This window comes from Lentzea terrae (assembly GCF_003265345.1).
GTDB lineage: Bacteria > Actinomycetota > Actinomycetes > Mycobacteriales > Pseudonocardiaceae > Lentzea > Lentzea terrae.
On record NZ_QFWW01000037.1, the window covers coordinates 37,534 to 93,936 of the forward strand.

At 69.0% G+C, this 56,403-nt stretch carries 58 protein-coding genes (1 of these 58 only partly in view); 27 read left to right on the plus strand and 31 right to left on the minus strand.

Annotation, left to right across the window (positions count from 1 at the left end; all coding sequences use genetic code 11):
- On the minus strand, positions 1-713 hold a 713-nt coding region (locus tag DI276_RS52830), incomplete at its 3' end, for an aminotransferase class V-fold PLP-dependent enzyme (protein ID WP_232837359.1).
- Between the two features lie 67 nt (positions 714-780).
- On the opposite strand from DI276_RS52830, the gene DI276_RS45340 reads away from it, so the two are divergent.
- The 8 genes from DI276_RS45340 (at position 781) to DI276_RS45375 (ending at position 7,230) form a co-directional block, all read left to right on the plus strand.
- Complete coding sequence (locus DI276_RS45340) at positions 781-1,281, plus strand: bacterial proteasome activator family protein (RefSeq protein ID WP_112275867.1); 501 nt, start codon at positions 781-783, stop codon at positions 1,279-1,281.
- 89 nt (positions 1,282-1,370) lie between these two features.
- Entirely contained in the window at positions 1,371-2,282 is a 912-nt protein-coding gene (gene wzm, locus DI276_RS45345; protein WP_112275869.1) for a galactan export ABC transporter permease subunit Wzm/RfbD, read from the plus strand.
- A gap of 20 nt (positions 2,283-2,302) precedes the next feature.
- Positions 2,303-3,103 (plus strand): galactan export ABC transporter ATP-binding subunit Wzt/RfbE, encoded by an 801-nt coding sequence (wzt, locus tag DI276_RS45350; RefSeq protein ID WP_112275871.1) that lies wholly within the window; start codon positions 2,303-2,305, stop codon positions 3,101-3,103.
- Between the two features lie 3 nt (positions 3,104-3,106).
- Positions 3,107-4,009, plus strand: a complete 903-nt coding sequence (gene glfT1 / locus DI276_RS45355) for a galactofuranosyltransferase GlfT1 (protein WP_232837360.1) — start codon at positions 3,107-3,109, stop codon at positions 4,007-4,009.
- 72 nt (positions 4,010-4,081) lie between these two features.
- Positions 4,082-4,276 carry a hypothetical protein gene (locus DI276_RS45360; protein WP_112275875.1) on the plus strand — a complete coding sequence of 65 codons (195 nt, stop codon included), beginning with the start codon at positions 4,082-4,084 and terminating at the stop codon, positions 4,274-4,276.
- Between the two features lie 67 nt (positions 4,277-4,343).
- A complete protein-coding gene (locus tag DI276_RS45365; protein ID WP_232837361.1) occupies positions 4,344-5,546 on the plus strand; it encodes an ABC transporter substrate-binding protein in 1,203 nt (400 codons plus the stop codon).
- Positions 5,543-6,421, plus strand: coding sequence for a carbohydrate ABC transporter permease (locus tag DI276_RS45370; protein ID WP_112275879.1), 879 nt, complete (start codon positions 5,543-5,545; stop codon positions 6,419-6,421). The genes DI276_RS45365 and DI276_RS45370 overlap by 4 nt, the downstream gene beginning before the upstream one ends.
- Positions 6,418-7,230 (plus strand): carbohydrate ABC transporter permease, encoded by an 813-nt coding sequence (locus DI276_RS45375; protein WP_112275881.1) that lies wholly within the window; start codon positions 6,418-6,420, stop codon positions 7,228-7,230. Before DI276_RS45370 ends, DI276_RS45375 begins: the two co-directional genes overlap by 4 nt.
- Positions 7,231-7,248: 18 nt before the next feature.
- On the opposite strand, the gene DI276_RS45380 is transcribed toward DI276_RS45375, so the two are convergent.
- The 5 genes from DI276_RS45380 to glf form a co-directional block, all read right to left on the minus strand.
- Positions 7,249-7,644 carry a DUF2304 domain-containing protein gene (locus tag DI276_RS45380; protein ID WP_112275883.1) on the minus strand — a complete coding sequence of 132 codons (396 nt, stop codon included), beginning with the start codon at positions 7,642-7,644 and terminating at the stop codon, positions 7,249-7,251.
- A gap of 10 nt (positions 7,645-7,654) precedes the next feature.
- Complete coding sequence (locus DI276_RS45385; RefSeq protein WP_232837362.1) at positions 7,655-8,395, minus strand: glycosyltransferase family 2 protein; 741 nt, start codon at positions 8,393-8,395, stop codon at positions 7,655-7,657.
- A gap of 190 nt (positions 8,396-8,585) precedes the next feature.
- On the minus strand, positions 8,586-10,454 hold the full coding sequence (locus DI276_RS45390) for a glycosyltransferase (protein WP_232837363.1): 1,869 nt from the start codon (positions 10,452-10,454) through the stop codon (positions 8,586-8,588).
- Positions 10,455-10,524: 70 nt separating this feature from the next.
- Positions 10,525-12,396: a glycosyltransferase gene (locus DI276_RS45395; RefSeq protein WP_112275898.1), complete on the minus strand. Its 1,872-nt coding sequence runs from the start codon at positions 12,394-12,396 to the stop codon at positions 10,525-10,527.
- A 6-nt stretch (positions 12,397-12,402) separates the two neighbouring features.
- Positions 12,403-13,590, minus strand: a complete 1,188-nt coding sequence (glf, locus tag DI276_RS45400; RefSeq protein WP_112276297.1) for a UDP-galactopyranose mutase — start codon at positions 13,588-13,590, stop codon at positions 12,403-12,405.
- Positions 13,591-13,797: 207 nt separating this feature from the next.
- On the opposite strand from glf, the gene DI276_RS45405 reads away from it, so the two are divergent.
- On the plus strand, positions 13,798-15,777 hold the full coding sequence (locus DI276_RS45405; protein ID WP_157985356.1) for a DUF6541 family protein: 1,980 nt from the start codon (positions 13,798-13,800) through the stop codon (positions 15,775-15,777).
- Between the two features lie 62 nt (positions 15,778-15,839).
- Here the strand turns inward: DI276_RS45405 and rfbB are convergent, their stop codons facing one another.
- From rfbB to DI276_RS45420, 3 genes are all read right to left on the minus strand, one after another.
- Positions 15,840-16,826, minus strand: coding sequence for a dTDP-glucose 4,6-dehydratase (rfbB, locus tag DI276_RS45410; RefSeq protein ID WP_112275902.1), 987 nt, complete (start codon positions 16,824-16,826; stop codon positions 15,840-15,842).
- A gap of 41 nt (positions 16,827-16,867) precedes the next feature.
- The gene (gene rfbA / locus DI276_RS45415) at positions 16,868-17,752 is read right to left on the minus strand and encodes a glucose-1-phosphate thymidylyltransferase RfbA (RefSeq protein WP_112275912.1); all 885 of its coding nucleotides are present in this window, start codon (positions 17,750-17,752) and stop codon (positions 16,868-16,870) included.
- 79 nt (positions 17,753-17,831) lie between these two features.
- A complete protein-coding gene (locus DI276_RS45420) occupies positions 17,832-18,440 on the minus strand; it encodes a dTDP-4-dehydrorhamnose 3,5-epimerase family protein (RefSeq protein WP_112275914.1) in 609 nt (202 codons plus the stop codon).
- 104 nt (positions 18,441-18,544) lie between these two features.
- Here DI276_RS45420 and DI276_RS45425 point away from each other — a divergent pair, with 104 nt between their 5' ends.
- A complete protein-coding gene (locus tag DI276_RS45425; protein WP_112275916.1) occupies positions 18,545-19,459 on the plus strand; it encodes a glycosyltransferase family 2 protein in 915 nt (304 codons plus the stop codon).
- A 7-nt stretch (positions 19,460-19,466) separates the two neighbouring features.
- Here the strand turns inward: DI276_RS45425 and DI276_RS45430 are convergent, their stop codons facing one another.
- Positions 19,467-20,348 (minus strand): glycosyltransferase, encoded by an 882-nt coding sequence (locus tag DI276_RS45430; RefSeq protein WP_112275918.1) that lies wholly within the window; start codon positions 20,346-20,348, stop codon positions 19,467-19,469.
- Positions 20,345-21,694, minus strand: coding sequence for a lipopolysaccharide biosynthesis protein (locus tag DI276_RS45435; RefSeq protein WP_112275920.1), 1,350 nt, complete (start codon positions 21,692-21,694; stop codon positions 20,345-20,347). The genes DI276_RS45430 and DI276_RS45435 overlap by 4 nt, the downstream gene beginning before the upstream one ends.
- Before the next feature lie 171 nt (positions 21,695-21,865).
- Between DI276_RS45435 and DI276_RS45440 the strand changes: the two genes are divergently transcribed.
- On the plus strand, positions 21,866-22,777 hold the full coding sequence (locus DI276_RS45440; RefSeq protein ID WP_112275922.1) for a glycosyltransferase: 912 nt from the start codon (positions 21,866-21,868) through the stop codon (positions 22,775-22,777).
- Positions 22,774-23,655 carry a glycosyltransferase gene (locus tag DI276_RS45445; protein WP_157985357.1) on the plus strand — a complete coding sequence of 294 codons (882 nt, stop codon included), beginning with the start codon at positions 22,774-22,776 and terminating at the stop codon, positions 23,653-23,655. Before DI276_RS45440 ends, DI276_RS45445 begins: the two co-directional genes overlap by 4 nt.
- On the opposite strand, the gene DI276_RS45450 is transcribed toward DI276_RS45445, so the two are convergent.
- Both DI276_RS45450 and DI276_RS45455 read right to left on the minus strand, forming a co-directional pair.
- Complete coding sequence (locus DI276_RS45450; protein ID WP_112275924.1) at positions 23,656-24,591, minus strand: NAD-dependent epimerase/dehydratase family protein; 936 nt, start codon at positions 24,589-24,591, stop codon at positions 23,656-23,658. It abuts the gene before it with no gap.
- 22 nt (positions 24,592-24,613) lie between these two features.
- On the minus strand, positions 24,614-25,438 hold the full coding sequence (locus tag DI276_RS45455; RefSeq protein ID WP_232837364.1) for an HAD family hydrolase: 825 nt from the start codon (positions 25,436-25,438) through the stop codon (positions 24,614-24,616).
- 50 nt (positions 25,439-25,488) lie between these two features.
- On the opposite strand from DI276_RS45455, the gene DI276_RS45460 reads away from it, so the two are divergent.
- Together DI276_RS45460 and lhgO are read left to right on the plus strand one after the other, a co-directional pair.
- The gene (locus tag DI276_RS45460) at positions 25,489-26,370 is read left to right on the plus strand and encodes an LLM class flavin-dependent oxidoreductase (RefSeq protein ID WP_112275926.1); all 882 of its coding nucleotides are present in this window, start codon (positions 25,489-25,491) and stop codon (positions 26,368-26,370) included.
- Entirely contained in the window at positions 26,277-27,563 is a 1,287-nt protein-coding gene (lhgO, locus tag DI276_RS45465) for an L-2-hydroxyglutarate oxidase (RefSeq protein WP_332874767.1), read from the plus strand. Before DI276_RS45460 ends, lhgO begins: the two co-directional genes overlap by 94 nt.
- Positions 27,564-27,573: 10 nt before the next feature.
- Here the strand turns inward: lhgO and serS are convergent, their stop codons facing one another.
- The gene (gene serS / locus DI276_RS45470; protein ID WP_112275930.1) at positions 27,574-28,821 is read right to left on the minus strand and encodes a serine--tRNA ligase; all 1,248 of its coding nucleotides are present in this window, start codon (positions 28,819-28,821) and stop codon (positions 27,574-27,576) included.
- A 56-nt stretch (positions 28,822-28,877) separates the two neighbouring features.
- Between serS and DI276_RS45475 the strand changes: the two genes are divergently transcribed.
- Together DI276_RS45475 and DI276_RS45480 are read left to right on the plus strand one after the other, a co-directional pair.
- A complete protein-coding gene (locus DI276_RS45475; protein ID WP_112275932.1) occupies positions 28,878-29,351 on the plus strand; it encodes a hypothetical protein in 474 nt (157 codons plus the stop codon).
- Between the two features lie 13 nt (positions 29,352-29,364).
- Positions 29,365-29,640: a hypothetical protein gene (locus tag DI276_RS45480; protein ID WP_112275934.1), complete on the plus strand. Its 276-nt coding sequence runs from the start codon at positions 29,365-29,367 to the stop codon at positions 29,638-29,640.
- Here DI276_RS45480 and DI276_RS45485 read toward each other — a convergent pair.
- The 3 genes from DI276_RS45485 to DI276_RS45495 are packed head-to-tail and all read right to left on the minus strand — an operon-like array spanning position 29,637 to position 31,924.
- Positions 29,637-30,092 carry a DUF350 domain-containing protein gene (locus DI276_RS45485; protein ID WP_112275936.1) on the minus strand — a complete coding sequence of 152 codons (456 nt, stop codon included), beginning with the start codon at positions 30,090-30,092 and terminating at the stop codon, positions 29,637-29,639. The genes DI276_RS45480 and DI276_RS45485 overlap by 4 nt on opposite strands.
- Positions 30,093-30,113: 21 nt before the next feature.
- Entirely contained in the window at positions 30,114-31,277 is a 1,164-nt protein-coding gene (locus tag DI276_RS45490) for a glutathionylspermidine synthase family protein (protein ID WP_112275938.1), read from the minus strand.
- Between the two features lie 5 nt (positions 31,278-31,282).
- Positions 31,283-31,924, minus strand: coding sequence for a hypothetical protein (locus DI276_RS45495; protein ID WP_332874762.1), 642 nt, complete (start codon positions 31,922-31,924; stop codon positions 31,283-31,285).
- A 192-nt stretch (positions 31,925-32,116) separates the two neighbouring features.
- Between DI276_RS45495 and DI276_RS45500 the strand changes: the two genes are divergently transcribed.
- From DI276_RS45500 to DI276_RS45510, 3 genes are all read left to right on the plus strand, one after another.
- Entirely contained in the window at positions 32,117-33,139 is a 1,023-nt protein-coding gene (locus DI276_RS45500; protein ID WP_157985358.1) for a septum formation family protein, read from the plus strand.
- Complete coding sequence (locus DI276_RS45505; protein WP_112275942.1) at positions 33,136-33,486, plus strand: metallopeptidase family protein; 351 nt, start codon at positions 33,136-33,138, stop codon at positions 33,484-33,486. The genes DI276_RS45500 and DI276_RS45505 overlap by 4 nt, the downstream gene beginning before the upstream one ends.
- A gap of 118 nt (positions 33,487-33,604) precedes the next feature.
- Positions 33,605-34,414 (plus strand): pentapeptide repeat-containing protein, encoded by an 810-nt coding sequence (locus DI276_RS45510; RefSeq protein WP_157985359.1) that lies wholly within the window; start codon positions 33,605-33,607, stop codon positions 34,412-34,414.
- Here DI276_RS45510 and DI276_RS45515 read toward each other — a convergent pair.
- Both DI276_RS45515 and pheA read right to left on the minus strand, forming a co-directional pair.
- Positions 34,411-35,004 carry a histidine phosphatase family protein gene (locus DI276_RS45515; protein ID WP_112275946.1) on the minus strand — a complete coding sequence of 198 codons (594 nt, stop codon included), beginning with the start codon at positions 35,002-35,004 and terminating at the stop codon, positions 34,411-34,413. The genes DI276_RS45510 and DI276_RS45515 overlap by 4 nt on opposite strands.
- Positions 35,001-35,891, minus strand: a complete 891-nt coding sequence (gene pheA / locus DI276_RS45520) for a prephenate dehydratase (protein WP_112275948.1) — start codon at positions 35,889-35,891, stop codon at positions 35,001-35,003. The genes DI276_RS45515 and pheA overlap by 4 nt, the downstream gene beginning before the upstream one ends.
- A 135-nt stretch (positions 35,892-36,026) precedes the next feature.
- Here pheA and DI276_RS45525 point away from each other — a divergent pair, with 135 nt between their 5' ends.
- Positions 36,027-36,545 carry a macro domain-containing protein gene (locus DI276_RS45525; RefSeq protein WP_112276305.1) on the plus strand — a complete coding sequence of 173 codons (519 nt, stop codon included), beginning with the start codon at positions 36,027-36,029 and terminating at the stop codon, positions 36,543-36,545.
- A 42-nt stretch (positions 36,546-36,587) separates the two neighbouring features.
- Here the strand turns inward: DI276_RS45525 and DI276_RS45530 are convergent, their stop codons facing one another.
- Positions 36,588-37,082, minus strand: a complete 495-nt coding sequence (locus tag DI276_RS45530) for a GNAT family N-acetyltransferase (RefSeq protein ID WP_112275950.1) — start codon at positions 37,080-37,082, stop codon at positions 36,588-36,590.
- A gap of 61 nt (positions 37,083-37,143) precedes the next feature.
- Between DI276_RS45530 and DI276_RS45535 the strand changes: the two genes are divergently transcribed.
- Entirely contained in the window at positions 37,144-37,761 is a 618-nt protein-coding gene (locus tag DI276_RS45535) for a response regulator (protein WP_269814368.1), read from the plus strand.
- On the opposite strand, the gene DI276_RS45540 is transcribed toward DI276_RS45535, so the two are convergent.
- The 4 genes from DI276_RS45540 to DI276_RS45555 are packed head-to-tail and all read right to left on the minus strand — an operon-like array spanning position 37,739 to position 44,282.
- Positions 37,739-38,845, minus strand: coding sequence for a GAF domain-containing sensor histidine kinase (locus tag DI276_RS45540; protein ID WP_112275953.1), 1,107 nt, complete (start codon positions 38,843-38,845; stop codon positions 37,739-37,741). The genes DI276_RS45535 and DI276_RS45540 overlap by 23 nt on opposite strands.
- Before the next feature lie 5 nt (positions 38,846-38,850).
- Positions 38,851-41,844: a thiol reductant ABC exporter subunit CydD gene (cydD, locus tag DI276_RS45545; protein WP_112275955.1), complete on the minus strand. Its 2,994-nt coding sequence runs from the start codon at positions 41,842-41,844 to the stop codon at positions 38,851-38,853.
- Positions 41,844-42,815: a cytochrome d ubiquinol oxidase subunit II gene (gene cydB / locus DI276_RS45550; protein WP_112275957.1), complete on the minus strand. Its 972-nt coding sequence runs from the start codon at positions 42,813-42,815 to the stop codon at positions 41,844-41,846. Before cydB ends, cydD begins: the two co-directional genes overlap by 1 nt.
- A 12-nt stretch (positions 42,816-42,827) precedes the next feature.
- Positions 42,828-44,282, minus strand: coding sequence for a cytochrome ubiquinol oxidase subunit I (locus DI276_RS45555; protein ID WP_112275959.1), 1,455 nt, complete (start codon positions 44,280-44,282; stop codon positions 42,828-42,830).
- A 304-nt stretch (positions 44,283-44,586) separates the two neighbouring features.
- Between DI276_RS45555 and DI276_RS45560 the strand changes: the two genes are divergently transcribed.
- Positions 44,587-45,189, plus strand: coding sequence for a TMEM165/GDT1 family protein (locus DI276_RS45560; protein ID WP_232837365.1), 603 nt, complete (start codon positions 44,587-44,589; stop codon positions 45,187-45,189).
- 3 nt (positions 45,190-45,192) lie between these two features.
- On the opposite strand, the gene DI276_RS45565 is transcribed toward DI276_RS45560, so the two are convergent.
- A complete protein-coding gene (locus DI276_RS45565; protein WP_232837366.1) occupies positions 45,193-45,642 on the minus strand; it encodes a MarR family winged helix-turn-helix transcriptional regulator in 450 nt (149 codons plus the stop codon).
- Between the two features lie 76 nt (positions 45,643-45,718).
- Between DI276_RS45565 and DI276_RS45570 the strand changes: the two genes are divergently transcribed.
- The gene (locus DI276_RS45570) at positions 45,719-46,069 is read left to right on the plus strand and encodes a cupin domain-containing protein (RefSeq protein ID WP_112276311.1); all 351 of its coding nucleotides are present in this window, start codon (positions 45,719-45,721) and stop codon (positions 46,067-46,069) included.
- A gap of 6 nt (positions 46,070-46,075) precedes the next feature.
- On the opposite strand, the gene DI276_RS50600 is transcribed toward DI276_RS45570, so the two are convergent.
- From DI276_RS50600 to DI276_RS45595, 6 genes are read right to left on the minus strand one after another with little or no spacing between them, the layout of a single operon-like run.
- Positions 46,076-46,237 carry a hypothetical protein gene (locus DI276_RS50600; protein ID WP_157985360.1) on the minus strand — a complete coding sequence of 54 codons (162 nt, stop codon included), beginning with the start codon at positions 46,235-46,237 and terminating at the stop codon, positions 46,076-46,078.
- Complete coding sequence (locus tag DI276_RS45575; protein WP_198681310.1) at positions 46,234-48,399, minus strand: DUF5682 family protein; 2,166 nt, start codon at positions 48,397-48,399, stop codon at positions 46,234-46,236. The genes DI276_RS50600 and DI276_RS45575 overlap by 4 nt, the downstream gene beginning before the upstream one ends.
- Complete coding sequence (locus DI276_RS45580) at positions 48,392-49,477, minus strand: ATP-binding protein (RefSeq protein ID WP_198681311.1); 1,086 nt, start codon at positions 49,475-49,477, stop codon at positions 48,392-48,394. The genes DI276_RS45575 and DI276_RS45580 overlap by 8 nt, the downstream gene beginning before the upstream one ends.
- Positions 49,478-49,514: 37 nt before the next feature.
- Positions 49,515-50,957: a DUF5691 domain-containing protein gene (locus DI276_RS45585; RefSeq protein ID WP_112275962.1), complete on the minus strand. Its 1,443-nt coding sequence runs from the start codon at positions 50,955-50,957 to the stop codon at positions 49,515-49,517.
- The gene (locus DI276_RS45590) at positions 50,954-52,117 is read right to left on the minus strand and encodes an SWIM zinc finger family protein (RefSeq protein ID WP_157985361.1); all 1,164 of its coding nucleotides are present in this window, start codon (positions 52,115-52,117) and stop codon (positions 50,954-50,956) included. Before DI276_RS45590 ends, DI276_RS45585 begins: the two co-directional genes overlap by 4 nt.
- Positions 52,118-52,152: 35 nt before the next feature.
- The gene (locus DI276_RS45595; RefSeq protein ID WP_112275967.1) at positions 52,153-53,325 is read right to left on the minus strand and encodes a homogentisate 1,2-dioxygenase; all 1,173 of its coding nucleotides are present in this window, start codon (positions 53,323-53,325) and stop codon (positions 52,153-52,155) included.
- Between the two features lie 70 nt (positions 53,326-53,395).
- Here DI276_RS45595 and DI276_RS45600 point away from each other — a divergent pair, with 70 nt between their 5' ends.
- The 4 genes from DI276_RS45600 to DI276_RS45615 all read left to right on the plus strand — a co-directional run.
- Positions 53,396-54,259: a hypothetical protein gene (locus DI276_RS45600; RefSeq protein ID WP_112275969.1), complete on the plus strand. Its 864-nt coding sequence runs from the start codon at positions 53,396-53,398 to the stop codon at positions 54,257-54,259.
- Positions 54,256-55,419 carry a fumarylacetoacetate hydrolase family protein gene (locus DI276_RS45605; protein WP_112275971.1) on the plus strand — a complete coding sequence of 388 codons (1,164 nt, stop codon included), beginning with the start codon at positions 54,256-54,258 and terminating at the stop codon, positions 55,417-55,419. The genes DI276_RS45600 and DI276_RS45605 overlap by 4 nt, the downstream gene beginning before the upstream one ends.
- Complete coding sequence (locus tag DI276_RS45610; RefSeq protein WP_112275973.1) at positions 55,419-56,051, plus strand: IclR family transcriptional regulator; 633 nt, start codon at positions 55,419-55,421, stop codon at positions 56,049-56,051. Before DI276_RS45605 ends, DI276_RS45610 begins: the two co-directional genes overlap by 1 nt.
- 65 nt (positions 56,052-56,116) lie before the next feature.
- Positions 56,117-56,403: the 5' end (the start) of a VWA domain-containing protein gene (locus DI276_RS45615; protein ID WP_232837367.1), read on the plus strand. Its footprint extends 799 nt past the window's final position; only the first 287 of its 1,086 coding nucleotides appear in the window; it begins with the start codon at positions 56,117-56,119; its stop codon lies off the right edge, out of view.

A 56,403-nucleotide genomic window follows, 5' to 3' on the forward strand; every position in this document is an offset into this window, starting at 1 on the left:
CGCTCCAGCACCGACGGGTCGCGGAACACCAGCGCGCCGACCGGCGGCCCGCCCCACTGACCAGCGGAAATGGCCACGACGTCGGCGCCCATGTCGACGATGTCCAACGGCACGAACGGCGCGGCGGAAGACGCGTCCACCACCATCAACGCCCCGTGCGCGCGAGCCACCGCTGAGATCTTGGCCAGGTCAGGACGGGTGCCGACGACACCGGACGCCGCGGTGATCGCGATGAGCTTGGTGCGGTCGGTGACCAGCTCGTCGTACTGCCAGCTCGGCAGCTCGCACGTCTCGATGTCTATCTCTGCCCATTTGACCGCGCTGCCGGTGCGCTGCGTCGCGCGCAGCCACGGCGCGATGTTCGCCGGGTGGTCCAGCCGGGACACGAGCACCTCGTCGCCCATGAACCAGTCGTCCGTCATCGCGTCGGCGAGCCGTTGCAGCAGCACCGCGGACGACGGACCCAGCACGACACCGGCCGGGTCGCCGCCGACGAGGTCCGCCACGGACCTGCGGGCGGCGTCCACGATGCCCTGTGCTCGCTGGGAAGCGGGGAAGATGCCCCCTGGTCCGGAGACCGGGGCGCGCAGCGCGGTGGAGACGGCGGTGGCGACCTGCTCCGGCACCTGCATGCCGGCCGGTGCGTCGAGGTGGACCCAGCCGTCGCCGAGCGCGGGGAAGAGCCCTCGTACCCGAGCGACGTCGAACGCCATGCCACACACCGTACGTATGAAGGCAAACACGGTGTCGGCCAGCCCCCACCCGGATAACCCTCCACAGATGAAAGAGGCCAGGATGGAGACCATGAACCAGGAGCAGCCCGTCGTCATCGTCGGCGGCCAGGACGGCGACATCACCGACATGGTCGAGCAGCCGGCGAAGGTCATGCGGATCGGCACGATGATCAAGCAACTGCTTGAGGAGGTCAGGGCGGCACCTCTGGACGAGGCGAGCCGCATCCGACTCAAGGAGATCCACCGGCGGTCCATCGAGGAGCTCGAGGACGGCCTCGCGCCGGACCTGCGCGAGGAGCTGGAGCGCCTGTCGCTGCCGTTCACCGAGGACGGCACCCCGTCGGACGCCGAGCTGCGGATCGCGCAGGCTCAGCTCGTCGGCTGGCTGGAGGGCCTGTTCCACGGCATCCAGACGGCCTTGTTCGCCCAGCAGATGGCGGCGCGGGCGCAGCTCGAGCAGATGCGCGGACGTGCTCTTCCCGCAGGTGGGAGCGGTGAGGCGACCGACGGCGCCCCCGGCGGCAAGGGCACGGGTCAGTACCTCTAGTACGACGTGATCGAGGTCTGAGCCCGGTAATCGCACCGTGACCGACCGGTGAGCAGGCCTCGGGATGGACGCAGGTACGCTCAGTCCTCGTGCAAGCCACCCGTACGTTCGACCATCCTGAGGCACCGCCAGCCGTCAAGTCGCGCAGCTTCAAGCGCGCGTTCGCCGACGTGCGGGAGGCGTGGGACCACCGCGAACTGTGGGGTCACCTCGGCTGGCAGGACATCAAGCAGCGCTACCGCCGGTCGGTGATCGGGCCGTTGTGGATCACCATCTCGATGGCCACCACCGCGCTCGCGCTCGGTCTGCTGTACTCCGTCCTCTTCAAGGCGAACGTCCCCACGTTCCTGCCCTACGTGACGGTCGGCTTCATCGTCTGGAACTTCATCGTCGGTTGCGTCACCGAAGGCACCGACGTGTTCATCGCGAACGAGGGGCTCATCAAGCACCTCCCCGCGCCGATCTCGGTGCACGTGATGCGCATGGTGTGGCGCCAGGTGCTGTTCCTCGCGCACAACCTCGTGGTCTACCTGGTGGTGCTGGGCATCTTCTTCACGGCGCTCGACCACCCGTACACGATCACCCAGGGCGGGCCGGAACACCCCGGTCTGAGCTGGACCATCGTGTTCGCGATCCCCGGCTTCGTGCTGCTCGCGGTGAACGCGGTGTGGGTCGCGCTGCTGTTCGGCGTCATCAGCACCCGCTTCCGCGACATTCCGCCGGTGGTGCACAGCTTCATCAACCTGGTGTTCTTCATGACGCCGATCGTCTGGGACGCGGGTGTGCTGCAGAGCCTCGCCGGTGGCGACTCGAAGTGGCGCGTGCTCATCGCCGAGCTCAACCCCGTGTTCCACTTCGTGGAGATCGTCCGGGCGCCGCTGCTCGGCCACGCGGTGGACTGGCACCACTGGGCGGTCGTCGGCGGGTTCACCGTCTTCGGCTGGCTGCTCGCGCTGGTGATCCTGCGCAACTACCGCGCCCGCGTTTCCTACTGGGTCTGAGAAGGAGGTCGACGAGAACCATGGTCAGCATCGACGTCTGGAACGCATCGGTCGACTTCCCGATCTTCGACGCGAAGTCGAGGTCGCTGAAGAAGCTCGCGCTCGGCAAGGTCGGCGGCAAGATCGGCTCAGAGGGCCGGGTGCCGATCATCGAGGCGCTGCACGACATCTCGCTCTCGCTCAAGGACGGCGACCGCGTCGGCCTGGTGGGCCACAACGGCGCCGGCAAGTCGACGTTGCTGCGCCTGCTGGCGGGCATCTACGAGCCGACCCGCGGCCACTCGCGCATCGTCGGCAAGGTGGCGCCGGTCTTCGACCTCGGCGTCGGCATGGACCCGGAGATCTCCGGGTACGAGAACATCATGATCCGGGGCCTGTTCCTCGGCATGACCCGCAAGCAGATGGAGTCCCGCGTCGACGACATCGCGGAGTTCACCGAGCTCGGTGACTACCTGCAGATGCCGCTGCGCACGTACTCCACCGGCATGCGCGTCCGGCTCGCGCTGGGCGTCGTCACGTCGATCAACCCCGAGATCCTCCTGCTGGACGAGGGCATCGGCGCGGTCGACGCGGCGTTCATGGCGAAGGCGCGCGACCGGCTCAAGGACCTGGTGGCCCGCTCCGGTCTGCTGGTGTTCGCGAACCACTCCGACGAGTTCCTGGCGGAGTTCTGCGACAGCGCGATCTGGATGGACGAAGGCCACGTCAAGATGCACGGGGACTTGCGCGAGGTGCTCACCGCGTACAAGGGCTACGACCCGTTCGAGCGGATGCACCAGCACGAGGAGACCCCCGTCCTCAGCGGAAATGGTGGCGAGTAAATCGTGAACCTCGAGGCACTGCCCAAGGGCTCGGTGGTCGCGGTGGTGGTCACCCGCCACCGGCGCGAGCTCCTGGCCGAGTCGCTGAAGGCGCTGGCCACCCAGACCCGCGTTCCCGACCACCTGGTCGTCGTCGACAACGGTCCCGACCAGCCGGTCGACGACCTCGTCGAGCAGTGCCCGATCCCCACGACCTACCTGCCCTCGCACCGCAACCTCGGTGGCGCCGGCGGTTTCGCGCTCGGCATCCTGCACGCCCTCTCGCTCGGTGCGGACTGGGTGTGGCTCGCCGACGACGACGGCCGCCCCGCCGACGAGAACGTGCTGGCCGTGCTGCTCGAAGAGGCAGACCGGCGCAACCTCGCGGAGATCTCGCCGGTCGTCACGAACATCGACAGCCCGGACAAGCTCGCGTTCCCGTTGCGCCGCGGCCTCACGTGGAAGCGCTCGGCGGCCGACCTCGGCACGGACTTCCTGCCTGGCATCGCCTCGCTGTTCAACGGCGCGCTGTTCCGCGCGTCCACGCTCGACGTCGTCGGCGTGCCGGACTACCGGCTGTTCTTCCGCGGCGACGAGGTGGAGGTCCACCGCCGGCTCGTGCGCTCCGGCCTGCCGTTCGGCACGTCGCTGCGGGTCGCGTACGTGCACCCGGACGGCTCCGACGAGTTCAAGCCGATGCTGGGCGGCAGGTTCCACGCCCAGGACCCGGAGAACCCGATCAAGCGCTACTACACCTACCGCAACCGCGGCTACCTGCTGTCGCAGCCGGGCATGCGGAAGCTGGGCGCGCTCGAGGTGTTCCGGTTCGGCCTGTACTTCCTCGGCGTGAAGCGCGACCCGAAGGCGTTCGTCGAGTGGCTGAAGCTCGTGCGCCAGGGTCAGCGGGAGCGCTTCTTCCGCAAGTGATCTGCTGAGGGCGGAACCGCTGCCAGCGAAACCCGCCCTCCAGCAGCTCCCACTCGCGGTTTGCTGAACCGCATGAGCAAACTCGTGCTGTTCCTCGCCGCAAACCCCAACCCGATCACCCTCACGGTCACGAACGAGACGCGGGACGACCTCGCGCCGCGGCTGACCCAGATCGTCCGCAACGGCCACACGCAGCCGATCGCGGGCCCGGACGGTCGTGAGTACGTCGTGAACTTCTCCAACGTCGTCGTCGCGCACTTCGAGTAGTCGCTCGCGCACCGGACGTGATCGGAGTAAGACGTGATGAGTGATTTCGCGACGCAGACTTCTCTCATTGGCGGGCGCGTCCGCATTGCTCGCGGCGTGCGGTTCGAACACCGGCAGGGGCGGCAACGGCCAGGGCCTGAAGCAGTGGTACCACGCCTACGGCGAGCCCGGCGTGCAGCAGGCCGTGGAGAGGTATGCCAAGGCGTACCCCAAGATCCCGATCGACGTGCAGTGGAACCCCGGCGACTACGACTCCAAGCTCGCGACGAGCCTGCTGTCCGACGGCGGACCGGACGTCTTCGAGTCCACCCTGCAGATCAGCTCGGTCAGGGCGAATCAGGTCGTGCCGCTCGACGACGTGTTCGGCGACGCGAAGAGCGACTTCGCCGAGTCGATTCTCGCGACGCACACCGTCGACGGGAAGGTCTACGGGGTTCCGCAGGCCGTTGACATGCAGATGTTGTTCTACCGCAAGAGCTTGCTCGCTCAGGCCGGAGTGCAGCCGCCGTCCACAGTGGATGAGCTGATCGACGCGGCGCGGCGACTGACCCGCGACGGGGTCAAGGGGTTGTTCGCCGGCAACGACGGTGGCGGCGGGGTGCTGGGCGGGCCCGCGCTGTGGTCGGCCGGGCTCGACTACGTGCGGGACCACCAGGTCGGGTTCGACGATCCCCTTGCGGCACAGGCGATCAGCAAGCTGCGCGAGTTGTACGGCAGCGGTGGTCTGCTGCTCGGCGCGGTGAAGGACTGGGCGGAGCCGGACGCGTTCACCCAGGGCCTGGTGGCCATGCAGTGGACCGGGTTGTGGGCGGTTCCGGCCGTGCAGAAGGCGTTGGGTGACGACTTCGGAGTGCTGCCGTTCCCGAAGCTCGGCAGTAGTGGCAGTCCGAGTGTGCCGGTCGGCGCGTTCGGGGCGATGGTCAACGCCAAGTCGAAGCGGGTCGACGAGGCGAAGGAGTTCGTGCGCTGGCTGTGGGTCGAGCGGACCGACTACCAGGAGGACTTCAACCTGAGCTACGGCTTCCACATCCCGCCGCGCAAGAGCATCTCCGCGAAGGCGTCGAAGCTGACGACCGGTGCGGCCGCCGACGCCGTGAAGTTCGTGCGGGACAACGCGAAGGCGTCCAACCCACCGGACTGGACGTCGGTGATGCGGACGGCGTTCAACGACGCCGTGTCGCGGGTCGTCCGGGACGGCGCTCCTGCCGACCAGGAGCTGCGCGGCGCCGCCGGGAAGGTGCGGGACGAGCTGAAGCGCCTGTACGGATGAAGCACGGGCGCGCGTTCTGGCTGTTCGTCGGGCCGTTCGCGATCGGGTTGCTCGTGTTCGTCTACGTGCCGATCGGGTGGAGCCTGCTGCTGTCGTTCTTCGAGGCGCGCAACACGGTGACGCCCACCGAGTTCGTGGGACTGCGCAACTACGCGGACATGCTGACGGACCAGCCCTTCCTGTCGAGCCTGGGGACGTTCAGCGTGTTCGCGGCGTTCATCGTGCCGCTGACGTTCGTGCTCGCGCTGGCACTGGCGTTGCTGGTCAACCAGATCAGCTTCCTGCAGGGGTTCTTCCGCTCGGTGTTCTTCCTGCCGACGGCGTGCTCGTACGTCGTGGCGTCACTGGTGTGGAAGCTGTCGATCTTCAACGGCGTGCGGTTCGGGCTTGCCAACACGGTGCTCGGGTGGTTCGGCGCGGAGCCGGTCGCGTGGACGGTCTCGACGTCGCCGCCCTGGTACTGGCTGGTGCTCGTGACGTTGCGGCTGTGGCTGCAGCTCGGGTTCTACCTGATCCTCTTCATCGCCGGGCTGCAGCGGATTCCGCAGCACCTCTACGAAGCCGCGTGGATCGACGGCGCCAAGCCCGGTTGGCAGACGTTGCGGTACATCACGTTGCCACAGCTGCGAACCACGTCGGTGGCTGTCGTGCTGTTGCTGCTCATCGCGGCGTATCAGGCGTTCGACGAGTTCTACAACGTGCTCGGCACCGACCGCGGCTACCCGCCGTTCGCGCGACCGCCGTTGATCTACCTCTACTACACGGCGCTGGGCTCCGGCGGGCAGGACTTCGGGCACGGCAGCGCGGGCGCGGTGATCCTCACGCTGCTCATCGCGGGCGTGACCTTGTTGCAGGGACGGGTGATCACGCGATGAAGGCACTGCGGTACCTGGCGCTGTCGCTGGCGGCGGTGCTGTTCCTGATCCCGTTCTACCTGGTGCTGCGCAACGGTTTGGCGACTGAGCAGGAGATCACCGCGCAGTCGTGGACGTTCTGGCCGAGCGAGATCCACTGGGAGAACTTCGTCGCGTTGTTCAGCAACCCGGCCGTGCCGATGGTGCGCAGCATGGTCAACTCGTTCGTCGTCGCGGTGCTGCAGACGGTTGGCCAGCTGCTGTTGTGCGGGTTGGCGGGATACGGCCTCGCGCGGATTCCCTACCGGTACGCGAATGTCGTGCTGTACCTGGTCATCGCCACGTTGATGATCCCGGCGGCGGTGACGTTCGTGCCGACGTTCGTGGTCGTCTCGACGCTGGGCTGGGTGTCCGACCTGCGCGGGCTGGTGATCCCCGGGCTGTTCAGCGGGTTCACCACGTTCCTGTTCCGGCAGTACTTCCTGAACTTCCCGCGCGAGCTGGAGGAGGCGGCGCGGATCGACGGGCTCGGGCACTGGGGCACGTACTGGCGCGTCGTGGTGCCGAACTCGAAGGGGTTCTTCGCCGCCCTGGGTGTGATCGCGTTCGTGACGTCGTGGAACCAGTTCCTGTGGCCGTTGGTGATCGCACAGGATCAGGACTCGTGGACCGTGCAGGTCGCGCTGTCCACGTTCCTCACGGCTCAGTCGATCGACGTGGTGCAGCTGTTCCTGGCCGCTGCCGTCTCGATCATGCCGCTGGTCGTCGTGTTCGTGGCGCTGCAACGGTTCCTGGTGCGCGGCGTGACGGAGACCGGCATCAAGGACTGAGGAGAAGGACCGACCGAGTCAGGACCGGCCGAGCAGCTGCTCTTCCGCACTGGTGACGCGCTCGTCGAGCCTTGCGCGCATGTCTTCCATCTCGCAGCGCAACAACGCGATTTCCTCCACCGTGGTGCGCACCTCTTCCTCGAGGTGACCCACCTCGCTGGAGAGCTGCAGCACGACGAAGAGCAGCACGAACGCAGCGCTGGCGAGCACGAAGTTCGCGGCGAGCTGGAAGCCGACCAGATCGGAGAGCAACGTCGCCAGGCCGGGGATCACGCCCAGCGCGACCACACCCAGGCTGACGAGCAGCCACATCGCCGCGTACTTCTCACGAAGCTTTCGACGCCGGAGCATTTCGATCACGACGATGAACACGAACGCCGCGATCAGCACCGCGAACAACTGGAACTCGTTCACTGCGAACCCCTCAGGCGGCTTCGATGACGTTGGTCTTGGGCTTGCGCCGCACGATGGCGAGCACCAGTGCCAGCGTGGCCCGCATCAGGTAGACCGCGGACTTCACCGGGGACGTGGAGGGCGTGCCGCCTGCCCGCATCCGCATCGCCACAGGTACCTGCGTGATCTTCAGGTCGGCCCGCACGGCCATGACCAGCGACTCCAGCGTGTCACCGAGGTACTCCGCCGGGTAGTGCTGGGCGAAGAGCCGCACCGCGCGAGGACCCGCTGCCTTGAAGCCGGACGTCACGTCGGTGAGCTTCTGCCCCGACAGTGCCGACAGCACGATGGCGAACACCGTCATCGCCCACTTGCGCGGGCCACGGGCCTTGTAGTCGCCCTTGCCGGCGAAGCGCGCACCGATCACGAGGTCGGCTTCGTCCAGCTTGCGGAGCAGATCCGGCACCTCGGCCGGGTTGTGCTGTCCGTCCGCGTCGACCTGCACGACGACCTCGTAGTCGTTGCGCACCGCGTAGCGGAAGCCCGTGCGCATCGCACCGCCCACACCGAGGTTCACGGCGAGCCGCGCCACCTGGGCGCCGCTCTCCCGCGCGCGCATGGCGGTGCGGTCGGACGAGCCGTCGTCGACGACGAGCACGCCGACGCCGGGCAGGGTTGCCTTCACTTCGGCGATGATCTTTTCGATGTTCTGCTCTTCATTGAGAGCCGGCAGAACGATCAGCACTCGCCGGTAGTCGACCGAGTCAGACACGGGCATCAGCTTAACCAGTCCCGAACGTGCTACTTGAGTCAGCCTGACGAACCGGTCACCAGCGCAGGGAAACGTCCACTGCGGACACGATGACCAGGCCAAACACGCTCCGTGACATGCCGTAACCGGGTACTAGAACGGCACCACGACCGGGGCTGTGCCCGGTCGCGGTGCCGTCGAGAAGCAGGTGTCAGCGCTGGGCTTCGAACACCTTGCGCCACGCCTCGGTCGAGGTCAGCTCCGGCAGCGCGGCCCGGTAGACCCGCTTGAGCTGGTCCCACTCCTGACCGAGCCGGCGGTAGTTGCGAGCCGCACGCTTGGCCAGCGCGCGGAACTCCTTCGGGTCGCGCTTGTAGAACGCCACCGCCGTGCCGTCCGCGGTGGAGACGGTCGCGCTGTCCAGGTTGCCGAGCAGGAACCACCTGGCGCTCAACGCCGGCACGTTCATCTGCGGGCGGCCCGCCGCGTCCGGGGCGGGCTTGCGGGCGTTGTGCAGCAACGACTTGGCCGCACGCTTCGCCGTGGTGATCTTCGACGTCGACGGCTGCAGCATCGCCTCCGCGCGGACCTGGTCGAACGTCGGTGGCGGGAACTCGCGAGCCGACGGCAGGGTCTGCGCGTCGGAGTACTCGGCCCGCAGCCTGCGCACCTCGGGGAGTGCGGTGCGCAGTGAGTCGAAGAGGAGCGACGGTCCGGCGAGGAAGTCCTCGATCGCCTTCTGCTGCAACATGACCGTCGAGTACTCCATCGACAGCAGGTGCCGCAGCGACAGCTTCAGGCCGTGCTTGACGATGTTCTTCTTCACGTCGTACGGGCTGTGCAGCGCGGCGAGGATCAGTCGGTTGCGCGTGTGGAAGTACGCCTGCCAGTCCGTCGAGTCGTTCTTGTCCGTCCACGGCATGTGCCACACCGCGGAGCCCGGCAGCGACACCGTCGGGAAGCCGTGTTCCAGCGCCCGGAGCGAGTACTCGGCGTCGTCCCACTTGATGAAGAGCGGCAACGGGTAACCGCTGCGGCGTACGACCTCACGCGGGAACAGGCACATCCACCAGCCGTTGTAGGTGGCGTTGACCCGCGGGTGCAGTTCCTTCGTCTCCCGCAGCGAGTCGGTCGCGAAGTTGTGGTCGGTCACCGCTCCCGGCGCGGCACGCCAGAAGCACGTGTTGAGGTCGACGATCTCCGCGAAGCTGTGCAGGCGTGCCCGGGAGTGCAGGTTCAGCATGTGGCTGCCGACGATCACCGGTTCGGCCGCGGCGCGCGCGAACGCGTTGGAGCGCAGCACCGCGTCCGGTTCGAGCCGGATGTCGTCGTCCATCAACATGATCTGGTCGACGTCGGTGTGCTCGATCGCCTCGAACAGGCCGCGGGTGAACCCGCCGGAGCCACCGAGGTTCTCCTGCTCGATGACCTCCAGCTTGTCGCCGAGCAGTGCCGCCGCCTCCGCGAAACCCTTGGTGTCGCGGACTTTCACGGCACCCTGGTCGGCGACGAAGACCTTGCCGAGCACGTCGAGCACGGCCTTGTCCTCGCCGAGCGCGCGCAACGCGATCACCGCGTCGACCGGGCGCATGGTCGTCATGCCGATGGCGACCTTCTGCGCGGGCAACGGCTCGCGCACGGTCCACGCCGCCTCGCGGATCTCGAGCGGCGCGTCGTCGGTGAAGACGTCGAACCAGATCCAGCCGCCGTCCTCGAACGGCTTGAGCGACACGGTGAACTCGACCTCGGCCCAGTCGGCCGCGTCGCGGACGTACTGGCCCTCGATGTGGATGATGTCGCCGGACGGGCGCGAGCGGTACACGTCGATGCGGCCGGAGCCGCGCACCGCCATCCGCAGGACGACCTCGGCGACCGTCGTCCAGCGCTTCCAGTAGGAGGCGGGGAAGGCGTTGAAGTAGGTGGCGAAGGAGACCTTCGCGGACGGGGGGACTGTTGTCCTGCGGCGGGAAGCGACGTGGCAGTGCACCGTGTCGGGCTCGTCCAGGTACAACGGCCGGACGTCCAGCGGATCTTCGTCCCTGGGCAGGATCACCCGTTGCAGCACGCAGTTCTGGTCCACAGACCTTCCCCTGTCAAGTGGTGCGGGCGGCCCGGAAGATCCGGACCGCCCGTGCAGCGCGTTGTGTGATTCAGAGGTCGTACAGCCGCGACCAGGTCTCGCGGCTGGTGAGTTGCCCCATCGCGTCCCGGTAGGAGCGCTGGACCTCCGGGGCTCTGCGGTACAGCTCGCGGAAGACCTTCGCGCCCTGCTTGGACAGGCGCACCGCGAGCTCCTTGTCCCGCCTGCGCACCCGCACGCCTTCCTGCGACGCGTCTGTCACGACCGCCGTGTTGAACAGCGAGACGTGCCACCACGCCGAGTCGCCGGCGGGAACAGCACCGGCCTCGTGCGTCGACTTGCCGAGCAGCTGGTCCACCAGGCGCTTGACGAACACCGGCGCCATCTGCTTCGGCGTCGGCGCGGCAGCGATCATCGGCAGGCTGCCAGGCCGGAAACCGGGGATCTCCGACGCCGGGTGCTTCACGGTCTCCGGGTACTCGGCACGCAGCTTGCGGATGTCCGCCGCCGCCTGCACACCGCCGTCAGCCAGGAAGTCCGGGCCCTTGAGGAAGTCCTCGATCGCCTTGAGCTGGGTGGCAGCGAGGCCGTACTGCATGCCCAGGATGTACGTGGCGAACTGCTTGGCCATGCCGCGCACGACCATCTTCGGGTTGAACGCGCCGTGCAGCGCGGAGGTGATCAGGGCGTTGCGCAGGTTGAAGTACCTGTGCCAGTCGTCCCAGTCCTTCCAGTGGAAGTCCGCGTGCCACACACCGGCGCCGGGCAGCGACACGGTGGCGAAGCCGTGCGCACGTGCGCGGTAGCCGTACTCGATGTCGTCCCACTGGAAGAACAGCGGCAGCGGGTAGCCGACCGCCTTCACGATCTCCGACGGGATGAGGCACGACCACCAGCCGTTGTAGCCGGCGTCGACGCGCTTGTCCTGGACGTTGCGCTTGCCCGTCTCCTCGTCGTACCCGGTGAGGTCGGCGTTGAACAGCGCGCCGTCCACGACCTGGCCCGGGTTGAGGGTGTCGAGGTTCGCGTACTCGGCACCGACGTGCAGGAAGTTCGGGTGCAGCAGGTAGAGCATCTGACCACCGACGATCGTCGGATTGGTCGTGCGGTTCGCGAACGCGGTGAGCCTGATGACGATCTCCGGCTCGCACAGCACGTCGTCGTCCATGAACAGGACGTTGGCGTGCTCCGCGTGGTCGACCTCGGTGACCTCGTAGAGGCCGCGCGTGAAGCCGCCGGCACCACCGAGGTTCGGCTGGCGGATGTAGCGCAGCTTGTCCCCGAGCGCGGCCGAGACCTCGGCGAACCGCTCACGCGACTCGACCGCGTCCGTGCCCTGGTCGACGACGTAGATCGTGTCGACGAGTTGCAGCGGCTCCGGGTCGGAGGCGAGGGCGGCCATCGTGTTGAGGCAGTCGTCGACGCGGTTGAACGTGCAGATGACGACGGCGGTCGGCCGCACCGTCTTCGGCGGGGCGACCGTCCAGCGCACCTTCTCCACGGCGAGCGAGTCGTCCGCGGTGGTCACGTCGAACCACAGGCCACCGCCGTCGGTGAACTTGTCGATCTTCGCGGAGAGGCGCACCAGCTGCGCCTTCGCACCGGCGACCTTCTCCGCGGCGACCGTGCGGGTCTCACCCTCGGAGTCCGAGGCGACCAGCGCGATCTGGCCGGAGCCGGTGACCTCGACCTCGAGCTCCACCTCCGGGCTCACACACCACCGCTGCCAGTACGACGCGGGGAAGCGGCCGAAGTACGTGTTCATCGTGACCGTGGCGTTCGGGTGCACCACCATGCGGTGGCGCTCCCGGTCCGCGATACCCCGCTTGACCTCGGCGTACAGGTCTTCCGAGATGATCTGCGACGGTCCCGCGAACAGGCCCCGCTGTGTCAGCAGTTTCTCCGGCGCCTCGTGCTCCACGAGGTTGGACTTGCCCGGCATTGCGATTCAGTCCTCCAGCGACCCGTCCAGCGCCTGACCGGACGCCAGGTGCGGAGCGATCTTGTTGTCGAACACGCTCAGCGCCGAGCCGATCGCCATGTGCATGTCCAGGTACTTGTACGTGCCGAGGCGCCCGCCGAAGATCACGTTGCGCTCCGCGGCCTCCTGCTTGGCCAGCTCGCGGTAACGCTCCAGCTTGGCGCGGTCCTCAGCCGTGTTGATGGGGTAGTACGGCTCGTCGTCCTTCTCCGCCGCGCGGGAGAACTCCCGAACAATAACCGTCTTGTCGCTCGGGTACTCGCGCTCGGGGTGGAAGTGCCGGAACTCGTGGATGCGGGTGTACGGGACGTCCGCGTCGTTGTAGTTCATGACCGAAGTGCCCTGGAAGTCGCCGATCGGCAGGACTTCCCGCTCGAAGTCGAGCGTGCGCCAGCCGAGCCAGCCCTCGGAGTAGTCGAAGTAGCGGTCGACCGGTCCGGTGTAGACGATCGGCGTGCCGGCGGGGATCTCGTCACGCACGTCGAAGAAGTCCGTGGACAGCTTGACGTCGATGTTCGGGTGGTCCGCCATCTTCTCGAGCCACGCGGTGTAGCCGTCGACCGGCAGGCCCTCGTAGGTGTCGTTGAAGTAGCGGTTGTCGAAGTTGTAGCGCACCGGCAGGCGGCTGATGACCGCCGCGGGCAGCTCCTTCGGGTCCGTCTGCCACTGCTTCGCGGTGTAGGCCTTGATGAACGCCTCGTAGAGGGGACGGCCGACCAGCGAGATCGCCTTCTCCTCGAGGTTCTGCGCGTCCTTGGTGTCGATCTCGGACGCCTGCTCGGCGACCCACGCCTTCGCGTCCTCCGGCGACATGTAGCGCCCGACGAACTGCGAGATGAGGCCGAGACCCATCGGGAACTGGTACGCCTGACCGTCGTGCATCGCGAAGACGCGGTGCTGGTAGTTCGTGAAGGAGGTGAACTGGTTCACGTAGTCCCACACGCGCTTGTTGGACGTGTGGAAGAGGTGCGCGCCGTAGCGGTGCACCTCGATGCCTGTCTCGGGCTCAGCCTCCGAGTAGGCGTTGCCTCCGATGTGGTCGCGCCGCTCCAGCACCAGCACCCGCTTGTTCAGCTGGGACGCGGTGCGCTCGGCGACCGTGAGGCCGAAGAACCCGGAACCGACGACAATCAGGTCATAACCTGCGAAGCTCACGCCCACGAGGGTAACGCCGCCGCTTACCTGCGCTGCCAGCCACCCCCGGCCCGCGGGGCCACCTCGGGTGAAACGCAACCCCTCGATCGGCTGACCGTAGACTTCCGTCGGTTTCGCACCTTTGCTCGGGCAACGCGGCCGTACGCGCCTGTTCAGGACCGCCGGGCCCCCTTCACACAGGCGATATCACTGTGAGGTAGCAGGACGATGAGTTGGTTCGAGGCAATACCTGCCGCGCTCGTGGCCGCGGCCTGGTTGATCGGCCCCGGTGTGGCACTGGCGTACGCACTGGGTCTGCGCGGCCTCGGCGCGTGGGGGCTGGGGCCCACGCTGAGCGTTCTGCTGATCTCCTTCTCCGCCGTCCTCGCGCAGAAGGCCGGCGTGAAGTGGGCGGTGCTGCCGGTTCTCGTCATCACCGCGGTCACGTGTCTGCTCGCGGTGGCGCTGTCGTTCCTGTTCCGCCGGATCGCACCGCCGCGCAGCAACGACCCGATCCGCACCCAGTGGGTCGCCGCCGCGGCCGTGGTGCCCGCCGTGCTGATCGGCGCGTACGTGGCGATCCGCGGCATGGGGGCGCCCGACCAGCTCAACCAGACCTTCGACGCGATCTACCACTACAGCGCGGTCAACTACATCCTCGAGTCCGGCTCCGCCTCGTCGCTGACCCTGGCGCCGCTCGGCAACCCGGCCCTCCCCACCGGCTTCTACCCCGGTGCGTGGCACGGCGTGACGTCCCTGGTCGTGCTGAGCACCGGCACGTCCATCGCGGTGGCCGCGAACGTGGTGGCCTGGGCCATCGCCGCGGTGGTCTGGCCGCTGAGCATGCTGCTGCTGGTCCGCCAGCTCGTCGGCAGGAACACGGCGGCCATCGCCATCACGCCGGTGCTGGCCGTCACGTTCACCGCGTTCCCGTGGGCCCTGCTCGGTTTCGGCGTGCTGTGGCCGAACCTGCTCGGACTCGCGCTGGTCCCCGCCGGCCTCGGCGCCGTGCTGGCCGCGACGTCGCTGGCCAAGGAGGACATCCTCGGCCGCCGCAGGTCGCTGACGATGGCGGCGCTCGTGCTCGTCGGCACCGGTTTCGCCCACCCGAACGCGCTGTTCAGCCTCGCGGTGCTGGCGCTCTTCCCGTTCCTGATCGCGCTCTTCCGCTGGGGTCGCAAGCTGCACGGCGACGGCAGGACGTGGCAGGGCGTCGGGCTCGTCGGCGGCACGCTCGCGGTGTTGTTCGGTCTCTGGGTCGTCGTGTCCCGCCTGCCCGCGTTCAAGCCGGTGCGGGAGATGTACTGGCCGCCGTTCGAGACCCCGTCCAGGGCGGTCGGCGAGGCGCTGCTGAACTCCCCGAACGGCAAGCCGGCCCTCTGGGCGTTGTCGATCCTCACCATCGTCGGGCTGGTGCTCGCCTGGCGGCTGAAGGAACACCGCTGGCTGGTCGGGGCGTTCGCCGCCGTGACGTTCCTGTACACGCTCGCCGCGGCGATCAACCGGCCGGACACCAGGAAGTTCACCGGCGTTTGGTACAACGACTCGTTCCGCATCGCGGCCATCGCGCCGATCGTCGCGGTACCGCTCGCGGTCATCGGGGTGCTGTTCATCACGGCGAAGATCGCGGAACGCGCGCCCCTGCTGGCCAAGGCGCCGGCACTGCTCCGCACGCCGACCGCGCTGGCGATCATCGTGCTGGTAGCGCTGCTGCCGCTGAGCCGCGGTTACTACGCGGGCACGAACATCACCACGGTGCGCGGTTCCTACCTCGACACCAACCCGGAGACCGGGGTGCTGGTCGACCAGTCCGAGCTGGCGTTCCTCGGCAAGCTCGACCAGGTGCTGCCCAAGGACGCGGTCGTGGTGAACGACCCGTGGGACGGCTCGGCCGTCATGCTCGCCGACATCCGCCGCAAGGCCGTGTTCCCGCACGCCGACCTCCCGTGGGGCGACGACCAGCGGTACCTCGCGGAGCACCTCGCCGACGCGGCGACGGACCCGAAGGTGTGCGCGGCGGCCGACCGGCTGGGTGCGGACTACATGTTGCTCGCGAACAAGACGTTCTGGCCGTGGGACAACCGCCGCAAGCGGTACCCCGGCATCACGGACCCGACCACGCCCGGTGCGTTCGAGCTGGTCGCGTCCAGCGGCACGATCAAGCTCTACAAGCTCGACAGGTGCGGCTCGGCCTCACCGAGCCGGTAGCGGCTCGCACGACAAAAGCCCGGTCTCGCGAAACGCGGGACCGGGCTTTTTCACGCAGTCGATCAGGCCAGTGCGGCGCGCTCCTTGAGCGGCTCCCACCAGCTGCGGTTGTCGCGGTACCACGCGACGGTGCGGGCCAGGCCCTCCTCGAACGGCACGCGCGGGGCGTAGCCGAGCTCGGTGGAGATCTTGGTGATGTCGACCGAGTAGCGGCGGTCGTGACCCTTGCGGTCGGTGACCTGCTCGACCGAGGACCAGTCGGCGCCCATCGCGGCCAGCAGCTTCTCGGTCAGCTCGCGGTTGGTCAGCTCGGTGCCGCCACCGATGTTGTAGACCTCACCCGCGCGGCCGCCCTCGACGACGAGCTGGATGCCGTGGCAGTGGTCGTCGACGTGCAGCCAGTCGCGCACGTTCAGGCCGTCGCCGTAGAGCGGCACCTTCTTGCCGTCCATCAGGTTCGACACGAACAGCGGGATGACCTTCTCGGGGAACTGGTACTCGCCGTAGTTGTTCGAGCAGCGCGTGATGCACACCGGCATGCCGTACGTGCGGTGGTAGGACCGCGCGATCAGGTCGGAGCTCGCCTTGGCCGACGAGTACGGCGAGTTCGGCTCCAGCGGCTGCTCCTCGGTCCAGGAGCCCGACTCGATCGAGCCGTACACCTCGTCCGTGGAGATGTGGATGAACTTGCCGACCTCGGCCTCCAGCGCGCCCTGCAGCAGCGTCTGGGTGCCGAGCACGTTGGTCACCACGAACTCGGCGGCACCGGAGATGGACCGGTCCACGTGCGACTCGGCGGCGAAGTGCACCACCACGTCGGTGCCGGCCATCAGCTTGCCGACCAGCTCCGCGTCGCAGATGTCGCCGCGGACGAACTGCAGCCGGGGGCTGTCGGCCACCGGTGCGAGGTTGGCCTCGTTGCCCGCGTAGGTCAGCTTGTCCAGCACGACGACCTCGGCGTCGGCGAACGCCGGGTAGGCGCCTCCGACGAGCTGCCGCACGTAGTGGGATCCGATGAACCCCGCGCCACCAGTTACCAGAACCCGCATCGTATTCCTCGTCGCACCTGTCGGTTGAGCAGTCGATTTGTTCACTTGGCGGCGGCGCCCGACGAGCGGGCGACCTCCATCACGTACTGGCCGTAGCCGGACTTGGCCAGCTTCTCGCCGAGGGCGTAGCACGCGTCGGCGTCGATGAAGCCCATCCGCAGCGCGATCTCCTCGAGACAGGCGATCCGGATCCCCTGCCGGTGCTCGAGCACCTGGACGTACTGGCCGGCCTCGAGCATCGAGTCGTGCGTGCCGGTGTCGAGCCAGGCGAACCCGCGCCCGAGGTCGACCAGCTTCGCGTTGCCCTGCTTGAGGTAGACCATGTTGACGTCGGTGATCTCCAGCTCGCCGCGAGCGGACGGCTCGAGTCCGCGGGCGATCTCCACGACCTGGTTGTCGTAGAAGTAGAGACCGGTGATGGCCTTGTTGGACTTCGGCAGCGCGGGCTTCTCCTCGATCGAGATGAGGTTGCCCTGCGCGTCCACCTCGCCCACGCCGTAGCGCTCCGGGTCCTTGACCGGGTAGCCGAACAGCACGCAGCCGTCGATCCCGCTCGCGTGCTGCTGCAGCACCTTGGCGAAGCCCTGGCCGTGGAAGATGTTGTCGCCGAGCACGAGCGCCACGTCCTGGTCGCCGATGAAGTCGGCACCGATGACGAACGCCTCGGCGAGGCCGTTGGGCTGCGGCTGCTCCGCGTACTCCAGCCGGAGGCCGAACTGCGAACCGTCGCCGAACAGGCGCTGGAAGTTCGGCAGGTCGGTCGGCGTCGAGATGATCAAGATTTCCTTGATGCCCGCGAGCATCAACACCGACAGCGGGTAGTAGACCATCGGCTTGTCGTAGACCGGCAGCAGCTGCTTGGACACGGCCTGCGTGATCGGGTGCAGCCGGGTACCGCTGCCGCCGGCGAGAATGATCCCTCTCATCGTCGCGCGTTCTTCCCATCCGGTTGGCAATAGGGGCACTCGTCGAGCGCGTACAAAGAAGCCTTCCGGCGGCGCGTCGTCACACGCTGTTGGCGCGGAGCTTCTCGTAGTAGGCGAGACAGTCCTCGTACCGGGGGAGAATACCGGCCGTCTCGGCCTCGGCGAGGGTCGGGGCGGCGAGGTCCTTCTCGGAAAGCACCTGCTCAAGATCAGTGGGCCAGGGCAGTGCGAGCGCCTCGTCCAGCGGGTTGATGCCGTGTTCCGCGCTCGGGTTGTACGCCTCACCGCACAGGTAGCTCATGACGGTGTCGTCCTCGAGAGCGACGAACGAGTGCCCCAGACCCTCGGACACGAACAGCGCGCGGCACTCCGTCGAGTCCAGCCGGACCGCGTCCCACTGGCCGAAGGTCGGTGAGCCCACCCGGATGTCGACCACGACGTCCAGCAGCGAGCCGCGCGGGCAGTAGATGTACTTCGCCTGGCTCGGCGGCACGTCGGCGAAGTGCACGCCGCGGATGGTGCCCTTGCTGGAGATGGAGTGGTTGGTCTGGGCAACCCGCATCGAGCGGCCAGTCGCCTCGATCAGCGCCTGCTCCTGGTAGGGGCTGGCGAACATGCCGCGGTTGTCGCCGAAGGTCCGCGGCACGAACTCGTACGCGCCGGCGATGGTCAGCTCACGAATTTGCACGATCGCAGAGGATAGCGGCGTGAGCTGGGCCCCATCCTCACGGACTCGGCCGGGGCGAGGTAAGGCATCATGGCCGCGTACCCGATGAGGAGATCGCCAGCACCATGACGATGATCGACATCATGTTGCCGTACTACGGCGACGTCGCGCTCATGCAGGCCGCCGTGCAGAGCGTGCGGTCGCAGACGGACGCGGGCTGGCGACTGACGGTGGTCGACGACACGGCGCATCCCGAGGTGCCCGGCTGGTTCGAGTCGCTGGGCGACGACCGGATCCGCTACTTCCGCAACGAGCGCAACCTCGGTGTCACGGGGAACTTCAACCGGTGCCTCGACCTCGCCGAGCACGAGCTGATCACGATGCTCGGCGCGGACGACCTGCTGCTGCCCAACTACGTCGGCACCGTGCTGGCCGCCTACCGGGCGCACCCCGGCGTCGGCATGATCCAACCCGGTGTGACGGTGATCGACGAGCACGGCCGGCCGCTGAGAACCCTCACCGACGAGGTCAAGAAGAGACTGTATGCGCCGAAGGTGAGCGGTCGGCTGTTGATGAGCGGTGAAGAGCTGGCGGTGAGCCTGCTGCGCGGCATCTGGCTGTACTTCCCGTCGATCGCCTGGCGGACCGACGCGATCAAGGCGGTCGGCTTCCGCGCCGACCTGCGCACCACTCAGGACGTCGCGCTGGAGCTGGAGCTCGTCGAGCGCGGCGAGCAGATGCTCGTGGACAGCACCGTCTGCTTCCAGTACCGGCGGCACCGCGAGAGCGTCTCGTCGAAGATGGCGCTGGACGGCGACCGCTTCACCGAGGAACGCGCGGTGTTCCTCGCGGCGGCCGGCCGGATGAAGGCCAGGGGCTGGCTGCGCGCCGAGCGGGCCGCACGCCACCACTGCTCGTCCCGGCTGCACGCGTTGAGCCTGCTGCCGACGGCGGTGCTGGGTGGTCAGCGCGAGGTCGCCCAGGCACTGACCAAGCACGCCTTCGGCACCCAGCGGGAAAAGACCCAGCGGCAAGGGTGAGGCTCGCTCAGGACCCCGCGAGCGCGCTGCCGGCGGGCAGGTAGTCCGCGCTGGTCCTGCCCCTCAAGCCGTCCCGCAGGCCGTGCCACATCGCGCGCAGCCGGGCGCCGCGCGGCTTCTCGTACAGAGCCGTCAGCAGCACCCAGCGCGCCATGATGAGCACGGACGCCAGGCACCACACCGGTGACTGACGCAGGTTCTCCTTCACCAGCAGCACGCCGTTGCGGATCACCCAGTACAGCCGCCACCTCGGGTGGTGGGAGACCCGGACGTGCCCGATCAGGAACCGGTGCTCGCGGACGTCGCCGAGCGAGTGCGGCAGCTTGATCCGCTTGTCCTGCACGATCCGCATCCCGGTGCGCCGCAGCTTCAGGCAGAAGTCCTGGTCGACGCAGTCCACGAAGAAGTCCTCGCGGAACCCGCCCACCTGGTCGAGCAGCGAGCGCCGCACCACCATGCCGGAGGTGATGACGGCGTCCCGGTCGGCGACCTCGGACCGCAGCACCGTGCGCGGGTCGATGTAGGACTGGCGCACGGCGTCCCAGGGAGCCGGAGCCGCGGCACCGATGGTCGGGTCGGCCAGGTACGCGGCCAGCTGGCCGACCATTTCCCCGGACAGCACCGAGTCCTGGTCGAGCAGCAGCACCGCGTCGGATCCGGGGGCCATCTCGCGCATGCCCAGGTTGAGCGCGCCCGCGAGACCGAGGTTGCCCTCCGGGCGGAGCACCCGGACCCCTTCCGGCAGCTCGCCGCTGAGCAGTTCCGCACCGCCAGGGGTGTTGTCCACCACCAGCACCTCGACGCAGGACGCCCGTGCGGCCTCGACGACGGCCAGCAGCCGCTCGTCCGGGTGGTAGGCCGTCGCGATCGCCGTGATCTTGTCGGTCATCGGGTGGTTCGCTCCCTGGGTTCGGCGAGCGCCGGCGCCGACGCGTCGTCCGGGGGTGGCTGGTTGTGGCCCGTCGCCCGCAGCAGGACGACGGCCATGACGATCATGAGGGTCGCCGGGCCCACCGACGTGGCGAGCACCGCGGCGAGGATCGGGTCGACCGGCAGCACGAACGTCACCGTCATGGCCGCCGCGCCCGTCAGGAACGCGACCAGCACCATCCGGTGCTTGCCGAGGGCGATCAGCGCGGGCTGCGTGACGTTCGCCGCCATGAGGAAGACGGTGCCGATGCCGAGCGCGGCCAAGGTCGCGTTGGACAGGCTCGCGGTCTCGGGGGCGACGAGGGCGAGCATCCACGGCCCCGCGGTGGCCAGCAGCACGATGCCGAGCAGGCCCAGCACCACGCACAGCACGACGGTGCGAACGGTCTGCGCACGCACCCCCCTCCGGTCACCACGGGCCGCGGTCGCGGTCAGTCGCGGCAGGAGCGTGGTCTGGAGCGGGACGAACGCGAGCATCGGCAACCGGGTCACGGTGAGGGCCCCGGCGATCGCCGTCGCGAGCGCGGCCTCCACCTTGGCGCCGACCACCACCGCAGGCAGGTTGACCACCGCCTGGTAGGTGAGACTGGCGACGACCAGCAGGAACAAGCCGCTGGAGAGGCCGAGCCACGTCCGGCCCGTGCCTTCGGTCGCTGGCGCGGTCGGCGGCACCCGGCGCACGGCGGCAGCGGCGGCGCCGGTCCGCCACAGCACTCCGACGCCGAGCAGCGCGGCGAAGGCCTGGCCGAGGACGAAGGCCAGCCCGAACAGCCACGGGGAGTCGGCCCCGAGCAGCCACAGCGCGACCAACGGCACCACCCGCGCCAAGCCCTCGACGGCGAGCGTCGCCGCGTACAGGCCGAATCGCTCACTGCCGGCGAGAGCGCCGCGGACCGCAGAGGCACAGCACGTGGCGAGCACGCCCACGACCAGCAGGGCGAGCAGCTCCCAGTGCCCGCGCAGCGCTTCACCGACCAGCACCGGGGACAGCACGACGATCAGAGCGGAGATCAGCCCGAAGAGCACCAGGGCCTGCCGGGCCACCAGGCGGGCGGCCTGCCAGGCAGGACGGCCGAGCGCGCGTTCGCTGCTCACCGTGCGGGACATCTCCTGCTCGACGCCGGAGAACGCGCCGAGCGCGATGGTGTTGACCAAGAAGTAGAGGCTTGCCAGCGCGGCGGCGCCGGAGTCGTCCACGCCAGAGCGCGTGATCAGGGGGATGAACGCGAAACCCGAGAGAACGACCATCCCTAGTCCGAGGCCCATCAACGCCATCGGACTGCGCAGGAAACGCAGGAGGTTCATGCACCAAGGCCTATCGATCTTCGGGTGGTGGCCGACTGGCCGATTCGAGCCTAACGGACGCCGTCAGTGGCTCCTGCTCGCCTCTGTAGACTCGGCCACTCACGTGCGACGACCGTCTCTCGCGCCACCTCGTTCGCACCGTGTCGTCGATTTCGAGGAGCCTCAATACCGATGACCGAACCAGTCATCACGGCTGTCGTCACCGCGTACCACCCGGACGACCGGCTCTCGGCGGTGATCGACGCAGCACTTGTGACCTGCGCAGACGTCATCGTGGTCGACAACACGCCGATCGCGGAGACGTCGTCGGCCGAGAAGCTGGCCGACGACCGGGTCCGCGTGCTCCGGTCGGGCCGCAACGGCGGTCTCGCGGGGGCCCTCAACGACGCGGTCCGCGCGCTGCTGCCGGAGACCGAGGCGGTCCTCGTGCTCGACCAGGACTCCGTGCTCCCGGACGGGCTGGTGGCCGCGCTCGCGGCGCACCTCGCCGACCCCACCATCGGCGTCATCGCCCCGACCCCGGTCGACGCGGCGGACGGCACCACGTACGAGCGCTTCTCCCCCACCGGCACCGGGCTGGTGGACCAGGACACCGTCATCACGTCCGGCATGATCGTCCGGCGCGCGGTCCTGGACGCGGCTGGCCCGTTCCGCGACGAGTTCTTCGTCGACTGGGTCGACAACGACTTCTGCCTCAGGCTGCGCAGGGCCGGCGTGCGGATCGTGCAGGACATGGCGACCCGGCTGCCGCACTCGATCGGCGACCGGCGTGAGCACCGGGTCCTCGGTCGCACGATCAAGGTGCTGCGCTACTCGCCGTGGCGGCATTACTGGATCACCCGCAACGGGCTCGTCATGATCCGCGAGCACCTCACCCGCAACCCGCGCTGGTCGCTGATGGCCTTCCTCTACATCGGACGGCAGGCGCTGACCACCGCCGTGTTCGAGCCGGCACGGGCCAAGAACGTCAAGGCGATCCTCTGCGGCGTCCGCGACGCCGCGCTGAACCGCGTGACGCACACCTATCTGCCCGCGGGCGCGGACTACCGGTCCGGTGTGGACCGCTCGGAGGTCGGGCTGTGAAGTTCACCGCTCTCGTCACGGCGTACCACCCGGACGACCGGCTCGCGGCCGTGGTCGAGTCCGCACTGCGGACCTGCTCCGGGGTGATCGTCTCGGACAACACCCCGGCGACGGCGACGTCGTCCGCCGAGAAGCTCGACGACCCGAGGGTCACCGTGCTGCGCAACGGCAGCAACCTCGGCCTGGCCGCGGCGCTGAACTCGGCGGTCGACGAGCTGCCTGCCGACACGGACGTCGTGCTGTTCCTGGACCAGGACTCGGTGCTGCCCCCCGACCTCGTGCCGGCGCTCGCCGCCCACTTCGCCGACGCGTCGGTGGGCGTGGTCGGGCCGACGCCGTGGGACGCCACCCACGGCGAGGCCTACGAGAAGGCCGCGCAGGCGGGCCAGGGGCTCATCGACCGGCACGGCGTGATGACCTCGGGGATGCTGGTCCGGCGCGACGTCCTGACCGCGGTGGGCCGGTTCCGCGAGGACTTCTTCGTCGACTGGGTCGACTTCGACTTCTGCCTGCGGGCGCGCGACCACGGCTTCCGCGTCGTGCAGGACACCGCGGTCCTGTTGCCGCACTCGCTGGGCGACCGGCGCGAGCACAAGATCGGTCCACTGCGGACGCACGTGCTGCACTACCCGGCCTGGCGGCTCTACTGGGTCGCGCGCAACAGCACGATCCTGGCCCGCGAGCGCCGCACCAAGGACCGGAACTGGGCGCTGGGCGCCGTCCTCTACCTGGCGCGCTGGACGTTCAACACCGTGGTGTTCGAGGAGAAGCGCAAGACCCACGTGCCTGCGCTGCTCGCGGGGTTCCGCGACGGGCTGTCCGGGCGCGCCCGGCAGAAGTACGTGCCGGACGGCGCCCAGTACTCGGCCGCGCGCTGATCAGGCGGTGCGGAAGTACTCCACCGTCCGCGCCGCACCGATCTTGATGTCGACCTCCGGCACCCAGCCGAGCTCGCGCCGCGCCTTGGCCGAGTCCAGCGCGGAGGCCCGCAGGTCACCGAGCCGCGCCGGCGCGTACTCGGGCTCGTCGGGAGCCCCTGCCGCCAGCGCGACGAGGCTGTGCAGCTCCTTGTCCGAGGTCTGCCGGCCGGTGCCGATGTTGAAGCGCTGGCCGCCGCCGTTCTCGCCGGACGCCGCCACGAACGCGGCCACCACGTCCTCGACGTAGACGTAGTCGCGGGTGTTGCCGCCGTCGCCGAACAGCTTCGTCGGCTTCCCGGTCAGCAGGGCCTTGGCGAAGACCGCCACAACGCCCGCCTCGCCGTGCGGGTCCTGCCGCGGGCCGTAGACGTTCGCGAGCGCGAGGTGCGTGCACTCCAGGCCGTACAGCTGGCGGTAGGTGTTCAGGTAGATCTCGCCGGAGATCTTGCTCGCCGCGTGCGGCGACTTCGGGTTGAACGGCACGGTCTCGGAGACCGGCAGCACGTCCGGCGTGCCGTAGATCGAACCGCCCGACGACGCGAAGCAGATCTTGCGGGTGCCGGCCCTGCGCGCGGCCTCCGCGACGTTGATGGTGCCGAGGACGTTCTGCCGTGCGTCGAAGATCGGGTCGGCGACGCTCATCCGCAGGTCGATCTGCGCGGCGAGGTGGAAGATCACCTCGGGCCCGAAGTCGCTCACGACGTCGGTGAGCTCGGGGCTCGTGACGTCCAGCTGCGTGAACGAGTACCGGTCGGCGTGCGCGGAATCGGCCGGCGTGGTGCGGGCGCCGCGGCGCAGGTCGTCGACCACGCGGACCTCGTGACCCTCGCGCAACAGGCGATCGACCAGGGTGGAGCCGATGAAACCGGCGCCGCCGGTCACGAGTGCACGCATAGCCGCACAGGCTAACTATCGGTTAGAACCACCGTTCGAGGACCATCGCGACGCCGTCCTCGGCGTTCGGGCCCGTGACCTCGTCCGCCGCCGCCTTCGCGACCTCGTGCCCGTTGGCCATCGCCACGCCGTGGCCGGCCCAGGTCAGCATCTCCACGTCGTTCGGCATGTCCCCGAACGCGATCACGTGCTCGCGCTCGACGCCGAACCGTTCCGCGACGTCGGCGAGCCCGGACGCCTTCGTGACGCCGTGCACCGAGATCTCGATCAGGCCGTGGTCCGTGGAGTAGGTGAGGTCGACCTCGCCGTGCAGCACCTCGTTGATCGCGGACGCCATCTCGGCGCTGGTCAGGTTGCGGTGCCGGGCCAGCAGCTTCGTCGCGGGGAAGCCGAGCGTCTCCGCGCGGGTCAGGCCGCTGTGCGGGCCCTCCGGCCACGGGTGGGTGTAGCTGAGCTCGGCGACGAACGTTCTGTCGTCCTTCGGCGTGCCGACGAGCTCGACCGCGTACGTGCAGTCGTCCAGCACGCTGTCGATGGCGTCGACGATGTCGTGCAGCTGCATCGGGCTGAGTGTGCGCGCCCAGACGATCTCGTCGCGGCCGATGTCGTAGAGCACCGCACCGTTCGCGCACACGGCGAGCCCGTCGAGACCGGCCTCCTCGGCGATGCGCGGGATCCAGCGCGGCGGCCTGCCGGTGGCCAGCACGAACGGCACACCTGCGGCGAGCACGCGCGCGACCACCTGTGCGGTGCGTGCGCTCACGTTCTCCTGAGGGGTGAGCAGGGTTCCATCGACGTCGGAGGCGACCAGGCGCGGCTGTTCCACACCGTCATCTTGCCTCTTCAACTACCCAGTCCAAGTTCGTAGGGAGCTGAACAGCTGGTTACCGTACGTACGTGCGCGTAGGAATCGTGATTCTCCCCGAACACCGATGGTGGATCGCCGAACCCAAGTGGCGCGCGGCCGAGGAGTACGGGTTCCACCACGCGTGGACCTACGACCACCTCGGCTGGCGCTCGCTGGTCGACGGTCCGTGGTTCGGCGCGGTCCCCACCCTGACCGCGGCCGCGCTCGTCACCTCGCGCATCAGGCTCGGGACGTTCGTGGCGAGCCCGAACTTCCGCCACCCGGTGCCGTTCGCGCGGGAGCTGCTGACCATCGACGACGTGTCCGACGGACGCTTCACGCTCGGCGTCGGCGCAGGTGGGGACGGGTACGACACGGTCGTGCAGGGCGCGAAGCCGTTGCTGCCGCGCGACCGGACGGCCCGGTTCGGCGAGTTCGTCGAGCTGCTCGACCGGCTGCTCGTGCAGGACCGCACGACGTGGCACGGCGAGTTCTACTCGGCGGAGGAGGCCCGCAGCGCACCCGGTTGCGTGCAGCGGCCGCGGGTGCCGTTCGTGGTCGCGGCGAACGGCCCGAAGGCGATGGCCGTGGCGGCCAGGTTCGGCCAGGGCTGGGTCACCACCGGACCGCCCACCGAGGACCACGAGGCGTGGTGGCAGGGCGTCGCGCAGCTGTCCGAGCAGTTCACTGAGACGTTGGCCACGCAGGGCCGGACGTCGCGGGTGAACCGGTACCTGAACCTCGATTCGGCACCGGTGTACTCGCTGTCGAGCGTCGAGTGCTTCGTCGACGCCGTGGGCAGGGCGGCCGAGCTGGGCTTCACCGACGTGGTGGCGCACTGGCCCCGGCACGACGGCGTCTACCTGGGCAGCGAGCAGGTCGTGGAGGAGATCGCCGCCGACGTGCTGCCCACGCTCGACCGGCACCTGTAACGAAGCGACGCCGAAAACTAGATTTCGTCACTGTGCGCACTGTTGTGGTGATCGGTGGCGGAATCGTGGGGCTCGCGGTGGCGGCTGAGCTGGCCTCGCGCGGTGACCGCGTCACGGTGCTGGAGAAGGAGTCGCGCTGGGGCGCGCACCAGACCGGTCACAACTCGAACGTCGTGCACGCGGGGCTGTACTACAAGCCCGGTTCGTTGAAGGCCCGGATGTCCGTGGCGGGCAACGCGTCGATGGTCGCGTTCGCGCAGGAGCACGGGGTTCCGGTCGAAGTGTGCGGCAAGCTCGTGGTCGCTACTTCTGCCGATGAGCTGCCACGGCTGCATGCGTTGGCCTCGCGCGCCGAGGCGAACGGGGTGCCAGCGAAGCTGATCTCTTCGGAAGAAGCTTTGGAGTACGAGCCCGAGGTGGCCTGTGTGGCCGCGTTGCGGGTGGAGAGCACCGGGATCATCGACTACTCCGCTGTTTGCGCTGCTCTGGTGCGCTTGCTCGACGGGCACGACCTGCGGCTGCGGTCACCTGCGCTGGCGATCCGGACGGTGGGTTCACGTGTCGAGGTCGCTACGCCGCAGGGGGTGGTGCGCGGCGACGTGCTGGTCAACTGCGCGGGGCTGCAGAGCGACCGGATCGCGCGGCTGGCCGGGCTCACGCCTGCCGCCCGGATCGTGCCGTTCCGCGGGGAGTACTACGAGCTGCGGCGCACCTCGTTGGTGCGCGGGCTGATCTACCCGGTGCCGGACCCGACGCTGCCGTTCCTCGGCGTGCACCTCACCCGGATGCTCGACGGGTCGGTGCACTGCGGGCCGAACGCCGTGCTGGCGTTGCGGCGCGAGGGGTACCGGTGGCGCGACGTGTCGTTCTCGGATGTTCTGGATGTTGCCCGGTTCCCCGGCACGTGGCGGCTGGCGCGGAAGTTCGCGCGCACCGGAGCGGACGAGGTGCTGCGCTCGTTGTCGCGACGGCGGTTCGCTGCGTCGCTGGCGCGGCTGGTGCCCGCTGTGCAGGAGTCCGACCTGGTGCGGGCGGAGAGCGGTGTGCGCGCTCAGGCCATGCTGCCGGACGGGTCGCTGGTCGACGACTTCCTCATCGAGTCGGCTCCCCGTCAGGTGCACGTCCTGAACGCGCCTTCACCTGCGGCGACGAGCGCGCTGGAGATCGCGCGCCACATCGCCTCGCTCACTTGAGCCCCTGCAGTTATTTGAGAACGGTGAGGCCACCCATGAACGGCCGCATGGCCTCCGGGACCGTGACGGAGCCGTCCGCGTTCTGGTGGTTCTCCAGAATCGCGACGATCCACCGCGTGGTCGCCAGCGTGCCGTTCAGCGTGGCGGCGATCTGCGACTTGCCGTTCTCGTCCCGGTAGCGCACGTTCAGCCGGCGCGCCTGGAACGTGGTGCAGTTCGACGTCGAGGTCAGCTCGCGGTACTTCTGCTGCGTCGGCACCCACGCCTCGCAGTCGAACTTGCGGTGCGCCGACATGCCGAGGTCGCCCGTGGCCGTGTCGATGACGCGGTACGGCACCTCGATCTTGGCGAGCATCTCCTCTTCCCACGCGAGCAGCCGGGCGTGCTCGGCCTCGGCGTCCTCCGGCTTCACGTAGGAGAACATCTCGACCTTGTTGAACTGGTGCACGCGGATGATGCCGCGGGTGTCCTTGCCGTACGACCCGGCCTCGCGCCGGTAGCACGACGACCAGCCCGCGTACCGGCGCTCGCCGTCGAGGATCTCGTCCGCGTGGTAGCCCGCGAGCGGCACCTCCGACGTGCCGACGAGGTACAGGTCGTCGTTCGGCAGGTGGTAGATCTCGCTCGAGTGCGCACCGAGGAACCCGGTGCCCGCCATGATCTCCGGCCGCACCAGCGTCGGCGTGATCATGAGCTGAAAGCCGTTGGCCGTCGCCTGCTGCGCCGCCATGTTGAGCAGCGCGAGCTCGAGCTGCGCGCCGACGCCCTTGAGGAAGTAGAACCGGCTGCCACCGACCTTGGCGCCGCGCTCCATGTCGATCGCGCCGAGCCTGGTGCCCAGGTCGAGGTGGTCGAGCGGCTCGAAGTCGAACCCACGCGGCTCGCCGACCGTCTTGACGACCACGAAGTCGTCCTCGCCGCCGACCGGTGCGTCCGGGTGCACCAGGTTCGGGATCTTGGCGAGGAGCTCGTTGACCTCCGCGGCGGTGGCGTTCTGCTCGGCCTCGGCGGCCTTCACCTCGGCGGCCAGGTCCTTCGCCTTGACGAGCAGGGCGGTCTTCTCGTCGCCCTTGGCCTTGCCGACCTCCTTGCCGAGCACCTTCTGCTCGGCGCGCAGGGTGTCCGCACGGGAGATGGCGGTCCGCCGGCGCTCGTCAGCGGACAGCAGGGAGTCGACGACGCCCTCGTCCTCGCCGCGGGCGCGCTGCGAAGCGCGCACGATCTCCGGGTTCTCGCGCAACACCTTGAGGTCAATCACCCTTTAAAGGGTAGACCTGCGGTTCATCCGATTTTGACCGGGGAGTGAGGTGCGCGGTGCAGGACGACTTCCTGCCGGAGCAGGAGCAGCCGGAGCAGCGCAGGAGGAGGTACAGACCGGAGCAGATCGCGTTCGGGATGATCTTCTTCGGCGTTCTGCTGCTGCTCCTCGCCGGCAGCCACGTGCCGACGATGCTCAGGCTCATCTCCAACGAGGCCGTGCCGGGCACCTACGTCGTCGGCGAATCGATCACCTGTACCAAGGGTTCCAGCGCCTGTTTCAGCGGCAACGGCAGGTTCGTCAGCGATGACGGCACGGTCGTCCACGCTGATGTCCTCCTGCAGGGGATCCCGAAGCCGGTGCGGGCCGGGGATCGCGTCCGCGCGATCGACGTCGGCGAGCCGGGAGAGGTGTTCGTCCACGACGGCAGGACCAGCTGGCCGTACGGGTGGCCGATCGGGCTCGGCGTGGTCGGGTCGCTGCTGGCCGGCTTCGGGTCGTGGCGGCTGTGGCGCTGGTGGAAGAGCTGACGGGAGGAGTGCGGTGCTGGAGCACTGGTTCCAGAATCGGGTGGTCGCGTGGGCGGGGATCGCCGTCGGCAGCCCGCTGCTGATCTTCTCCGGACCTGCGCTCTGGAGTTCGCTGTCAGACGGCGACGACGGGAAGGGCTGGCACAACGCGTGGCCGGTCTGGGGCTGTCTGACGGGTCTGCTCCTGCTCGGGCTGGGGCTGCAGCACTTCTGGGAGAACCGCAAGCCGCGCAACGCGAAAGGACCCGGCACCACCGAGGCGCCGGGTCCCTTCGAGACAACTGACTAGCTGATGGCGACGGCCACCACGAGACCGAGCGCGACGTGCGCCGACGCGACGACGACCGAGGCGGGCGCGAAGCGGTCCGACTCGATGATCGAGCCGATGTCCAGCTTGGTCACCCACTCCAGCAGACGCACGGCGGCGACCTGCACGATGATGCCGACCAGGCCGTAGATCAGCGCGGAGAGCAGGCCCTCGTCGAGCTTGCCCACCGAGCTGGTGATGGCGATGACGACGATGAACGCCATCGAGACGAGACCGGAGGCGGTCACGATGACCGCGTTCGGGGCGCCGTTGCGGACGAGCGCGGACAGCTTGCCCGGCGTCGTCCAGTCGATCGCGTAGAAGCCGAAGACCATGAGGACGAGACCGACGACGGCGTACAGCGCGATCGCGCCGATGTTCCGACCCAGGGTCGCGCCGAAGCCAGGATCCAACGCGAGCAGCGTGGTCGTCATGTGCTGTTCCCTTTCCGAGTCTTACTCAACAATTCGATGCGGCACGAACGCCGCGCCATCGTCGGTCACCAGACCGACCGTTTCGCGGATGCCGAGGCCTGCCGACGTGTCGCCGACGACCCAGGCGCCCAATGCGGGGCGGTAGCCGTCGAAGTCCGGAAGCGGATCGAACAGCTGGTAGACGAAACCTTCTTTGCCGTACACGCCACCGGTCTGCGTTTCGTAGCCAGGAGCGACGATCTGGATGTTCGACCCCTCGCGGCCGAGCAGCGGCTTGCGCACGTACTCGGTGAGCATGCCGGGGTCGTTCAGGTAGGCCGGGAGCAGGTTGGGGTGGCCCGGGTACATCTCCCAAAGGATCGCGAGCAGCGCCTTGTTGGAGAGCAGCATCTTCCACAGCGGCTCGATCCACAGGGTGCCGGGCAGCGACTCGACGGCGTGGCGGCCGAACTGCTCCTCGACCACCCACTCCCACGGGTAGAGCTTGAACGCCGTGTTCATCGGGGCCTCTTCGAGGTCGACGAACCGGTTGAGCAGGCTGTCCCAGCCGATGTCCTCCATCGCGATGCCCACCGTGTTGAGGCCGGCCTCTGCGGCCGTCTCCTGCAGGCAGGCGGCGGTGAGGTGGTCCTCGCCGGACGGGTCGGCGCCCGACCAGCTGAAGTGCAGCTCACCGGAGGGCAGCTTGGCGCCGATCTCGGTCCAGCGTTCGACCAGGCGCTCGTGCAGCGAGTTCCACTGGTCGTCGTCCGGGAAGGCGTCGGTCTTCCAGTACCACTGGATGTACGCGGCCTCGAGCAGTGACGTGGGCGTGTCCGCGTTGTACTCGAGCAGCTTGGCCGGGCCGGACCCGTCGTAGCGCAGGTCGAAGCGGCCGTAGACGTGCGGGTCGCGGCGGCGCCACGACTCGGCGATGTGCGGCCAGACCCACTCGGGGATGCCGAAGTCCCGGTAGCGCTCGGTGAGCACCACGTTGTCGACCGCGTCGAGGCACATGGAGTGGAGCAGTTCGACGTCGGCCTCGAGCGACAGGATCTCGCTCATCTCGAACACGTAGTGCACCGACTCGTCCCAGTAGGGGCGGTCGGCGCCGTCCGCGTACTTCGCGGGCAGGCCGAAGACCAACCCCTGGTCCGAGACCGTGCGCTGCCAGTTCGGACGCGGTTGCGAGGTTTCACGACGCAACTGGGTCAGCCTCCGCTGCTGGAGGAGCCGCTGCTGACGCCGAACCCGCCGCGCTGGATGGACGTGCCCGACTTCGTGGCGACGTTCGCGCCCTTGGGGAGCGTGTAGCTGCCGCCGGTGACCTTCTGCCCGACCGCGCCCGTCCCACCGTAGTTGTATCGGTACGAGCTGCCACCGATGTAGATGAAGCCACCGCTGCTGTACCCGCCGTGGCTGCGGTAGTAGCTGTCGGAGCAGTAGTCGTCATCGACGATGACGTTGTTCTGATCCGTGCACTGCGCCGTGACGTTCTTCGGGCTGGCGGCCGCGTACCAGATCGCGACCAGCGCCACGACGCCCACGGTGACACCGCCACCGATGAGCAGGCGCTTGCGCGTCTTGCGGCGCTTCTCGAACGCGGCGGACTCGGCGGCGAACCGCTCCTGCTGCGCCTTCAGGGCGGCGGCACGAGCACGCTGCTCGGCGACCGACGGCTGGCGCGGCTGGGTCACGCCGGCCTGCTGCTGGCGCATCTTGCCCTTGACGGGCCGTTGCTGCGCCGGCGGCTGCGGCCCTGGCTGCGGTACCGGCACCTGCGGCGGCAGCTGCTGGTACGGCTGTTGTGGCTGGCCGGGCTGGCCAGGTCCTGGCACGTTGTTGTCAGTCATCACCACTCCCGCGGGCAAGGTACCGAGCGATGCGGCCGAACGATGGCCGATTGAGTGACGAGTGTCCTAATAGCAACACTCCACCCAACCCGGCGAACAGCCGTCTCACACAGCACGGGCATCATGGATGAGATGTCTCCGAGCGCCGGTTGGTTGAGTCGATCAGGTCACATCCGCGACACGCGGCTTGTGATGGTCGGTGCTTTCCTGGGCGCGCTCGTGTTGTTGATGTTGTCCGCGTTCACGTCCGTGCTGGCAGGCGGCCCGCTGAGCACCAAACGCGAACTGGTGAACGCGGCCTACCAGGCCAACACCGGCGAGTGCCTGAACTGGGAGCGCAAGGACCTCTCGGACGCGCAGAAGGTCGACTGCGGTGCCGCCCACCGCTTCGAGGTGACCGGTACCGCCGACATCACGGCCGCGTACCCGAAGGAAGCGCCGTTCCCGAACGCGGAAGCCTGGGAGAAGATCGCCGCCGAGCACTGCGCTTCCGCCGCGAAGACGTACATGTCCGACAAGCTCGACCCGGAGGGCAAGTACGGCGTCAGCACGCTGAACCCGGACGAGAAGCGCTGGACCGACGGCTACCGCCAGATCCGCTGCGGCCTGCAGGTCACCGCGCCCTCGGGAGCAGCCCTGCCGTCGTTCGGCAGCGCCAAGACCCAGGACCAGTCGAACGTCTACGACCCCGCCGTGTGCCTCGCGCTGGCCGAGGGCAACACGGTCGGCGACCCGGTGGAGTGCGCCCAGCCGCACGCGTTCGAGATCGTCGGCGTCGTCCAGCACCCGGAGGGCGAGTTCATGCCGGTGGAGAAGCAGGACTCCACCATGTCCGAGAAGTGCGCGGCCATCGCCGCGGAGTACACCGGCGGCGCCGACCTGAAGGCCAAGGGCCTGCTGGTCACCTGGGACACCCGCTCGGACAAGAGCTGGGCCGTCGGCTCCCGCAAGGCCAACTGCAAGATCGGCGCCGTCCCCCAGGGCAACAACCTGGTGGCGTGGCAGGGCAGCGTCCGCAACCCCAACGGCGCCCCGCTGACCACCGCGAACCCGCCGCAGACCACCTCGGTCAGGGCCCAGGACGAGCCCACCGGCGCCCCGCTGCACTCCGAGTCCGGCAAGCCCCCCTCGGAGTCGGGCAAGCCCTCGGACTCGGGCAAGCCGGACAAGCCGTCGTCCTCTTCCTCGCCCACGACGACCACCGAGAACCGATGACCGTCGAGATGACCAGGGCTCGCTTCGACGAGCTGGTCGAGGAGGCCCTGGACCTGGTCCCGCCGGAGTTCACGCACGCGATGAACAACGTGGTGGTGCTGGTCGAGGACCGCAACCCCGACGAGCCGTCACTGCTCGGGCTGTACCAGGGGATCGCGCTGACCGAGCGCAACACGGACTACGGCGGCGCGCTGCCCGATCACATCTTCATCTACCGCGAGGCGATCCTCGACGTCTGCGACTCGGAGGACGACGTCGTGGAGGAAGTGATCATCACCGTGGTGCACGAGATCGCCCACCACTTCGGGGTGGACGACGCCCGGCTGCACGAGCTGGGCTGGGGTTAGCTGACATCTTGTACGGGTGTCAACGAACCGCCGCCCGCTGTCCGCACGCCGACTCGGCTTGCGCACGCCCATCCGACAACGCCCTCGCCGACAGGTGAACTGGCAAACCGCGACATCCTTGGTCACCGCCGCCACCGCAGCAGGAGCCCTGATCTTCACCGGGTTGTCCCTGAGCGCGACCCGTGCTCAGGTCGCTCTGGCCGAACAGGGCCAGGTCACCGACCGGTACACGAAGGCCGTGGAACAGCTGAGCAAATCCGGTGCCGAGCACCTGCACAGTCGAATCGGCGCCATCTACGCGCTCGAACGACTGGCCGGCGACTCGCACCGCGACCAGCCGACCGTGATCAATCTGCTGTCCGCATTCGTACGCACGGCCACGCCGCCCGTCCAGCCTCACTACCAGCCGGCGGCGCGCACGTGCGGCACAGCCACTCCTGCTGATGTGCAGGCGGCCCTCACCGTCCTGGGTCGGCGGGATCCGTCGTTCGACAGCGGAGCGCGCATCGATCTCCGGGGGTCGTGCCTACCGGAAGCAGACCTCACCGGCGCCAAGTTCGCGGATGCGGATCTGACCGGGGCTTCCTTGGCAGGGGCGGAGCTGAAGAACGCCGACTTCAAGAACGCGAGGCTCCACTACACCGACCTCAACACCGCGTCATTGCTCCACACGGACCTCACGGCGGCAAGCCTCGAGATGACGAGGCTGACCGACACCTGGGCCGTCGGCGTGAACCTCAGCGGCGCGCGGGTCACCAACTCCGACGCAACCGGAGCGATGATGCCGGGGGCTGATCTCACCGGCACCGACCTGACCATGTCGAAACTGGTGGCCACGAACATCGTCAACGCGCGTCACGACGATCGGACAGTCCTCGAAGGCGTCATCGTCAGCGAGTTCACGCTGGGTGTGTGGTGGGTCGGCTAGACCTCGACGCCGGCCCACGACCGGCAGACCCAGCCGTCGCCCTTGGTCTCCAGCACCACGACACCGGTGTTCGGCAGCAGGTTCTCCGCCAGCTCCACCGGCACGTTGTCCGCCAGCGCCAGCGCGCCCATGCGTCCCGCGCCGCCGTGCGTCACGACCATGACCGTGCCGTCCTGCCGGATCGACTCGATGGCGCCCAGGAAGCGGTCCAGCACCTGCTGCCCGGTCTCGCCACCGCCGGGGAAGGCAACGTCCAGCGCGCCCTCGGCCCACTTGATCACGGTTTCCAGGTAGGTCTGGTAGGCCTCGGTGTCGTTGCGGCCCTCCAGGGAGCCGACCTGGATCTCGTGGATGCCTTCGAGGATCTGCACTGGCAGGCCGAGGCGGTCAGCGGTCGGGGCAGCGGTTTGCTGGGCGCGCAGGCCGATGCTCGCGTAGACGGCGGCGATGTCCTCGCCGACCAGCACGTCGGACAGTTCGCGGGCCTGTTTCTGGCCTAGCTCGGTGAGCGGGGGACCTGGCATGGCCGTGTCCAGCTTGCGTTCGATGTTCGACGCCGTCTCGCCGTGCCTGACCAGCAGCAACCTCACCCGCGCTCGCCCTTTCTGACAGCATCGACCCAGGCGGCGGCTGCGGCGAACTCGTCGTTGTGAGCCGTGACCGGCTCGTGGTCGGCCTTCGGGAAGGACCCGAGGAACCGGATCTCGCGCGAGTGTCGGTGCAGCGCGGCCAGCGCGTCACCGATCCTCGGTTCTGCGATGTGCCCCTCGACGTCGATGTAGAAGCGGTACTCCCCCAGTTTGCCCTTCGTGGGGCGCGATTCGAGGCCGGTGAGATTGATGCCACGCAAGGCCAGCTCGGTGAGCAACTCGGACAGCACGCCCACGCGGTTCGGGGTGGTCACGACGACGCTGGTGCGGTCTGCTCCGGTCGGCTCAGGCAGTGCGCCCGGTCGGCGCAGCAGCAGGAACCGCGTGCGCGCGTCGGCCACGTCCAGGACGTCCGTGGCGTACTCGTCCAGCTTGTAGTGGTTCACGGCGACGGGCGCGGTCACGGCGGCGTCGAACTCGCCCCGCTCCACGGCGGCAGCGGCAGCCGCGGTCGACGAAGTGGCGATCGAGGTGACACCGGGCAAAGAAGCGGCGATCCACTCACGGACCTGAGCCAGTGCGTGCGGGTGCGAGGCGATCGTCTTGATCTCCTCCGTCCCAGGCCGCACCAGAACGCTGAACCGGACGTCCAGCACGGTCTCGGCAACGGCGACCAACGGCTCGTCGCGGATCAGGACGTCCAGCGTGGCCGGCACCGCGCCCTCGACGGAGTTCTCGATCGGCACGCACGCGAACTCGACCGAGCCGTCGCGCACGGCGGCGACGGCGAGCGGGATGGTCTCGAACGGGACCAGTTCACCGTCGAAGCGGAGCGCTGCCTGCTCGGTGAACGTGCCCTGTGGTCCGAAGTACGCAATGCGCGGCATCGCGTCAGCCTAGAGGCGCAAATCACGGCTGTGTCAGCGGCCAAACCTGGGTTCCGTCAGGACCGTTCGAACTGGAATGCTTGGGGCGTGCCCGCTCTAGCGCCAGAACTCGTGTTGTGCGCGGTCGACGAACCGATGGCGAACGCTTGGCTCGCCGTCGCGGACGGACGCACCGGAGTGCGGGTGCATCGCGGGTCCGTGCTGGACATCCAGGCGCAGGCCATCGTCAGTCCCGCCAACTCGCAGGGCTGGATGCGCGGCGGCATCGACGCCGTCTACGCCACGGCGTTCCCACAGGTCGAGAACAACGTCCGCAGTGCGGTACTCGCGCTGCACGGCGGTGAGCTCCCCGTGGGTGAGGCGCAGATCGTGGCGACCGGCGAGACCGAGCCGGCGTGGCTCATCAGCGCGCCGACCATGAGCAGGCCCGGTGAGCGGCTGCCGATCGACACCGTGCACCCGTACCTGGCGGCGCGGGCGGTGCTGCGGCTCTGGCTCGAAGGACGTCTCGACGACGGCACGCCAGTGCGCGACGCCGTCCGCACCATCGCGATGCCGGGGCTCGGCACCGGGGTGGGAGGCGTCGCGCCGTCCACGTGCGCGCATCAGGTCGCGGCCGCGTGGGACGAGGCGTTCAACCAGCTCCACGTCTAGCTTGTGCACAACCCTGTGGACAGAGTTGTGGACACCTGTGGACTACTGCCGAGGCGCGACCCATCGTTCCAGGTCCAGCTCATCTGTGATGGGGATGCCGAAATCCCCAACCGCGGGGATCTCGGGCTTGAGCTTGCGGGCTTCGCGCACGGCGTCCGGTCTCAACGCCGACAGCTTGAACCCGCGCCGCTGGTAGAAGCGGATCGCGTCGAGGTTGTCGTTCGTGGTCGTCAGCCGCACCCGAGTACAGCCGAGGGTGCGCGCCTGGCGGACCGCGGCGTCGACCAGCGCGGTGCCGACGCCGCGGCCCCGCCGCAGCGCGTCGATCGTGACGATCTCCAGCTGGTGGTTCGCCACCGCGTAGGTCAGCAGACCCAGCACTTGCCCCTGCTTCTCCACGAGGAAGCCCGGCAGACTGGCTGGGAAGAACACCTCGCCGTGCGCGACGGCCGTGTGTGCTCCCCATAGCTCGAGTACCAATCGGGCGACAACTATGCGATCCGCTTCCTCGACCGGTCGTACCGAGCCTTCTGCCATGACAAGAACTGTGCCAATACGAGGCGTACTCAGGAACAGCCATTCGACGTACGGTGGATTCGTGCCAGTGCGAGTTTTGTTGGTCGACGACCACGAAGTGGTGCGCAGAGGGCTGCGCGAGATGCTGGACGACGAGGCCGACATCTCGGTCATCGCCGAAGCGGGGTCCGTGGACGAGGCGGTGACGCGGGCGCAAAAGACGCCGCCCGATGTGGCCGTCGTGGACGTTCAGCTGCCCGACGGCAGTGGTGTGGACCTGTGCCGGTCGTTGCGCGATCTCGGCATCCGTTGCCTCGTGCTGACCGCGTTCGACGACGAGGAGGCGTTGGTCGGGGCCATCATGGCCGGTGCGTCCGGCTATCTGCTCAAGCAGGTTCGCGGTCAGGACGTCGTCACCGCGGTGCGCGAAGTCGCGGCTGGACGGTCCCTTCTGGACCCCGCCACCACAAGCCGGGTACTCGAACGGATGCGCAATCCGGCCCCGGTCGGCCTCACCGATCAGGAACAGCGCGTGCTGGAGCTCATCGGTGAGGGCCTGACAAACCGCCAAATCGGTGAACGGCTCTTCCTCGCGGAGAAGACGGTGAAGAACTACGTGACGTCCGTACTCGCCAAACTCGGCATGGAACGGCGCACGCAAGCCGCCGCCTGGGTGGCTAAACGGGGACGGACCAGGTGAGCGTCGTCCCGTTCGGCGAACTCACGACGCGGAAATCGCCACTCGCGGACTTCGCCCGCTCGGCGAGATGCCGCAATCCGCGCTGAGTCACACCGGACGGGATGCCACACCCGTTGTCCGCAACTCGCAGCAGCAGATGCTTCTCATCGCGCCGTACGTCGATCTGCACGTTCGTCGCTCCTGAGTGCCGCACGACGTTCGACAACGCCTCGCGCAACGCCGCCCGCGCGTCGTCGGCGTGTCGGCGCGGCACGTTGGCCAGGTCGCCGGCCACGTGCAGGCGCGGCGAAAATCCGAGCAGCTCACCGGCCGTGCGGACCTCGGCGTTGATCGAGTCGAGCAGGTCGGCGGAGTCGGCCGGGTCGGTGTTGCGCAGCTTGCGGACGGTCGCGCGGACCTCGGCGATCGTCTCGTCGACCAGGTCGACGGCCTCGTTGATCCGGGCGCGCTGACCGGAGTCCAGCTTCTTGCCCAGCCGCCGTTCCAGCAGGCTGAGCTGCACGCCGGCGCCGTAGAGCCGCTGGATGATCACGTCGTGCAGGTCGCGGGCGATCCGTTCGCGCTCCTCGTAGACCGCGACGCGCTGCCGTGCCGTGAAGCCCTCGGCGAGCACGACGGCGAGGCCTGCCTGGGCCGCGAACGCCGTCAGCACGTCCACCGTCTCCTGCGTGAACGGCGATTTGTCTCTACGGCGATAAACCGCCAGCGCACCGATCTTGCGGTCGGACGTGCCGAACGGTGCCACCGCGAACGGTCCGTAGCTCCGCAGCGCGTGCGGCACGTACGGCGCCGTGCGCGGGTCGCTCGTGACGTCGTCGGCCATCACCGGGACCCCGGTGCGCGCGGCCTTCGCGGCGGCACTGCGCGGGCTCAACGTCGCCACGACCGGCTCGCCGCTGGACGCCTCGACCGTCAACGTGCCGTCGTCGTCCTCGGTGGCGAGCATGGCGAGCCCGAGGTCGGCGTCCGCGATCTCCGCGGCCGCCTCCACCACGAGCCGCAGCACGTTCTCCGGGTCTTCCAGCGCCGCCGACGTGATCTCGGTGGACGCGACGAGCACGCGCCGCGCCAGGGAGGGGTCCATGGTCCTCAACGGTATGCGGGCGTGCCGAGGTCCAGCACGAGGTCCGCTCTCGCGGCCTCGTCCGGGCGGTGGGTGATGTGCAAGATCGTCCTGCCGTCCTGCCTGAGCTGGTCGAGGAGCTTCCGCGCGGTCGGTTCGTCCAGGTGGGCCGTCGGCTCGTCGAGCAGCACCACGTCGGCGTCGTGCAGCAACGCCCTGGCCAGCGCGAGCCGTTGCGCCTCGCCGCCCGACACCTGGTCCGGCCGGATCACGGTGTCGAGCCGGTCGGCCCACTCCGGCAGGCACGCCTTTCGCAACGCGTCCTGCAACGCGTCGTCGTTGTGCTGGCCCGACATCCGCAGGTTCTCCCGGACGGTCGTGCTGACCAACATCGGCTCCTGCGGGCACCAGGTGGCGCGGGGCAGCTCCACGATGCCGCGTTCCGGCGGCAGGAAGCCCAGGAGCAGCGCGAACAGCGTCGACTTGCCGCTGCCCGACGGCCCGACGATCGCCACGTGCGTGCCGGGCTCGACGTTGAGGTGGAGGTCCTTGAGCGTCGGCTCGGTCGCGCCTGGCCACCGGACGTCGACGTGCTCCAGCCGGATCCGCTTGCCCCTCGGGGCCTCCGGGCGTTCCGGCGCGTCGAACTGGAGCCGGGCGCCGGCCTCCTGGAGTGCCTTCCGCTGCTGAGCGGCGAGCGGCAGCGCGGCCAGCGGTTCGGCCAGGGCGAGCGGAACGAGACCCAGCACCGGGTTGCCGGTGGTGGCGCAGACGAGGGCCGCCGCACCGGTCGCGAGCAGGACGATCGCCGTGGCCGCGCCCGTGCCAAACGCTTGCTTGCGGGTCTGCCCGGCAAGTTCGACGTCTTCGGCGTGGAGGCGAGCCAGCAGGCGGTGGTGGGCGTCGTGCGCGATGAGGTCCGGTGCGGCGACGAGTGCGTTGATCGTGTCGCGGGCGACCTTGCGGCGGCCCCTGGCGAGCTTCGTGCTGGCCCGGCGCTCGGTCCACACCGCAACGGCCGGCGCGGCGAGACCTGCCGCGAGGAGCAGACCGCCCAGCGTCAGCGCGGCGACCGGGTCGATGAACGCGAACAGGATCGTGGTCGCGGTGCCGGCACCGATGGCCACGACCGGTGGCACGAGCACGCGCGGCACCAGGTCGCGGACGGTGTCGGTGTCCTCGACGAGCCGCTGCAGGCCGTCGCGGCGCTGGGTCCGGACGAGTCGCAGCCACAGCTCGGCACGCAGGTTCGTGGCGAGCTTGAACGCCTCGTGGTGCGTGACCAGGCGTTCGACGTACCGGAGCACGCCCTTGCTCAGGGCGAACGTCCGCACGCCCACGACCAGCACCGACAGCGTCAGAATCGGCGGCATCTCGGCGGCACGGGCGATCAGGTGCGCGGCGAGTGCGGTCAGCGCGATGCCGGCGAGGGTCGCCAGCACGCCCAGTCCCGCGCCCTTCCACGGGATCGGCAGGCGCTTCGGGCGTTCCTGCAGCGCCTCCTCGGTGACGACCCTGGCGAACGTCTCGTCCTCGGTCGTCTCCTTGTCACGGTGCGAGGCGAGGACGACGGCCGCCGTAGCGCTTGCTCTCTTGATCGCTTTGTCGACTTTGCGACTTGTCACCGGGTCGAGGTGGGCGGTCGGCTCGTCGAGCAACAGCACCGTGGCGCCGTGACGAACCCTCAGCAGGGCGCGCGCGACTGCGACACGTTGGCGTTCACCGGTCGAAAGATCGGTGATCTGCCGGTCGAGCAGATGTGCCGCCACGACCTCGTTCGCGACCTGCTCGATGTCGTCCGCGCCCGGAACCGTGAGCTCCAGCTCAGCGCGTGGCGTGGCAGCGGCGAACGCGGGCTTCTGCGGCACGTAAGCGATGTCGCCGGCCACGAACGCGGTACCGTCCGTCGGCTCCAGGAAGCCCAGGAGCACCTGGAACGTCGTCGACTTGCCCGCGCCGCTCGCGCCTTCGAGTCGATGAATCTCTCCTGGCCGGACGTCGAAGCTGACCCCGTCAGGCGCAAACCCACCTCGGCGCAGGACGCGGAGGTTGTCGACGTGGACAGCGCCACCGGGGACGCGCGGCCTGCTCTTGTCCTCGTGGTCGACGACCTCGGCGACGCGGCGCACCGCTTCGAGGCCGTCCTCGCTGGCGTGGTGGGCGGCTCCGGCAGCACGGAGCGGCAGATAGCACTCCGGCGCGAGGATCAGCACGACCAGTGCGGTCATCAGGGTCATGTCGCCGTGGACGAGCCGGATGCCGATGCCCACCGCGATCAACGCGACGGAAAGACTGGCCGCGATCTCCAGGACCAATGCACTCAAGAAGGCGATCTTGAGCGTGCCCATCGTGGCCTTGCGGTGCTGCTCGCCGATCTGGCGGACCGCGGTGGCCTGCTGCTTGGCGCGGCCGAACACCGTCAGGACCGGAAGAGCGCGCAGGAGTTCGAGGAGCTGGGCCGAGAGGAGTTCGGTGACGTCCGCGGCCTTCTTGACGCGCTTCTCGGTGTACCAGCCGATCAGCGCGGCGAAGACGGGGATCAGCGGCACGGTGACCGCGATCAGGACCGCCGACGGCCAGTCCGTGAAGAGGATCCACGCGCCGACCAGCGGGGGCACGATCACAGCGGTGACCAGCGCGGGCAGGTAGCGGGTGAAGTAGGCGTCGAGCGCGTCGAGGCCCTTGGTCGCGAGCACCGACAGCTCGGCCGTGCCGCGGTCGGCGATCCAGCCGGGACCGCGTTCGAACGACTTGGCCAGCAGCTGGGTGCGCAGCTCCTCCTTCGCGCCGGCGGCGGCACGGGCGGCAGCGCTTTCCGTTGCCCACGAAAGACCTGCGCGCGCCACGATCGCCACGGCGAGCAGCGGCAGTCCCTCGCGGGTGGTGATCACCGACGCCAGCGCGACGGCCTGGGCGACGAGCGCGAGGGCGTTGAGGAACGCCAGCGCGCCCACCCCGACGAGGGCGCGCCTGGCGTTCTTCGAGAGCTGGGGCAGTGCCCCCAGCGGGCCGCGCTTCATCAGTGCGCTGCCGGGATGTGCTGAACGCCGATGCGCTTGCGGAACACCCAGTAGGTCCAGCCCTGGTAGACGAGCACCGCGGGCGTGCCGAACCCGGCGACCCACGTGATCACCTGCAGCGTGTACGGGCTCGACGCGGTGTTGGCGATCGTGAGCGACCACGCGTCGTTGAGCGTCGACGGCAGCACGTTCGGATAGAGCGTGCCGAACAGGATCGCGACGCTGGCCGCGATCGCCAGTCCCATCAAGGCGAACGACTGGCCGTCGCGGTTCGCGGCCAACCGCCACATCGCCAGACCGAGCACCAGCACGACCACAGCCGCCCAGAGCCCCGCGACGATCGCCAGCAACGCGACCAGCGGGAGGAGTGCCACGGGTGCCAGCACGAGCGCCATGTGGCGGGCCCGGTCGCGGATCTCGCCCTCGGTCTTCAACGCGGTGAAGACCGCGCCGTGCACCAGCGCGTAGCCGGCGAACGCAAGCGCGCCGACGACTGTCTCCAGCCGGAACGCCGCGAACACCGAACCCACGCGGTCGCCGTTCGCGTCGATCGGCAGGCCCAGCACCGTCGTCGAGATCAGCAGACCGACGCACAGCGTGGCGGTCCACGAGCCGACGATGATCACGGTGTCCCAGGCCTTGCGCCAGCGCGCCGACTCGACCTTGCCGCGGTAGTCGAACGCGACCCCGCGCCCGATCAACGCGATGAGGAACAGGGTTAGCGGCAGGTACGCGGCGCTGAGCAGCGCCGCGTACCAGCCGGGGAAGGCCGCGAACGTGGCACCGATCGCGACGATGAGCCACACCTCGTTGCCGTCCCAGACCGGCCCGATGGTGTTGATCATGACCCGGCGTTCGGCGTTGCTGCGTCCGAGGACGGGCAGCAGCATGCCGACACCGAAGTCGAAACCTTCGAGGAACAGGTAGCCGAGCCACAGCACGGCGATCAGCACGAACCAGAGCGTTTCCACGTCGCCTCTCCCCTAGTACGCGAACGCCAGGGCGCCGTCGTCTGTCTTCTGGGGCAGTACGCCGGGGATCCCGCCTCTGACGTACTTGCGGATCAGGTAGAACTCCACGACCGCCAGCACGCTGTAGACCATGGTGAGCGCGATGAGCGAGGTCAGGATCTCGCCGGGGGTCACCCCGCTGACCGCCTGCGCGGTGAACATCCAGACACCGTCCACACCGGTCGGGTTGGGCACGACCACGAACGGCTGCCGTCCCATCTCGGTGAAGATCCAGCCGAAGCTGTTGGCCAGGAAGGGAGTCGCGATGCCGGCGAGGCCGAGAGCCGGGAACCACCAGCCGGTGGGCGTCCGGTTCTTCCGCGTCAGCCACAGCATGAAGACGCCCAGTCCGGCCGAGATCCCGCCGAACCCGATCATCAACCGGAAGCCCCAGTACGTCACCGGAAGCGCCGGCACGTAGTCGATCGGCTTGCCGCTCAGCTCACCGAGCCTGGGGTCGACCGGGTAGAACTCGCCGTACTTCTCCTGGTACATCGGCACCAGGTCCTGGATGCCCTTGACCTCGCTGCTGAAGTCGTTGTGCGCCAAGAAGCTCAGCAGCGCGGGCACGGTGATGCTCTTGACGTTCTCGCAGTCGGGCCTGGCGACGTCACCGACCGCGAAGATGCTGAAGCTCGCGGGCTGTTCGGTGTGGCACAACGCTTCCGCGGCGGCCATCTTCATCGGCTGCTGCTCGAACATCAGCTTGCCCTGCCAGTCACCGGTGATCGCGAGCGCGCTGAACGCGACCACGCCGACCCAGGTGCCGAGCTTGAGCGAGCTGCGCCAGACGCGTTCTTCTTCCGACTTCCGGTGGAGGTGCCACGCGGCGATGCCCACGAGGAACGCGCCGGCCACCGCGAACGCGCCCGCGATGGTGTGCGGGAAGGCGGCGAGCACCGTGTTGTTGGTCAGCACGGCCCAGATCGAGTTGAGGCGCGGCCGGCCGTCCTGCATCACGATGCCGACCGGGTGCTGCATCCACGAGTTGGCGGCGAGGATGAAGTACGCGCTGGCCATCGTGGCGAGGCTGAACGCCCAGGCGCAGGCGAGGTGGATCTTCTTCGGCAGCTTGTCCCAGCCGAAGATCCACAGGCCGAGGAACGTCGACTCGACGAAGAAGGCGACGATCCCCTCCATCGCGAGCGGCGCGCCGAACACGTCACCGACGAACCGCGAGTAGGCGCTCCAGGCCATGCCGAACTGGAACTCCTGCACGATGCCCGTCACGACGCCCATGGCGAAGTTGATCAGGAGGAGCTTCCCCCAGAACTTCGTCATCTTGTAGTAGCGCTCGTTGCCCGTGCGCACCCACGCGGTCTGCATCGCCGCGACGAGCAGCGACAGGCCGATCGTCAGCGGCACCATCAGGAAGTGATAGACGGTGGTGATGCCGAACTGCCACCGCGCGAGTTCGAGTACGTCCACGCTGTCGAGCCTAGGTGTGGATCATGGCCCCTTTCAGGTACGACGGTCCCGTCCCGGATCGGGACCAAGGTCCCGTGCGCGAAGTCACGCCTTTCGGGTGACATGCGTCGGTTACGATGGATTCGCCAGAGGGGAGTAGTTCCCACCGGAGCTCGCAGCCGGTGGCGTGGTGATCGACATACTGATCCGCCTTCGAGCGGATCCGGTCCCACACCCGTCTTGTACGGGCGAACGAGACCTCCGGCCGGGCTGCAGCATGCCCGGTCGGGGTCTGTTGCGCCTCCGTCCGGGCTCGATTTCGGACGTGGAGGACCTCTTGGCCACCTCATTGCTCGCGTTCATCACCGCGTTCGCGGTGGTGTTCCTCGTCGAGCTCCCGGACAAGACCATGGTCGCGACCCTGGTGCTGACCACGCGCTACCGCGCCTGGCCGGTGTTCACGGGTGTCGTGCTGGCCTTTGCCGTGCAGAGCGTGGTGGCGGCCGCGTTCGGGTCGGCACTGACGTTGCTGCCGGACCGCGTGGTGTCTCTCGTGGTCGGCCTGCTCTTCGGCGTGGGCGCGTTCTTGCTCTTGCACGAAGGGTTCTCCCGCGACGACGACTCCGCTGACGAAGCCGGAGCGCGCGCTGACGTGCCGTTCTGGCGTGCGGCGTTGACCTCGTTCGGCGTGCTGTTCGCGGCCGAGTGGGGCGACGCCTCCCAGCTCGCCACCGCCGGCATCACGGCTCGGTACGGGGCGCCGCTGATGGTCGGCCTCGGGGCCTGGCTCGCGCTGGTCGCCGTCGCGGCACTGGCCGTGCTGGTGGGACGGAAGCTGGCCGGGCGGTTGCCGACGCACTGGATCCAGCGGGTGGCCGGCGTGATCTTCGCCGGGTTCTGCCTGGTGGCGTTGTGGCAGGTGGTCTGACGGTCACCAGACCGGACGCAGACCCGGCTGGTCCTCGCCGTGCACGTGCTGCAGGTACGCGGCGAGGCCGGTCCTGATGGTGTCGAGGGTCTGCTGCCCGATCGCGTCCGCCATCTCCTGCTCCAGGTCAGACCACAGGTTGTCGGCGAACTTCAGGTAGTCGCGGCCCTTCGTGGTCAGCGTGACGTACTGCGCCCGCTTGTCCGCGGGGTGCGGCTCCCTGAGCACGTAGCCCCACTCGTCGAGCTCGTTGACGATCTTCGCCGCCGCCTGCTTGGTGACGCCGAGGTGCTGTCCGATGTCGACGGTCGTGGCGCGCTTCGCTTTGAGGAAGCGGAAGACGTAGCCGTGCGCGGGCCGCAGCGGTTCCAGGCCGATCTGCGCGAGCCGGTCGTGGAACTGGTCGCCCATGGCGCGGTACGTCATGGCGAGCAACATCGGCACCGGTTCCACTTGCACCTCCCACTAGACAACCAGGTTGACCATATTCTATGGTTAGACAACTGAGTTGACTACTTTGGAGGTTGTCTTGCTGGTTACGGGGGATTCCGTCGAGCCGTTCGAGTTCGGCGGGTTCGAGTTCCGGCCGTTCGCCGTGCCGTCGCGCGGGAGCACCGAGATCGCGCTGTGGACCGTTGACGTGCCCGAAGGCGGCGACGGGAAGCCGCACACCGCTTCGAAGGAAGAGGTGTTCTACGTGCTGTCCGGGTCGGTGACGATCCAGGGACAGACGGCGAAGGTCGGTGACGCCATCGTGGTGCCGCCGAACACCGAACTGTCGCTGACCGGTGGGCCCGCTCGGGTTCTGGTGGCGACGTCCGTGGGCATCGTCGGGACGCTGGCCGACGGCACAAAGGTCACGCCGCCCTGGTCGCTCTAGTCGCGACTAGTTCGCCGGGGAGCCCTCGTCCGGAGGGTCCGCCTCGGTGTCCGGGACCTGTTCGCGCAGGTCGTGGGCGATCTTCTTGGCCTCGTCGATGAGTTCCTGCGACTCCTCGAGCCGGCCTTCGTCTGGCGCGGTGAGGCGGTCTTCTTCCGGTGCGGTCACGCCTCTGGGATCGGCGGATCGGACGATCGTGAAACTCCGGCCATGAGCCCGCGGACGTGGGCGGCGAGCCGTTCCGCGATCTCGGAATCCCACTCGTCGTCGGAGGCGGGCTGAGGGGTCTCGCCCGCGACGACGCGTTCGCCGAGCAGGCGCCGCTCGGCGGGCGTGAAGTCGGTGATGGCACGGCGGAGCAGCGGCAGGGCGTCGTCGAACGCCTCGCCGCGCAGGCCCGTCAGCCACTCGTCGATGAGGCCGAACAGTCTGGGGTCGGCGGCCAGCAGGGTCGCCGATCCCCGCAGGAAGCCCGCCACGAACGACGTGGCGACACTTCGGTGCAGGCGGGCGGCCACGTCGTCGCTGGTCAGCTCGCCCGCTTCCCAGAGCAGGCGGGTGGCCCTGCCCGTCGGGAGGCCGTGCGCCTCCGCCTTGACGAGCGCGTGCAGGGCTCGCCACCAGGTCTGCTGGTGGTCGTCGTCGGCGGCCAGCCGGGTGGCTTCGTGGGCGCCGTCGATGGTTTGGAGCGCGTTCTCCGCGGTCTCGTCGTCGACGTTGCGGCACGCGAGCGGCAGCCCCACCGCGCCTCGCGTGAGCAGGCCGTGCAGGGCCACGCGCAGGAGCTCGGGGTCGGTGCCGCGGACCGAGCCGTAGCGGACCGTTCTGGCGAGGTCCGGCAGTGCGGCGAGGAGTTCCAGCGCATCGGTGGCCATGGCGGCGCACCGGTCGAGGGCGTTGCGGGACTCGATGACCGCTTTCTGGAGCTCGCAGCCGACTGCCTTGCTCAGCGTGGTCGCGGCGGTGGCCACGCGGGTCGCTTCTCGGGCGGCCTGAGTGAGGACGTTCTCGGCTGCCGTGTGGACGGTGGTGCCGTGCCGGGCGGCCACCGCCACGGACACGGCGAAGATCGGGTCCCAGCGCAGTTGCCAGACCTCGGCGAACGTGCCGAGGGAGTTGGAGCGGTCCGGCCTGCCCCACGGGACGCCGAGGACTTCCAGTCGCTGCAGCAGTTTCGAGCGTTCGCGGTCGGTGTCCTTGCGGAGGTCCAGCTTGAGCTGCTTGGGCTGGACGTCTGCGGGGAGGCGCAGTTTTCGTTGCAGGCGCTGAAGGTCTGCGGCCAGCGGGGAGCGCGGGACGGCTTCGCCCACCTCGCCGAGCCGTTCGCCGACGACCAGTTTGCGGTGCACCAGCTGGAGCGGGACCTCGTCGCCGCCGCAGAGGACGGCCAGCGCTGCCTCGTTGACCTCGCTCAGGCCCGCGCTTGGGCGTTCCCTCAGCGCGGCAAGGGTTTCGGCCAGGCGAACGGCTTCCACGGCGCTCGCGGTGGAGGCCGGCAGGTCTTCTTCCCTGAGGACGGCCGCGGCTTTGGCGAACCAGCGCGGGACCACGTCCTCCTGGTGGTGCCAGAGGTGGGAGTACCAGCCCGGCGAGTCGACGCCGGCGCCGTAGCCCGACTCCGCCGCCAGCTGGCCGTGGCTCCACGGGACCCAGGTGCCGGAGATCTTTCTTCTGCGCAAACCTTTCAGCAGCGCGGTGTCGGCGGCGACCGTTGGTTTCGCGAGGAGTGCCGGCACGTGCCACGCGCCGCACACCACGGCGATCGGGCCGTCGGTCTCCTTGCGCGCCTTGCGAATCGTCTGGCGCATGAACGCTTCTCTGCGCAGCGTTCGTTCGCCTACTTCGTCTTCGAACTCCTGCCGGATGGCGACCATGGCCTCGGTGATGGCGTTCGCGAGGTCGATCGGATCTGCGGCGCTGTGTTCGACGACGTCTTCCCACCAGCGTTCCGGGTCGTCGAAGCCCGCGGCCTCGGCGAGCAGGCCGATCGGGTCGACGTTGCCGCTCGGGCCGTCGTCGCCGATCGAGCTCGCTGCCGGGAGGTCGAAGAACCGTGCTTTCGCGTCGTTCTCATCGGCGTAGCGCAGCGCTTGCCACTCCGGGGAGAACTCGGCGAACGGCCAGAACGCGGCGTTCTCCGGCTCAGCCTCGTCGTGCAGCAGGATCGCGACCGGTGGGGTGAGGGCGTGGACGTGGTCGAGGAGCGCGTCGGCTTCCGGCGGGCCCTCGATCAGGATCAGTGCCGGCTGGACCTGCTCGAGCGCCCGCTTGACCATCCTGGCCGAGCCGGGACCGTGGTGGCGGATGCCGAGCAGGACCGGGTCAGTCACCGCTGACGTCCAGGCACGCCCGGTAGAGGTCACGCCACTCGGCGCGCTCCTTCAGCACGGTCTCCAGATACTCCTGCCACACCGTCGCGTCCGAGACCCGGTCCTTGATGATCGACCCGATGAGCCCGGACGCCAGCTCGTCCGCGCCGAGCGTGCCGTCACCGAAGTGGCCGGCGAGCGCCATGCCGCTGGCGATGACCGAGATGGCCTCCGCCGTGGACAGACTGCCGCTGGGTTTCTTCAGCTGCGTGCGACCGTCCACAGTGGAACCGTTGCGCAGCTCCCGGAAGATCCGCACGACCCGGCGCACCTCGTCGAGCGCCGGCGGTTCGGCCGGCAGCTGGAGCGCCTTGCCGAGCTGCTGGGCGCGGGTCACGACGATCTCGACCTCGGCGTCCTCGGTGGCGGGCGGCGGCAGCACGACGGTGTTGAAGCGCCGCGCGAGCGCCGACGACATCTGGTTGACGCCGCGGTCGCGGTCGTTGGCCGTGGCGATGACCGTGAAGCCGGGGACGGCCTGGACCTGGGTGTTGAGCTCGGGGACCGGCAGCGACTTCTCGCTCAGGATGGTGATGAACGAGTCCTGGACCTCGGACGGCATGCGGGTCAGCTCTTCGACCCGGACGACCGCGCCGCTCTGCATGGCCTTGAGGACCGGACTGGGCACGAGTGCCTTCTCGCTCGGGCCTTCGGCGATCAGCCGGGCGTAGTTCCAGCCGTAGCGGACCTGGTCCTCGCTCGTGCCCGCAGTCCCTTGGACGACGAGCGTCGAGTCACCGCTGACGGCCGCGGCGAGGTGCTCGGACAGCCACGACTTCGCCGTGCCAGGAACGCCCACGAGCAGCAGCGCGCGGTCGGTTACGAGCGTGCCGACCGCGACCTCGACCAGCCTGCGCGCGCCGACGTACTTCGGCGTGATCACCGTGCCGTCGGGAAGCGTGCCGCCGAGCACGTAGGTGACGACGGCCTGCGGTGACATGTTCCAGTTGGGCGGCCGCTGGCGGTCGTCCTGTGCCGCGATGGCTGCCAGCTCGGCGGCGTACTGCTGTTCGGCCGTCGGCCTGAGCACGGCGGTCACTGGGCCTCCTGGATGCGTTTCGTTCAAGTGTGCAGGTTCACCCTCGGTCGTCGGCCGGTGGGGCGAACGACTCGCGCAGGCGGATGCGGAGGCGGAGGACTTCCAGCTCCAGCGAGTTCTCGGGCCAACGGCGAGTCAGACCTTCCCAGTTGGCCCCGAGCAGGTCGGCGTCGCCACGCGCCAGCAGCACGGCCGGCGGGCGACCCGAACGCCAGCGCGGGTCCGGCAGTGCGGCGTAGCGGTGCAGCAGCGCGCGCGTGGTCTCCGGCGACCACGGGGCCGGCAACTGCGCACAGGCGTGGTCGAGAAGGTCGTAGTGCCAGTTCGCCGACACCGCCACGACCGCCTGCTCCGCAACGCTCGCGGGCAGCGCCGCCAGCATCTCGAGCTGTTCCATGCCGGTGAGCGTTTCGGCGGCGGCCACTGCCCACGGGCGCGGGTCGGTGGCGGCGGCCAGCTGGTCGGCGACACCCCTGAGGAGTGCGCCGGCCCACGGACCCTTCCGGAGGATCTTGGCGGCACCTCTGTCGTCGGTCTGCAGTCTCGCGGTCCAGTACCTCGGCGGAACGCTGGCCGCCGCGGCACGGATGCGGCCTGCCACACCCTTTTCCGAGCCGTCGCGCATGAGGTCGCGTTGCTCGACGGTGTCGGGCTGGGTGGTCCAGAGCTCGTCGGTCTGGACGTCGAGGCCGTCGGTGAGGCCTCGGTCGAGGCGGGCGGCGGCTCGGGCGGCCAGTGCCGAGGACGGGAGCTTGCGGAGCAGGCGGAGGGCCTCGTCGTGGACGGCTGAGGCCTTGTCGTCGAGGGCGGTTTCGAGGAGGGCTTCGTCGGCCTGGCTCAGTGCCGTTTCGAGGGCGCTGACCAGGACCTGGCGGTCGGCCGAACGGCGGGAAGTCTCGAACTCCGCGGCGATGAAGGCTGTGGTGGCTTCCGGGTCGGACTTGCGCTTGCGGCGCAGGGCGCGGACCCGTTGCGCACTGGGCAGGTCGAGAATCTCGTCAAGGGGGACCTCGTCCGTGAGCGGGGAGGTGCCCGACGCCCAGGACCAGCCTTGGCGGGTGGTGGCGAGCCAGCGGCCTCGGGTGCCGAGGACCTCGACGACCGCCGCTCGCAGGCCTGGGCGCGCGGTGCCCAGCGCCAGCAGGGCCGGGAGCACGCGGTGTTCGGCCACCACGTTGTTGGCCTTGGCGAGGGCGCACCACTCGGTGAGGAGGACCTCGTCGTCGACGCTCATGATCGCCTGCAGGACAGCGCGGGCGGCTGGGCGCGGGAGGTTCGCCGGTTCTGGTGGGGCTGCTGCGAGCGGTTCCGCAGTGGCCGGTTGCGGGAGGGTGGCGCCGAACGCGGCCACGCCCAGGGCTGCGCAGTCGGACAGCAGGGCGGTGGGGTCGCCGCCGCCGCGGGTGGTGCCGATCAGGAGGTCCTGAACGGTCTTGGACCACTCGGGGCGCTGAGCGGGCCGTGGCGGCGTCGTGGTCACGCGACCACCTCCAGGCTGCCGTCGACTGCGATGGCGCCCAGACGAAGCGCGTGGCCGTCCCAAAGACCCCAGGCGTCGAAGGGCGCACCACCGGTCAACGCCAGCGCCATGTCCAGCCCGCCGTCGTCGCGGACTGGGAGGCCGTGGCCCGAGGCATCAGCCAACGACGTGCCGCACAGGCGGACCGAGGCGCAGCCGAGCGGGAACAGGCGTTGCCACGGGTCGGCCATCAGCATCGGTTCCAGCGCCGCCAGCGCAGACCGCCACGAGTCAGGGGCCGGAACCGGATCGGGGGTGCGGGAGTCCGTCAGTTCGCCCAGGGCCACCCGGTCGGAACCCGGATAGGGGTGGACCAGGGCCGCGGATTCCTGGCCGTGCGGTAGTAGCGGGACGGGGGCGCCCACGGCCGAGTGGCGGATGGCCACCACCCAGCGGTTCGTTTGGCGGCCCCAGCACCACTGGCGGACGGTGCGGACTCGGCCGTCGTCGGTTTCCAGGCGCAGCAGGGCCACCCAGCGGTCTGACACGCCTGGCGTGGCGCGAACGGTTTCCTCCGGGATGGTCACGCCGAGGCGGGAGCGCGGTTGCACGAAGCACAGCAGGTGCAGGCCGCCCAGGCGGTCGGCCACGTCGGACGTCCAGCGCGGGCCGGAGCGAGCGACGATCTCCTGGATCTCGGCCACCGCCGCGGCCACGCCGGGGACCTGGGCGTCGATCATGCGGGCGATGAACGCCTGCCACCAGGACGCGGGACGACCCGGCAGTGAGGCCACGCCGGCGGAGGCCACGTCCAGCAGCCAGTCGCGCAGGCCCTCGATGCCCGCGGACATCGCCGCGGCTCTGCGGTCGGCCGTCTTCTCCCGCGCCCGCAAGCGCCGCGCCACGGCTTCCGGTGAGGAGTCGAGCTCGCGGGCGGCTCGGCGTTGGGTCCACTCCTCGACCCAGTCCGGCGGCAGGGCGTCCGGGATGTCGAGCTCCTGCAAGGAGACCGCGTGCTTGCAGGGGAACTTGCGGGACGGGCACGTGCACTTCGCGGAGCCCGCTGCCAGGTCGACGCAGACCCGGTACGGCACCGAGCCGGAGCCCGAGTAGAGGCCCCACAGCACCGGCAGGGCCTTGCCCAGGCCCTGCCAGCGCATCGGAACGGCTCGTGTCCTCACGGGAACCAACGGTAGCGAGGACCCCCGACAGAAAATCAGGCCGGACCGCGGCGGGCCCACGTCCACGCGTAGGCCGGGTCCTCACAGGCCTCCGCGGCCTCGCCCAGCTCCAACGGCCGGAAGGTGTCCACCATGACCGCGGTCTCGTCGAAGTAGTCGACGCCCAGCGACGCCTCTACGGCGCCGGGCTGCGGGCCGTGCGTGCAGCCGGACGGGTGCAGCGACATCGAGCCGATGCCGATGCCCGAACCCTTGCGCGCCTCGTAGTTGCCGCCCACGTAGAACATCAGCTCGTCCGAGTCGACGTTGGCGTGGTTGTACGGCACCGGGACGGCGAGCGGGTGGTAGTCGACCTTGCGCGGGCAGAACGAGCACACCACGAAGTTCGGGCCCTCGAACGTCTGGTGCACGGGCGGCGGCTGGTGCACGCGGCCGGTGATCGGCTCGAAGTCGCGGATGTTGAACACCCACGGGTACAGGTGCCCGTCCCAGCCGACGACGTCGAACGGGTGGTTGGCGTACGTGAAGCGAGTCAGCCCCGCGCGGTGCCGCACGATCACGTCGACGTCCGTGCCCTCGACGAGCAACGGCTCCTCCGGCCCGCGGATGTCCCGCTCGCAGTACGGCGAGTGCTCCAGGAACTGGCCGGCCTTGGACAGATACCGCTTGGGCGGCCCGATGTGCCCCGTCGCCTCCAGCACGAGCAACGACATCGGCGACGAAGGCACCACCCGGTACGTGCACGACGTCGGGATCACGACGTAGTCGCCGTCACCGACGGAAAGCGCACCGTAGATCGTCTCGATGACACCCGAGCCGCCCTGCACGTACAGCAGCTCGTCACCGAAAGCGTTGCGGTACAAGGGAGAAGGCACCGAAGCGACGACAAACCCGATGGTCACGTCGGGGTTCCCGAACAGCTTCCGCCGACCCGTGACGGCATCAACCTCGTCAGAAGCCCAGGTCAAGTCCCCGGTCTTGAAGTGCCGGGGCTTCAGCGGCAGGTTCGGGGAAACGGTCCCGCGCTCGTCCTTCAGCGTCTCCGCGTTCACGATCGCGGTCGGCAGGTACCGGTGGTAGAGCAGGGCCGAGTCGGCCGAGAACCCCTCGACCCCCATCAGCTCTTCCGCGTAGAGCCCACCGTCCGGTTTGCGGAACTGGGTGTGGCGCTTTCGGGGGATCTCCCCGACTTGGCGGTAGTAGGCCATGACGTCTCCGAGAGCGTTCGATTATCGGACATCTTTGTTCACTTACCGATACCCAGCTAGCGTGTCAGCCGTGTCAAGCGCTGTCGAACTCCGTGCGCCCGGTCCGCGCGGTACTCCGCCCCTGCTCGCGAGGCTTGTGGACGATGCCGCGCTGTTCCCTCCGGGGAACGCGTCGATGCCCGATGCGGTGCGCGGTCACCTCGACGGACGAGTCGGCGAGTGGTCCGGTGTCATGGGACTTTTCCTGTGCCCGGCGTCCCGTCTCGCCGAGTTGATCACCGAGCTGATCAAGGTCAAGCCGCCGAAGCCGATCGCGCTGAGCCTCGTGATCGACACCGGCCTCGGCGGTGTGCCGAAGGCCGTGTCCATCGTCGAGAGCAGAAGCGAGCTCCTGGCGCTGCGCATGGTCGAGATGCCCGCACCGTCCGATGTGGACGAGGTGTGGCTCGAGCGCGTCTCCGAGTTCGTGCCGGAGGACGTCATCCGCGTCGTGGAACCCCGCCGCGGCGGGCCCGAGTGGCTCGACGGCGTCCGCAGGGTGATCGAGCACGGCAGCTGGCCCAAGCTCCGCTGCGGTGGTCTCAGCACGGAGAACTTCCCCAGCGTCGACGAGGTCGCGGACTTCCTGTCCGTCGTCAGCGGTGGCGGGGTCGCGTTCAAGGCGACCGCCGGCCTGCACCGGGCCGTCCGCTACACCGACGAACAGAACTTCACCCACCACGGCTTCCTGAACCTCCTCGTGGCCACCGCGCGCAGCCTCAGCGGCCGCGACGTCCGCGAGGCGCTGGCCAGCACCGACGCCGAGGCTCTCACCGCGGAGGCCAAGGCGCTCAGCGACCAGGCCGCCCACGCCGTCCGCGGCGTCTTCGCGAGCTACGGCTCGTGCTCGCTCGCCGAACCAGTCGCCGACCTCGAGGAGCTTGGACTGCTGTGAGCTGGATCAGCGACCCGAACTTCACCGAAGACCAGCCGTTCGGACCGCAGACCCTCCCCTACGGCGTCGTCGACGGGGGCGTGGCCGTCCGCGTCGGCGACCAGGCGCTGCTGCTCAAGAGCCTCGCGCTCGGCAAGTGCAGCGAGTACGTCCAGGGAGACTCGCTCGACCCGCTGCTCGCAGCCGGTCGCCCGGTCTGGAGCGTCCTGCGCGCCAAGCTCAAGGAGATCGTCACGGCGACCTCCGCGCCCAAGGGTGCCGAGCTGACGAGCATCGAGTCCGCGAAGCTGCCGTTCACCGTCGGCGACTACGTGGACTTCTACTCGAGCAGGCACCACGCGGAGAACGTCGGCCGGATGTTCCGCCCCGACGGCGACGCGCTCACCCCGAACTGGACGCACCTCCCGATCGGCTACCACGGCCGCGCGGGCACGGTGTACGTCTCCGGCACGGAGATCGTCCGCCCGAACGGCCAGAAGCGCGGCAGCGAGGGCCCGAAGTTCGGCCCGTCCGAGCGCCTCGACATCGAGGCGGAGGTCGGGTTCGTCTGCGGCGGCCCGCCGGCGGCCAACGTGTCCACGAGCAGGGCGGCCGAGCACGTCTTCGGCGTCGCGCTCGTCAACGACTGGTCCGCGCGCGACATCCAGGCGTGGGAGTACCAGCCGCTCGGCCCGTTCCTCGCCAAGTCGTTCGCCACGTCGATCGGCGCGTGGATCACACCACTCGAAGCGTTCTCAGTTGCACGCGTCCCGACCCCGCCGCTGCCGAACAAGTTGCACGACTACTTGACGACGGATCAGCCCTGGGGCCTGGACATAACGATCACCGTGGAGCTGAACGACACCATCGTCGCGAGGCCTCCGTTCCGGGAGATGTCGTGGTCATTTGTGCAACAGCTGGCGCACATGACCGTGAACGGGGCTACCGTGCGCCCAGGTGATCTGTTCGCCTCCGGCACGGTCTCGGGACCGGAGAAGGACGAGCGCGGCTCGTTCCTCGAACTCAGCTGGGGCGGCAAGGAACCGTTCAAGCTCGACGACGGCTCCACGAGGTCCTTCCTGGAGGACGGCGACACGGTCAGGCTGACCGCGACGGCTCCCGGTGAAGGCGGCTCGGTGGTGGGTCTAGCCGAGGTGGTGGGGACAGTTCGGAGTGCGTGATGGTCGGAGCGACGAAAGAGAGCTCGCTGACCCTGGAACGGGGTCTGGCGCTGCTCCAGGCGGTCGCTGAGGCGGAGTCCGAGGCACCGTCGATCTCGGAGCTCGCCACGGCCATCGGCGCGTCCAGGGCCGCGGTCTACCGGCTCCTCGTGCCGCTGCAGGCGCGCGGCCTGGTGCGCCGCGAGGGCTCGAAGGTCCGCCTCGGCCTGGGCGTGCTGCGGCTCGCCTCCAACGTCCTCCCCCAGCTCCGGATGGCGGCCAACCCGGCGCTGCGGGAACTCGCGGAGAAGGTCGGTGCCACCGCGCACCTCACCGTCGCGGACGGCAGCGAGGCCCAGGCCGTCGCCGTCGTCGAACCGTCGTGGACCGCTTTCCACGTGGCGTACCGGGTGGGCTCGCGGCACCCGGTGCACCGCGGGGCGGCCGGCAAGGCCATCTCGCAGCCCGTGGACAACTGGGTCGTCTCGACGGGCGAGCTGCAGCCCAACGCGTACGGCGTCGCGGCACCGGTCCGCGGCGTCCCCGGCCTCCGCGCATCTGTTGGCGTGGTGGCACTGGAGAAGCTCGACGCGGACATCGTCGGCCCACACGTCGTGCGTGCGGCCGAAGAAGTGGCAGCGGCCCTCAAGTGAGTCCAGAAATCCCTGCAGAACGACTGCGACGCTGGCGGTTGCTCCTCGGTCCCAGTGCGGAAGACGTGGCGGAGCTCGGCGACGACGACCAACGACGTGATGGCGCGCTGACGGGCCTCTACGGCGGCGGTGGCGATCGAGGCGCCGGTCTGGGCGCCAGCTCGCCGCAGCTGCACCGGTGGCTCGGCGACGTCCGCAAGTACTTCCCCACGTCCGTCGTCCAGGTCATGCAACGGGACGCGGTCGAGAAGCTCGGCCTCAAGCAGCTGCTGCTCGAACCCGAACTGCTGGAGTCGGTCGAGCCGGACGTCAACCTCGTCAGCACCCTGCTGCAGCTCTCCCGCGCCATCCC

Excerpts from the sequence above, each read along its gene's own strand:
- DI276_RS45340 (WP_112275867.1), top strand. The coding sequence starts at position 781 with ATGAAAGAGGCCAGGATGGAGACCATGAACCAGGAGCAGCCCGTCGTC.
- DI276_RS45485 (WP_112275936.1), bottom strand. The coding sequence starts at position 30,092 with ATGACGACCACGCTGCTCGCGTTGGATCCTGGCTTCGGCGCGACCCTG.
- pheA (WP_112275948.1), bottom strand. The coding sequence starts at position 35,891 with ATGCCGCGCATTGCGTACTTCGGACCACAGGGCACGTTCACCGAGCAG.
- DI276_RS45500 (WP_157985358.1), top strand. The coding sequence starts at position 32,117 with ATGGTCGGTGCTTTCCTGGGCGCGCTCGTGTTGTTGATGTTGTCCGCG.
- rfbA (WP_112275912.1), bottom strand. The coding sequence starts at position 17,752 with ATGAGAGGGATCATTCTCGCCGGCGGCAGCGGTACCCGGCTGCACCCG.
- DI276_RS45370 (WP_112275879.1), top strand. The coding sequence starts at position 5,543 with ATGAAGCACGGGCGCGCGTTCTGGCTGTTCGTCGGGCCGTTCGCGATC.
- DI276_RS45540 (WP_112275953.1), bottom strand. The coding sequence starts at position 38,845 with ATGGACCCCTCCCTGGCGCGGCGCGTGCTCGTCGCGTCCACCGAGATC.
- DI276_RS45425 (WP_112275916.1), top strand. The coding sequence starts at position 18,545 with ATGACGATGATCGACATCATGTTGCCGTACTACGGCGACGTCGCGCTC.
- DI276_RS45435 (WP_112275920.1), bottom strand. The coding sequence starts at position 21,694 with ATGAACCTCCTGCGTTTCCTGCGCAGTCCGATGGCGTTGATGGGCCTC.
- DI276_RS45525 (WP_112276305.1), top strand. The coding sequence starts at position 36,027 with ATGGCGAACGCTTGGCTCGCCGTCGCGGACGGACGCACCGGAGTGCGG.
- DI276_RS45610 (WP_112275973.1), top strand. The coding sequence starts at position 55,419 with ATGGTCGGAGCGACGAAAGAGAGCTCGCTGACCCTGGAACGGGGTCTG.
- DI276_RS45530 (WP_112275950.1), bottom strand. The coding sequence starts at position 37,082 with ATGGCAGAAGGCTCGGTACGACCGGTCGAGGAAGCGGATCGCATAGTT.
- wzt (WP_112275871.1), top strand. The coding sequence starts at position 2,303 with ATGGTCAGCATCGACGTCTGGAACGCATCGGTCGACTTCCCGATCTTC.
- DI276_RS45505 (WP_112275942.1), top strand. The coding sequence starts at position 33,136 with ATGACCGTCGAGATGACCAGGGCTCGCTTCGACGAGCTGGTCGAGGAG.
- DI276_RS45430 (WP_112275918.1), bottom strand. The coding sequence starts at position 20,348 with ATGACCGACAAGATCACGGCGATCGCGACGGCCTACCACCCGGACGAG.
- DI276_RS45450 (WP_112275924.1), bottom strand. The coding sequence starts at position 24,591 with ATGCGTGCACTCGTGACCGGCGGCGCCGGTTTCATCGGCTCCACCCTG.
- DI276_RS45360 (WP_112275875.1), top strand. The coding sequence starts at position 4,082 with ATGAGCAAACTCGTGCTGTTCCTCGCCGCAAACCCCAACCCGATCACC.
- DI276_RS45440 (WP_112275922.1), top strand. The coding sequence starts at position 21,866 with ATGACCGAACCAGTCATCACGGCTGTCGTCACCGCGTACCACCCGGAC.
- DI276_RS45495 (WP_332874762.1), bottom strand. The coding sequence starts at position 31,924 with ATGACTGACAACAACGTGCCAGGACCTGGCCAGCCCGGCCAGCCACAA.
- DI276_RS45405 (WP_157985356.1), top strand. The coding sequence starts at position 13,798 with ATGAGTTGGTTCGAGGCAATACCTGCCGCGCTCGTGGCCGCGGCCTGG.
- rfbB (WP_112275902.1), bottom strand. The coding sequence starts at position 16,826 with ATGCGGGTTCTGGTAACTGGTGGCGCGGGGTTCATCGGATCCCACTAC.
- cydD (WP_112275955.1), bottom strand. The coding sequence starts at position 41,844 with ATGAAGCGCGGCCCGCTGGGGGCACTGCCCCAGCTCTCGAAGAACGCC.
- DI276_RS45395 (WP_112275898.1), bottom strand. The coding sequence starts at position 12,396 with ATGCCGGGCAAGTCCAACCTCGTGGAGCACGAGGCGCCGGAGAAACTG.
- DI276_RS45375 (WP_112275881.1), top strand. The coding sequence starts at position 6,418 with ATGAAGGCACTGCGGTACCTGGCGCTGTCGCTGGCGGCGGTGCTGTTC.
- DI276_RS45595 (WP_112275967.1), bottom strand. The coding sequence starts at position 53,325 with ATGGCCTACTACCGCCAAGTCGGGGAGATCCCCCGAAAGCGCCACACC.